This window comes from Colwellia sp. E150_009, from assembly GCF_053543955.1.
Genome location: NZ_JBHFOM010000007.1, coordinates 57,672 through 115,342 on the forward strand (window position 1 = coordinate 57,672; position 57,671 = coordinate 115,342).

Genomic DNA, 57,671 nt, shown 5'->3' on the forward strand with positions numbered 1-57,671 from the left:
ATTTATCAGAACAAATTTCAACTGCTGGTAAAGAAGCTTCTGGTACTGGCAATATGAAATTCATGATGAATGGCGCACTCACGATTGGTACATTAGATGGTGCCAATATCGAAATTAGAGAGGCAGTTGGCGCTGATAACTTTTTCCTTTTTGGTGCACAAGCTGATGAAGTAACGGCTATTAAAGAAAATTATAATCCTGGAAGTATTATTGCCAATTCACCCACTTTATCTGCGGTGATGCAATTACTAGAAAGTGGTCATTTTAATTTATTTGAACCTTGTATTTTCGATTCAATTATTCAAAGTATTCGTGACCCTCATGATATGTGGTTAACCGCATATGATTTTGATACGTATTTTGAGGCACAACGTCAGGCTGACCAACTTTATAAAAATAAACCTTTGTGGACACAAAAAAGTATACTGAATACGGCGGCAAGTGGCGTGTTTTCAAGTGATTATACAATCAGACAATATCGAGACGAAATATGGAGATTATAGATAAATAAAGTGGAATAAGTAAAATATAAGCATGTTTTATTGCTTGTAAATACAGCTTGGTTAAAGGAGGCACTATGCCCAAACATGAAGAAAGAAGAATTAGTAGTTTGACTAAAGAAACGTATGCGTTAATTTTAGCAGGTGGGCGCGGTTCTCGATTGTTTGAATTAACGGATAAAAGAGCAAAACCAGCGACTTTTTTTGGCGGCAAGTTTAGGATCATTGATTTTCCTTTGTCCAACTGTATTAACTCAGGCATTAGACGTGTAGGAATTGCCACACAATATAAATCGCACTCATTAATTCGGCATGTTAATCGCGGTTGGGGACACTTCAAAAAAGAGTTAGGAGAATCTATTGAAATTCTCCCAGCCTCACAACAAAAGGGCGATGGCTGGTATTTAGGTACTGCGAATGCAGTTTTCCAAAATATTGATATTATCAGGCATGAGCTACCTAAATACGTAATGATTTTATCTGGCGATCATGTTTATAGAATGGATTATGGCCCCTTATTAGCTGAACACGTAGCTAACGGTGCTGATATGACAGTTTGTTGTATTGAAGTTCCGGTAGAAGAAGCTGCTGGGGCATTTGGTGTTATGACGGTTGATGATGAAAACCGTATATGTCGTTTTGATGAAAAACCTGTTGTACCTTCTGAAGTACCTGGTAAACCGGGTATTACCTTGGCCTCAATGGGCAATTATATTTTCAATACTGAATTTTTATTTGAACAGTTAGAGAAAGATGCTGCTTACGAAGGCTCAAGTGGTGATTTTGGTAATGATATTATTCCTAAAATTATCGAATCACACCGTGTGTTTGCTTACCGATTTAAAGATCCTGACAGTAATAGACACCCATATTGGCGAGATGTGGGTACATTAGATTCATTTTGGGAAGCTAATATGGAATTAGTTACGCCCGAGCCACAACTTGATATGTATGATGAGAATTGGCCTATTTGGACATTTCAAGAACAAACGGCTCCAGCAAAATTTGTGTTTGATCAAGATAACAGGCGAGGAATCGCAATTGATTCTACTGTATCTGGTGGCGTTGTTGTTTCAGGTTCTACGGTTAAACGTTCCTTGTTGTTCTCAAAAGTTCGTATCAATTCTTATTGTGAAATTGACGAGGCCGTTATATTGCCTAGTGTGATCGTTAACCGTTATTGTAAAATTAAAAAAGCTATTATCGATCGCAGCTGTGAAATTCCTGAAGGTATGGTGATTGGCTTTAACCATGATGATGATCGTGCCAATGGCTTTAGAGTAACAGAAAAAGGTGTGGTTTTAGTTACTCGAGGTATGATAATGGCTTTAGCTAAAGAAGTCTAATGCAATCCGTTAACTCTGACTTACCAATATATTAGGAAAATATAATGAATAACCTCGCATTAAGTTTGTTAAATGCCAAAGACGTTACTGCATTAATTAATGCGCATCATCATGATGTTTTTTCTGTTCTAGGTATGCACAAACATCCGAGTGAAAAAGGCTTAATTGTTAGAGCATTATTACCTGAAGCGCTTAATGTTGATGTTATTGATAGAAAAAATAATAAAGCGGTTGCTTCCTTATCTTTAGTTCATCCTACAGGGCTTTTTGAAGGTAAACTAGGGCAGCGTCGTAATGCTTTTAACTATCGTTTACGTGTTGAGTACCCAAATGACACTATAATGATTGATGATCCTTATCAATTCCCTTCTATGCTTAATCAAGATGACCTCTATTTATTCTGTGAAGGTACTCATGAGCATGTATATCAATGGATGGGTGCCCATCAAATAACAGTTGATAATATTAGTGGCATACATTTTGTTGTTTGGGCACCTGATGCGTCGCGCGTTTCTGTGGTAGGAGATTTTAACTTTTGGGATGGTAGGCATCATATTATGCGTAAACATATGGCTGCAGGTGTTTGGGAAATATTTATTCCTAACATTGCGTCAAATAGCCCATATAAATATGAAATTGCTGATGCTAATGGACATATTCAACCACTAAAGGCTGACCCATACGCCGTTGCAATGCAACATCCCCCTGAAACAGCATCTTTAATTGCTGCCAATAAAAACTACCAGTGGAGTGATAATAAATGGATGCAAACAAGGGCTTCTTCCGCTAATCATTATCATGGGCCTGTTTCTATTTATGAAGTACATTTAGGCTCATGGCGAAGAACTCATCAAGATGAATACAGCACTTCACATCATAATTATTTAAGTTATCGTGAACTAGCTAATCAATTAATTCCATATGCGCTAGAGCTGGGGTTTACTCATCTTCAACTTATGCCTATCAGTGAATACCCCTTTGATGGTTCATGGGGATATCAACCTGTGGGGCTTTTTGCGCCAACCTCACGCTTTGGTAATGCTGAAGATTTTAAATACTTTGTGGACTGCTGTCACCAAGCGGGACTTGGCTTATTACTTGATTGGGTACCTGGGCATTTCCCCACAGATGCCTACGGAACAGGTAAATTTGATGGTTCTTGTTTATATGAACATCAAGATTTACGTAAAGGTTTTCATCCTGATTGGCAAACACTTATTTACAATTATGGTCGTGCAGAAGTTCAAAGTTATTTAATTAGTAATGCTATTTATTGGCTAGATCAATTTCATATAGATGGTTTACGAGTAGATGCTGTTGCGTCAATGTTGTATTTAGATTATAGCAGAGAGGAGGGAGAATGGTTACCTAATCAACACGGTGGTCGTGAGAATTTAGAAGCTATTCATTTATTACAACAAGTAAATAGTCGTGCCTATTTTAATTATCCTGGAGTAATGATGATTGCCGAAGAGTCAACGGCTTGGCCAGGCGTTTCTCAGCCTGTAGACAATGGTGGCCTTGGTTTTGGTTTTAAATGGAACATGGGATGGATGAATGACACCTTATCTTACATGAAACGCGACCCTATTTACCGCTCACACCATCATAATGATATGACGTTTAGTTTAGTTTATAGCTTTAGCGAAAACTTTGTTTTACCGATAAGTCACGACGAAGTTGTGCACGGTAAAGGTTCATTATTAACAAAAATGCCAGGAGATGAATGGCAAAAATTTGCTAACTTGCGAGCTTATTACGGGTTTATGTGGACTCATCCCGGTAAAAAACTACTCTTTATGGGTTGCGAATTTGCACAATATAACGAATGGGATCATGATCAAAGTCTTGATTGGCATTTACTTGATGATAACCAAAAGTGTAACCTTCATAAAGGTGTTCAACAACTGATTAAAGATTTGAATCATTGTTATCGTAGCATACCAGCACTTTATGAGCTTGACTGTGATAGCAATGGTTTTCAATGGTTAGACTCTCAAAATAGTGAGCAATCAATACTGATATATTTGCGTTTAGGTCAAACGGGTACGGCTCCAGTATTGATTATTGTTAACCTAACACCTACCACTTATGAAAATTACTGTGTTGGAGTGCCTGATGCTGGTTTTTATCGAGAGTGCCTTAATACTGATAGTGAAGCCTATGGCGGTAGTAATGTTGGAAATAATGGCGGTGTAAATAGCATTCTTAAACCGTATGCTGGACAACCTAACCAATTGCACTTATCAATTCCGCCACTGGCTACTTTACTACTTGAATTGCAAAAATAAATAAACGAATGCAATGTGAATTAATTAATATATTCAACTAGTTACTCTCATGATGGCTAGTTGACTTTAGGGGTAAAAATGACAATTAAACAAATTAAAACTAACGTTTTCACTGATCAAAAACCGGGTACATCTGGGTTAAGAAAAAAAGTAAAACAATTTCAACAAACAGGCTATTTAGAAAACTTTGTTCAGTCGGTATTCAACACCATTGCACCTTGTAAAGGTAAAACTTTGGTTATCGGTGGTGATGGGCGATTTTATAACTGCGAAGCAATACAAGTGATTATCCGCATGGCTGTTGCTAATGGATTTTCTCATTTATTAGTAGGTAAAGGCGGTATTTTATCAACACCTGCCGCTTCTTGTGTGATCCGAAAAAATAAAGCCTGTGGTGGTATCATTTTATCTGCTAGTCATAACCCAGGTGGACCAGATGAAGATTTCGGTATCAAATTTAACGGTGAGAATGGTGGTCCAGCAGCCGAAAAAATTACTGATGCAATTTTTGAACAAACATTATCAATTGAACACTATCAAACTATTGACGCTGAAAGTATTAATCTTGATGAATTAAGCACAACAATAATTGAAGAAACAACAATTGATGTGATAGATCCTGTTATTGATTATGCTGATTTAATGGAGTCTATGTTTGATTTTGATTTAATGAGAACTTTGTTTACCCAAGGTGATTTTCGAATGTGTTTTGATGCCATGCATGCTGTTAATGGTCCTTACGCGAAAGAAATACTTGAAAACAGACTTGGCGCACCTAAAGGTACGGTAATTAATGGTATTCCTTTAACTGATTTTGGTGGCGGTCATCCTGATCCTAACCTAGTACATGCTCATGAATTAGTCGAGTTGTTATTGGGCGATAACCCACTAGATTTTGGCGCAGCATCAGACGGTGATGGCGATAGAAATATGATTTTGGGTAAAAACTTTTATGTTAACCCATGTGACAGCCTTGCCGTATTAACAGCTAATGCACATCATATTCCTGCCTATTCAAAGGGTATAGCAGGTGTTGCTCGCTCAATGCCTACCAGTAGAGCAGTAGACCGTGTTGCAACCGCAATGGACATAACATGTTATGAAACACCAACGGGCTGGAAGTTTTTTGGTAACTTATTAGATGCTGGAAAAATAACTTTATGCGGTGAAGAGAGTTTCGGTACGGGTTCTAATCATGTGAGAGAAAAAGATGGCTTATGGGCAGTATTATTTTGGCTTAATTTAATTGCCATTAAAAAACAGTCATTAAGTGACATTGTTAACGATCATTGGAAACAATTTGGTAGAGATTATTTTACACGCCATGATTATGAAGCGGTAGATAGCGAAAAAGCTCATGCGATGATTGCGCAATTAAAAGAAAAGCTGGTTAATTTACCAGGGCAAAAATTTTCAGGGGTTGAAATAGAAAAGGCTGATGATTTTCAGTATATCGATCCAGTTGATTCAAGCACAACAATTGCACAAGGTGTTAGGCTTTATTTAGATAATGGCGGAAGAATAGTTTATAGGCTTTCTGGTACGGGTACACAAGGTGCTACTTTACGTGTCTATATTGATTGTTTTGAAAGTAATCTAGCATTGTTAGCACAAGATACACAACAAGCACTAACAGCGTTAATTTCCATAGCCGATAGCATAGCTGGTATAAAACAATTTACAGGTAGAGATAAACCAGATGTAATTACGTAAATACGTAGTTGCCAAACCAATGCTACATTCTTAACTGGTGTTGATAATGTAGAGTAAAATATTGCCCCTTCATCAGCCAAGAAGTATCGGGCCGAAGTCCAACTTAGTGGTCGTTTAAATTGGCTATTTTTACTGAATAAATATTAAACAAAGGGGAATAAATGAAAATATTGATGGCTGCAGCAGAAAATGATGCTTTCTCTGGTGGTAAAGTTGGTGGAATTGGTGATGTTGTACGTGATATTCCATTAGCACTTGCCAGTATAGACCAACAAGTTGATGTGGTGATACCTGGTTATGGTGTTTTCTCTAAACTTTCAACGGCTAAGCGCGTTACGGTACTTCAGGTTATGTTTTGCGGGCACCATCATACAGTAGAAGTATTTAAAATTATTTCTGATATGAATAATGTGACTCAATGGGTAATTGAACATGCATTATTTTCTCAAGGTGGTGAAGGAAAAATTTATTGCGACGACCCCGATAATCGGCCATTTGCTTCTGATGCAACTAAATTTGCACTCTTTAGTGCTGCAGTTGCCAAAGCCATTATAAGTGATGTTTTTGGTCACATTGATGTGCTACATCTACACGACTGGCATACGGCTATGGTATCGGTGCTTCGTGCCTTTGACCCAGAATACCAACAACTTCGAACAATAAAAACTGTTTATACTATTCATAATCTTGCGTTACAAGGTATTAGGCCTATTGCTGATGATGAATCCTCATTAAAAGCGTGGTTCCCTGATTTATCATTTGATCTTAATGTAATTAATGATCCCCGTTATAACCATTGTTATAACCCAATGCGTGCAGGTATTAAGCTTGCCGATAAAGTTCATGCAGTATCACCTACCTACGCTAAAGAAATTTTACTACCAAGTAATGCTGAGCACGGTTACTTCGGTGGTGAGGGCTTAGAAAATGATTTACGTGCTGCAAAAAATGAAGGACGTTTGCATGGCATACTGAATGGTTGTGAATACAGTAACCTACACAATGCTAAACCTTTAAGTTTCAATAAACTGCTGCAAATATGTGAAAACGAACTAATAAAATGGTTAGGAAATAAACCGTTAGTTGATAGTGCACATTTAATTGCCACCACAAGAATAAAACAATTAACGTGTGATAAACCGAAATCCAAGCCGTTAATTCTTACTTCAGTTGGGCGAATAACTGATCAAAAAATACGTTTATTTAAGCAAACTATGGCAAGTGGAGAAAGTGCCTTAGAGAATTTGTTAGGCATACTTGGCAATGAAGGCCTTTTTATATTACTTGGCAGTGGTGACCCTTCATTAGAACACTTTTTAACTCAAGTAGCTGCGAAACACGCAAACTTTATTTTTCTTAAAGGCTACTCAGAAGCCTTATCTGAAAGTTTGTATAGTACGGGTGACTTGTTTCTTATGCCAAGCTCTTTTGAACCTTGTGGTATCAGTCAAATGCTATCAATGCGCGCGGGTCAGCCTTGTTTAGCTCATAGGGTAGGTGGTTTAACCGATACTATTATACATAATGAAAATGGCTTTACGTTTACAGGTAATACTCCTGATGAACAAGTTGAAAATATGTTAATTTGCTTTAAAAAGATATTAAACGTTAAACTAACACAGGCAAAACAATGGCAAGGGATTGTTAAAAATGCTGTTAATGCTCGCTTTTTATGGCAAAACGTAGCACATGATTATGTAAAGTATTTATATTCTGAATAATAAAATAAATAACCTCAATTTAGTTTAAGAAGTTCTTAACTCATTGTAAATTCATGTTTAATTTTTCTACGTTCATTGTAGTGAGATAGTTTTGCTTAATTCAAGGCAAATTTACGCGTCAATAGCTGGTCTATTGTAAGTGAATGTAACGAAGAAGGCCGAGCTGCGGTAAATAGTAAAAGAGGGAATGAATATCTGTATTCTTGTGTATTTAAACTGTATTTATTGTAATTGTGTTTTTGTAAATAAATATTACTAATCAAGAGTATTCATAGTGTTTTTCTATATTTTGGCTATGCTTTAGTTATCCCTTTCTAAAATTATTTGGGAGAAACCATGAAACATATCTTATTTATTTTTCTTGTTTTACCTGCACTACTTTCTTGTCAAAATAGCAATAATAGTTACATGAAGGCAGGTAGTCTTGTTAAGCCTGTTTATTTAGACCAACAGTTTATTAATTCCACTTCGTTGCGTGTAGAAACAGAAGAAGAAGTCTTTATGCTTGACGATGAAATGATTCAGATGGTTGAAAATTTCCTTAACACTAATAAAAATGATCAAATAAAAGCCAAGCAATTATTGAAACAAATTTTTTCATCTGAAAAAATTTCATTAAGTTACTCAAGTAATGCTAATCTTACTGCTAGAGAAGCTTTTCATAGTCAAAAAGCGAATTGTATGTCGCTAACGATAATGGCCTACGCTTTAGCGAAAAGAGCCAAGTTAAATATTAATTTTCAACAGGTTGACGTTCCCGAATATTGGGTGAGAAATGGTCAATATAATTTACTAACCGGACATATAAACCTACTTGTTAACCCTAGAAATCCAAGAAAATACATTGTATATGGTAATGATTCTATCCAAATTGATTTTGACCCCTATGCCATTAAACAATCATTTCCTAGAAAAGTAATATCTAAAAAAACAGTCTTAGCTATGTTCTATAACAACAAAGGGGGACAAGCAATTGTTGAAGGAAAATATAATATTGCTTATCAATATCTTAAAGCAGCAGCATCCACTGATACTATGTTGAGCTCTGCTTGGGGGAACTTAGCCGTATTATATCGACTAACAGGTTATTTACCTGAAGCTGAGGATACATATCGGTATGCTATTGCAATTAACCATAATAATTTAACCTCATTAACAAACTTAGCCAAGTTGTTACGAAGCCAACAAAAGAATGAAGAAGCTGACGAAATAGAAAGTATACTTTTACAAAAACGCATCAATAATCCTTATTATCATGCCGTGTTAGCTGATGAAGCTTATTATCAACACGACTACCTTAACGCATTGAAGCATTACAAAAAAGCGTTACGCTTAAGCAACAAAATACATGAAATTTATTTTGGTATTGCAAAAGTTTATTACCAAATGAACAGGCTATCTGATGCTGAAAGGGCCTTAAAAAAAGCACTTTCTCTTAATAATGCAAAATCTATAGAGCACCAATATATTGCTAAATTAAATTTTTTACAGGCAGAAAGAATTCATTAAAAATTAACTTTATATAGTAACCGCAAGTGTTAAACTTAAAAACCTGACTAATTAGACAAATAATTTAAAAAATAAACGCAATCGCGTTATAATAACTAAAAATTTGAATTAAGGTTATTTTCAATGGATAAAAAATTTATTACCGCTCAAGAATTACTTGAAGACTCTTTTAGGCTTGCTGCGAAAGTATACGAAGATGGTTTCAGGCCACAATTTATTGTGGGAATTTGGCGAGGAGGGGCTCCTATCGGTATTGCGGTGCAAGAATTTTTTGACTATAAAAATGTGGAAACAGACCATATTGCGGTACGCACTTCATCCTATTATGGTATTGACCAACAAAGTAAAGAAATTACAGTTCACGGTTTACACTACATTATTGAAAATGCTAACGCCGATGATGGCTTGTTGATAGTAGATGATGTATTTGATTCGGGACGTAGTATTAAAGCCTTAATTGAAAAGCTTAAATCAACCATGAGAAATAACATGCCTACAGATGTACGTATCGCATGTCCTTGGTATAAACCTAGTAATAAACAAGTAGACATTACACCTCATTACACTATACATGAATCAACTGAATGGTTAGTATTTCCTCATGAAATATCAGGTTTAACATCAGAAGAAATTTTTAAAGGTAAGACTGATTTAGCCAATATTAAAGAATTGTTTTAGTTACAGCATATAGCAACTTATTAATATTGTTTAACTGATAACAATTTTACAAAGGAAAGCACATGATACGTTTATTATTCTCTTGTTTTTTAGTGTTGATTCTTTGCGGCAAGGCTTATAGCGAAACGGTTAAACCTGTTGTAATTTTGTTATCAATTGACGGTTTTGCTTATGAGTACCTTCATAAGTATCAACCACCGAATATGCTAGCGTTATCAAAATCAGGCATTAAGGCAAAACTTCAGTCGGTTTACCCAAGCAAAACTTTTCCCAATCACTTGTCTATTATTACTGGTTCTTACCCAATACATCATGGAATTACGAATAATGCTTTCTACAGTCCTGAGATAAAACAACAATACCGTTTAGGTGCAGGTAAAAATAATGCGGCTTGGTTAAAAGCAGATCCTTTATGGGTTTTGGCAGAGCAAAACGACATAAAATCAGCTGTTTATTTTTGGCCTGAATCAGAAGCCCTAGACAAACAGCCAACCTATAACATAGGGTTTAACACTAAAGATTCTAATGAAAAGCGTTTTGCTCAATTACTACAATGGTTAATGTTGCCAAGTGAACAACAACCTCAACTAATTGTTAGTTATTTTTCAATCGTTGACAGTGCAGGGCATACTTATGGCCCTAATTCAAATGAGGTTAAACAAGCCATTAATGACATTGACTTTTTAATAGGTGATTTTGTTGCAAAAATTGCAACTGAAGTACCTTATGAAGTAAATCTTATCATCGTATCTGATCATGGCATGATGCAAACAGATAAAAGTAAACTTGTTAAACCGTCACAGGTTTTTGACGCTTCAATTCTTAATTTAATAAAAAATAATGTAATCACTGTATCTCGAAATGATACTCAAATATATCTTTACTTTACGCAGCCAAATCTGGATGAGCTGAAACAATTAGAAATTACACAACGCTTAAAAAAACAAGCAGAAACTGATTTGAATAAGCATTTATACACCCTCTATACCAAGGGAAATTACCCTAAAAATTGGCAACTAGCTGATAATAATACACTGGTGCCAGATATTATTTTTGAAGCAACACCCCCTGCAACTTTTGTAAAAGAAAATATTGATTTAAATACTTCAAATAATGGCACACATGGATATGATCCCATTAATCAGAAGGGTTTGTTGGGCATATTTCTGGCGACAGGCCCTGATATATTAAAAAGTAAGGAAATATTACTTTTTGAAAATATTCATGTTTTTCCTTTTATCACTGATTTGCTTACCATTACCCCCCCTGCTAACATTGATGGTACAGGTGAAATGCTAAAACCTTACCTTAAAAAATAAATATACCAATATTGCACATTGAACAAAAAAACACCTAAGATAGAATTTTACTCTAGCAATTTCATAAGATAGTGGTAATCTTAAAGTAATTAATTATTAATAATATTGTAAAATGAAACATACTTATATCGCCAGACAAGCCATTCTTAATGAAAAATTAGAAACTATTGGTTATGAATTATTATTTAGAGATAGTTGCGATAATAAGTTCCCTGATATTGAGCACGATGTTGCCAGTTCAAAGTTAATTATTCAAAACCATATTCATGGTGATATAGAAACAATCAGTATGGGTAAATTGTCCTTTATTAATTTTACTGAAAATTGTTTAATTCACAAATTCCCCTTAATGTTTAACAAAGACTCTATTGTTATTGAACTTGTAGGGGCTGAAAAACCCACAAAAAAATTATTGAAAATTATTAAGTTTTATCATGACAATGGTTATATGGTTGCGTTAACAGAATATGATTTAGAGCCTCATTGGGACATACTTTTTCCTTATATTGATATTATTAAAATTGATATTGAGAAAATTAATACTAAACGTATTATTCATGCCGTTGAACGCATGAGACCTTTTAATATTGCAATTGCTGCTGAAAAGGTTGAAACAAGAAACCAACAACAAACATTAGCTGAAGTAGGTTTTGATTATTTTCAAGGTTATTTTTACCATCAACCTGAAATTATTGAAGGGCAGGCATTATCACCCATTAAAACTCAAATGCTTAACTTGCTAAGTGAAACGTTTAACTATCCATTGAATTTTGAATCAGTAGCCGAAATTATAAGTCATGATGTTAATTTAACGGTTGGGCTACTTAAAATGGTGAACAATGTTTCAACAGGATCTCGTGTTGAAATAACTTCATTAAAGCAAGCAGCGGCGTATTTGGGTGAAGATAAACTAAGACAATTTGTTTCAATTCTTGCCTTATCTAACCTAACTTCAGAAACCACCGACGAAGTCTGTAAACAAGCGTTAATTACTGGCAAAATGATGCTTGCATTAAGTAATAATATTGTCTTTAGAGCCGTTAATGATTTTGCGTTTATTACAGGATTACTCAGTGCTATTGAAGTCATGTTGTCCATGCCAATGTCAGAAATTGTTAAAACAATGCCTTTGGCAAAACCAATAGAAACCGCATTAGTGAAGCATGATGGTTTATTAGGGAAGTTACTTGATTTAACCACTAATTATATTCTTGGCCATGAAAAGTTAAATTCAAACGAAACATTAGAAAATAGCTTAAAACAATACGCATTAGATAAAGAAGTTGTTCAAGCTGAGTTCTTAAAAGCAATTCAATGGTGTAATAGCCTTAATATTAAAGCAGCATAACTACTAACTGCTTTTACCGTTACAGCTGCTTTAATACTGTTACAATAACCTTACGTCATTCTTTCTAAAGATCGTCTAAACATTGCAAGACTAGCGATAAAGAATACTGCCCCCAACGCTATGATTATAGTAAGTTGAGGCCAAACTAAATCAAACCCAGCACCACGAAATACAACCGCTTGAGAGAAGTCCATAAAGTGTCTTGAAGGTAATAACCAGGTGATAGGTTGAATAATATCGGGTTGACTTTCTATTGGGGTTAAACCACCAGAAAGCATTACCATAGGAATAATGACCATAAGCACTAACAGAGAAAATTGTGCCATAGTTTGTGCAATTGTTCCTAAAAAAATGCCAATGGCAGCTGCTGCAAATAAGTAAGAAGCTGTTCCCAGTAATAATAATAATTTTGAACCAGCGATAGGAATATCGAGCGTTTGTTCGACCATAACTAACATAGACAACGCAAAAGCAACTAAAATAATTAAACCATTAGACCAAATTTTGGCAATTACTATCTGAAAAGCATTTAAAGGCATGACTAGTAAATGTTCAATTGTTCCGTGTTCACGCTCGCGCAACAAGGCTGCACCCGTTAAAATAATTGTTAACATCGTTATTTGATTAAGTAATGCATTGATAGCACTAAACCACATGCCAGTACCATTTGGATTAAAGGCACGACGTTGAATTAATTGTACGGGATAAGCTGTGGTTGCATCAGAACGGTTGGCAAAATGATTAACTTCTTTGGTAATAATACTTTGTATATAACTATTACCAATGCTTGCTTGTGTAACAGCGGTGGCATCAATATCTATTTGTACTGTAGGTTGACGACCTTGTCGTATGTTTTGTTCAAATTTAGGTGGAATGGTAACCACAAACATAAAGGTGTCTTGATCCATACCTCGATCAATTTCTGCTGCTGAAATAAGCGTCGGTGTTTTAAAGTAGGGTGGATATAGCGCGTTTGCGATAGCCCCAGACAATGCTGAATTGTCCTCATCAACAATAGCAATAGACGCATTATGTACTGATTCACTAATAGCAGTAGACTCAGCATAGATAGCCAAACTAAATGAATAAACAATTAACATTAACATGATAACGTCACTCAAAAGGCTGCGTAATTCTTTTATGCCAAGCCAAAATATATTGATCCATGTTTTCATGGTCTAACGTTCCTGCTTTTTAAGAAAAAAGGCGGCAATAGCAATAAATATAGGCCCAAATAAGGCAAGCACAATGATATCGTTTGCTAAATCGAAAAAGCCAAGACCTTTGGTAAAGGCTGCAACACTCAAATGCATATAATATGTTGCAGGCCAAAGCGTACCAATAATATGCCCTGAACCCTCAAGTGTAGAGGTGGGTTGCACAATGCCTGAAAATTGAAGGGTAGGTAGCATGCATAAAATGGCAGTAGCAAAAATAGAAGCCACTTGAGACTTAGTTACCGAGGCGATAAGTAAGCCAAAGCCTGTTGCTGCAATGATATAGCACAAAGCACCTAGCATTAAGCCTAAAAAGCTACCTTTTAACGGTACTTGTAACAAATAGACAACCATAATGGTTAAAATAAAAAAGTTAAGCATTCCTATGGCAATGTATGGCAGTTGTTTCCCCATTAAAAACTCGAGTTTTTTAGTGGGAGTTACAAAAAAGTTAGTAATAGTGCCAATTTCTTTTTCTCTGGATATGCTCACTGCCATAAGAATAGCTGGAAACAATAATAACAGCATGGCTGGTGTTTTAGGGCCTATTGAATAGACTGTTTTAAACGTTGGATTGTAACGGTAGCGTGATTCAAGCTTAACATTTGCTAAGGCACTCATATCTAACCCTACATTTTTAGCTAGCTCAGCTATATAACTTAGGTGCACTCCAGTTACATATCCCTCAATGGTACCTGAACGGATAGTATTTGAGCCATCTATCCATGCTGAAATACTGGGTGATTTACCATTTTTTAGGTCCCGCCCAAACCCTGCAGGTATTTCAATAGCTAAGGTGATATCATTTGATCGTAAACGTCGCTCTAATTCTTCGTTACTTTGCACATTTGGCCGACTCACAAAGTACCGTGAGCCTTCAAAATTACTTAAATACTGACGGCTTTCTGGTGTTCTATCATTGTCAAACGCTGCGTAATTTAAATTTTCAACATCAAGTGAAATACCATAAGCTATGACTATTAACAGTATTGCACTGCCAATAAATGCGAACGCTAGGCGTATTGGATCACGTAATACTTGCATAGATTCAAGGTAACTGTAGGCTAAAAGCCGATGAAAACTAAATCGATTATATTTAACCGTGTCTTTTTTAGATGGTACATTTTCGATTGTTATAGGTTGAGCTATTGAAGGCGTAATATCGACCTGATTGTTAGATTGAGAGGCTTGTTGTCTATGTTCTTTTTGTTTTTTACGCTGAATGGCATCTTCTAAATATTCTATAAATGCCTGTTCTAACGTATTAACATTTTTTGTTTCAATTAACTGTTGTGGCGTACCATAAATTAGCACTTCACCTGCATGCATTAACGAAATTCGATCGCAACGCAGCGCCTCGTTCATAAAATGAGTAGACACAAAAATAGTTACTTTGTCTTTACGTGACAGCTCTACCAGTAATTCCCAAAATAAATCTCTAGCGATGGGGTCAACACCCGAAGTAGGCTCATCTAGTATCAGCATTTCTGGTTCATGAATAACTGCGACCGCAAGCGACAGTCGTTGGCGCATACCCAAGGGTAACGATGCCGCAGGTTCATCCAGGTAGGTAAGTAATCCAAAACGATTAACGAGTTCATCTATTCTAGAGGCTGCTTGTGCGGGAGATAGATGAAACAAACGTGCATGTAAGGTTAAATTTTGAGAGACAGTTAATTCACCATACAATGAAAAAGCCTGAGACATAAAGCCAACCCGTTGACGCGTTTCTAAGTCATTGGCATCTATTGGTTTACCAAATAAATACGCATCACCACTTGATACAGGCAATAAACCCGTAAGCATTTTCATCGTTGTTGTTTTGCCACAACCATTTGAGCCTAGAAAACCAAAAATCTCCCCAACTTGTATTTCAAAACTAACATTGTTAACTGCAGTAAAGTCACCAAAACGGCGACTTAAATGCTCAGCTATTATGGCAGGGGAGTCTTGCGTCTTTTGATAGGGTGGAATAATAAGTTCACTATGGTTAGCTCGTTTTTTTTCAGGTAACAAGCTGACAAAGGCACTTTCTAAATTTTGAGCATTAGTTTTTGTTTTTAATTCCTGTGGTGTGCCAATATCAAGCACATGCCCAGCGTCCATCGCAATTAAATAATCAAAACCTTCCGCCTCATCCATATAGGCAGTAGATACCAATACACTCATTGTCGGGCGTTCTGCCCTTATTGAGGCAATTAGTTGCCAAAACTGTTGTCTCGACAGTGGGTCAACACCCGTGGTAGGTTCGTCTAATATGAGTAAGTCAGGGTCATGGATAAGCGCACAACATAAACCAAGTTTTTGTTTCATACCGCCTGAAAGCTTTTTAGCAGGTCGAGATAAAAAAGCATGTAATTCAGTTGCTTTTGTTAATTTATCTATGCGTAATTTACGTTCAGCAGTAGATTGATTAAATAGTTTTCCAAAGAAATCTAAATTTTCTTCAACACTTAGTTCTGAATAAAGGTTTTTACCTAAACCTTGTGGCATATAGGCAATACGAGGGCCGATCATCTCTCGGTTCTTAGCAGACGTCATATCACCGTTTAATACGATTAATTGTCCTTGTTGAAGTTTTCTTGCACCCGAAATTAATCCCATCAATGTCGACTTTCCAACACCGTCAGGCCCTAATAGCCCAACCATCAAACCTGCTGGAATAGATAAGTTAATATTGTCGAGTGCCAACGTATTATTATAGTAATGGGTAACACCTGTAATGCTCGCTACTGTTTGCCGAGTTTCGTTCACTTTAGGCGTCCTTTACTGATTGTTTTGCTCAACAGGGCTGCTTTCACTTGATAAAACATCATCAGGTAATTTTTGTAAAAAATCAGGCCAAGGAGAAGGCTTTTCACCTTTTTCTGGTGACAAACGGATATAAGCTACGCCTCTTGCGCCTGTTTTAACTTGTTCAATATGTTCTAACACTAATGCTTGAGGTATACGTACTTTTACACGAAACATTAATTTATCTCGTTCGCTCTGTGTTTCAACTTGTTTTGGTGTGAATTGTGATTCAGGTGAAACAAAGCTCACTTGAGCGGGAATAGCCGTATCGATAATATCGAGTTTTATCCTTGCTTGTGCGCCAATAGGGGTTAAATAAGCTTGTGCTGAAGGCAAGAACATTTCCATATAAATTTCACCAAGGTTGATAATAGTAAGGACTTTTCCGCCGCCCCCTAATACTTCATTTGGTTGTGCTAAACGATAAAGTACACGACCCATTACAGGAGATTTAAGTGTTGCCTCATCAATTTGAGTTTGTACACGCGTGACTGCAGATTTAGCAACTAAAACTGATTGTTCAAGGGTATGCACATGTGCTTTTGCAGCAGTATAAACAGCAACAGCAGTATCTCTTATGGTTTTTGTTTTATCGGCAATACTTTGTGACATTGCTCCTGTTTTAACTAAGGGGGCAACACGTTTTAACTCAAGCTCAGCCAAGGTTAATTCACTTTTTCGTTGTGCTATTAACGCAGCACCTTCAGCTACAGCAGCTTGTGCTTGAGCAACCTGAGCTTGTGTCTGTGCTAATTGAGCATCAAGTTCAGTGGTATCCATTTTAGCAAGTATTTGATTTGGTTTAACTAAATCACCTTCTTGAACTAAAATATGCTTTACCCGCCCTGAATATTTAGTGGTAATATCCACTTGATCTGCTTCAATCCTTCCGTTACCAGAAACAAAATCTTTCGCTAATATTGATTGCTGTTGTTGCCACCATTGCCATGTGAAAGTTGCGCTAACAGCAATAACAACACCGAAGACCAAAAAGCTAATCACTGATTTTTTCATGATTTTTTCCATAAAATTATTTGATTGTTCAAGTAATATCGACAGTTATAATCATTGAGTTCATTATGACTTAAACATTTGAATTTTCTTTACTAACACTTCACTAAAATAGGTGATAGGCATACACTTGTTAAGTAGTATTGTGCTTTACATTTTTAGCTGAATCAAGCGAGATACTGCGTTTAATAGACGCTTATTTGTTTTATATCATTAGAAATTGAAGTAGGGCATTAACATAATAAAAATTGGTTAATTATATGAATGTTTAATGTGCAATTGTATAAGAAAAAATGTAACAACTACAATACAACTATATAGAATATAAACAATATTAAACTAGTCCAATACTGTCTAGTATTGGACTTAATAACTTAAGCAGTTTAGTATACAACTTAAGTTACTTAACTATTATAATTCAATCGTATAGGAATATGACTAAACCATCTTTTTTTCCTTTATATCCAACTTATGCAGAGTTAATTGAGTTTGAATTTTGCGATTATCCTGAACTTGAAGATAATTTAAGAAAAAACACCCAATGGCATTTGTCGCACTGGCAATGGGGTAAATCGTTTCTTGAATACACTGGTCGCAATAAATCAATTCATACTTATGATCGATTTAGAAATGAAATTGAAAAATTCTTACTTTGGTCTTTTTTAGTTAAAAAATCACCAATAGATGAATTACGCAAAACTGACATTTTAGACTACGCCGACTTTTGTTGGAAACCACCAGTAACTTGGATTGGTACTAGCAACCAAGAACGCTTTAAGTTGAAAAACAGCTTTTTTTCAATAAATGAAGAGTGGCGTCCATTCAAAATGCAAGCGGCTAAAAGTCAAACCTCAAAAGAGGTAGATAGAAAAAAATATCGACCATCACAACAAACCTTAACATCAACTTTTACTGCTATTATCGTGTTTTATAACTACCTGATGGGCGAAGAGTTGTGTTACGGAAACCCTGCGCAAATAGCAAAAAAAGATTGCAGACATTTTATAAGTGATGCGCAAGTAAAAGAAGTAAAACGGTTATCTGGCTCTCAATGGCAATATATTTTAGACACCGCAATTGATTTGGCAAACGAGGATCCACTTTATGAACGAAATTTATTTGTTATTGCCTCATTAAAAACCTTATTTTTAAGAATATCTGAACTGTCTGAGCGTGATAATTGGTCTCCAGTAATGGGACATTTTTGGCAAGATGAAGACGATAACTGGTGGCTTAAAATTTTTGGCAAAGGTAGAAAACTTCGAGACACCACAGTGCCTTCTGATTTTATTCCATTTCTAAAGCGATATCGTTTATCTAGAGACTTATCGGCATTACCAACAAGTGGTGACAACAATGTGTTGGTTGAAAAAATTCGTGGCCAAGGCGGTATGACATCAAGACACCTTAGGCGTTTGGTTCAAGATGTTTTTGACCATGCATATACACGAATGAGACGTTTGGAAGGTGAAAACAAATCGATAAAACTCAAAGAAGCCACCACTCATTGGCTTAGACACACAGGTGCCAGTATGGAAATTGAGCGCGGTCGAGCCTTAAAAGATCTATCTGAAGATTTAGGTCATGCAAGTATGGCAACAACAGACACAATTTATGTTCAGTCGGAGAATAAATTACGTGCAGAAAGCGGTAAAAAACGAAAAGTAGATTGATACCGAATTGTGGTTAGTAGATTGCTCACCAACGGCAAGAGTATCTAGTTTAGGCGCTTATGGCATATCCGTTTATAGACTTTAAACATAAGTACTTTGCTATAATTACAAACATTACAAACGTAGAAAACTTCTATATTCGGGGATAATTAGTTCCTACTCACTAAGTCCAATACTAAAAGGTATCGGACTTAGTGGGCTGTACAGATTCTAGTGTGGTTATCCCTGCATTTGTTTGTTAATCCAAATTAAGAACTAGATCGGATCCAGTCTTTACTGGGAAATTATCTTATTGAATTGATTAGTCTATTTAGTGTTTTAGCTTACTGACATTTTACCGTTTGCAAGTTAACTACTAGATCCTATTTTACGTAACGCTACGTGTATGAAATTTATTTTTGTATATATTTACTCGCAGTTTTTACGTAGCGTTACTTGAGATTATGAATACTTTGAAACGATCAAAGAATAAAAAGGATGCTGATGAACACCTTGATCATCTAGGGCTAACCACTCCTTAATTAAAGTTTCTATATCACTTGGATCAAATTCGAAAGCTTTATTAAATTCTGATTCCAAAATAGAACTGAACTTTTCTCGTATGCCTCTAAGACGTTTGCTATCTAAATTCAGTTCCTGGGTATGTTTACCTGCTAGCTCAACATCAATTCCTAAAGCTTCGCATGCTTGTTCGTCAACTGATATAGAACCATCTGAACCATTAAATTTAAATATAGAACGGTCATTAGATAATAGCTCTGGAGAAATAAAATTATTTTCTACGGGCTTATCTTTTTTACGTTGACCACAGGTTAATGCAGATTTGTTTTTTTTATTAGCACCAGTTCTTTCTAAATGATCAACCTCTGATGTAAAATCACTTTTTCTCGCTGTACCACCTAAACAGCCTGGAAAAAGGTTCAGCCATTCAATTGCTCTGTTAGGAACACCATCACCAAATTCTGAGTTGTCATTACCTAATTTAGGATGAAAATGTTCAATTTGGTAGTCTAGTTTTGGTATCAGTTTATGTTCACAATAAATACATAAGCCACCTGTTTTTATAAAAGCGGCCCGTTTAACTGAGTTATTAACATCACTATTAGCTTTCAACTCGTTCCAAGTTGCTAAAGGGGTTTCAGAGGTGAAATCAATGAGCTCCCTAGGTTCATCTACATTATATAAAGGCATATTTTACTGCTTATTTCTTGATTTCATCCATTTAACTCGCTTAATCGCAAGATCTGCTTCATCGAGTTTTGGCTCAGTAGAATCTGTTAGTTCATTGAGCCGTTTCCTTAATTCTAGGGCATCTTCGCCCTCGCCTTTACCATCTTCAATTAAGGCAAAGTATCTAGCTAATAACTCAGAAACTATAGTTTTTGGTCTAGCTTCAACACCTAACACTTGTAAGAGAACTCTGTTACTTTCACCACCAAAAGGAGAAGATACAAGTTCAGCCTGTTCAAATGCGCTTGAAACAACACGAATTGCTTCACCTTTTACAGTTGTTAATATTTGTGGACTGTGTGTTGTGACAATGAACTGTATATTTTTAAATAAGTTAGTTAAATCGGAGAGTACTTTTTGTTGCCACCTTGGATGAAGATGTAGTTCAATTTCATCTATCAAAACTATACCGCTAACATTTAATGGATCGTTACTCTTTGGGTTTAGTAAATAGGCTCGTCTTACGAGATCAATTGTTAAGGCAACCATGTTTCTATAACCTTCACTTAATTGCTCTAAACTCAGTGATATGGTTTGATTTTCTTCGTTTTTCCAAGATACAACAACATCATTTGTATCCTTGTCAAAGGTTACATTATCAGTTCTTTCTACAATAGACTTAACAGTATTTTGTATCAGGTTTTTAGCTGGGTGAACAAATTGGTGATTCTGCTTCTCATCTCGAAGCTTGAGTTCATCAACTTCTATTTTTGAGAACCAATTTTTTATAACGTTATAGTTGATTTTTGCATCCAATGCAGAATCATAACCATCACCACGAGCTTCTTTTTCAAAGGGATTAATCAGCACTTTACCTGTATTAGCTGATAATGTTCTATTAGTGCCATAATATGCAATCAGTGGATACTCTTCATCAAGATCTACAATTTGTTTTGCAAAATCAGATAAAGCTGCTGTACCTACTTTTGCTATATTAGTTTTATTAGCACCTTTTGTGGCTAAATCCCAACTTAAGCTAGATACGGTATCAATTGAAATTCTTGCTAAATCAGCAATACCTTTAGAATCAATATGGATATCAGAATTTCGGATTAACTTGCCTTTGGCGTCAGGCATAGCTGTTAAAAAAGGGCCTAAACCACAAGCTATAGCTTCAAGTATACTTGTCTTACCAGCTCCATTCTCACCAACTAACACTGTCAATTTGTTATTAATTGAAAGCTTAAATTTCTTATATCCCCGAAAGTTATTAAGAGTTAGGTTATTAATTTTTATTGTTTTACTTACATATAAAGTTGGGTCTAAATTAAACTCTTTAGCTTGAATTTCTTCTAAGCTAGCAGAGTAACTAAACCGTCCATTTTCGTTACAAGAGTCTACAATACCTTTAATGTTCTCATTAGAAAGAATATTTCTTCCACGCTTTGGTACATAAAATAGCGAAGCATCAACAAATTTAACCGGAAGGTTTTCAATATAATGTTTCTCCTCTGCATTCATAATGACCAGAACAGTTGAAACCGTAGTAGAATAATGAATTCCCTTGGGTAATAAAATAACTGTTTCAATTATGTTTTTCTTTACTAGAGATTCCCTTAAATATGATTCTGATCCACCTCTTGTGAAAGCAGCTAGTGTCATACCACAAATTAACTTACCACCGGGTTTTAATGAAGAGAGCATAGAAAGAGACGTAAACCAGTCGCTTCTGCTATTTGGAAGCACATCAGCAAGGTAAAGAAATGGGTGAGAGTCTTTATGAATAATGTCACTTCTTATTTCTTTAGGGATTTTTAATCCAAAAGGTGGAAAAGAAGCTATCAAATCATATTTGTTATTAGAATACTCAGGTTTAGATAATGAATCACCTAGATAATCAGTGCCTCTTATTCCTTTTATTATTCGGGTTATTTGTACTTGAAAGTGAGCATCTTGATTCATTTCTTGTGTATCAATACAGATTTCACTTTGATAACTTGGGGGTAAATTTTCAAAAAATGAAAAAACTGTACCACCACTACCTGCAAAAGGATCACATATAGAAGTAGGCGTATAATTAATCGCTAATTGCGCCACTAATGTATTAATATCGTTAGGTGTGTAGAATTCACTTCCTGATTTAGTTTCATTTTCTGAAAATAGATTATTTAAGACTGTTAGTGTTAAATCTATGACAGCATGGCTATTATCATTAAAGCCACCATTAACTGCCCATCTAACGTTTTCCTCTTCAATATTATCATTATTTAGCAATACCCTTTCGATGTGTTCGCTAAATTGTCTAGCCTGTAGTTCATTGAATAAGTCGAGTTCCACACAAGCGCTAGTTAACATAGAAATATAATTAGCAATTTCAGAAAAGCTATAAAATCTGGGCGCATTAAAATGTTGCCCAGTTTTAGCTTGCATATATCTTATGAACAATAATGAGTATGCTAAAGATCTAAATTCAGAAATCGGAGATGCTCCTCTTATGTAATCAAGAAGCTTCCATATTTCTTTAGCCTGAACTCTAGCTATTTCAAAATCTTTTTCTGAATACTGCATTAATAATATTCCTTAATTCAACCATGTGTGCTGTCGTTCAACACTTGGTTTTTTGGTAATTTATGTTTAAGTGATATTTTTATAGCCTGTAAAATACCAAAAATTAATAACAAACTTTTTTATAAACCAACACTTCTTTGCATACTCTGTGTCCAAGATGCTTTAAATGCACTATCTCCAGCGAATAACTTATACAGCTCTAGCTCATCTTTACGCCTTGCTAACATGACTTCTTTAAGCATTTTTTCAAACGCTAATTCTCGGTTATGTGGATCAGGGTTGTTTTGGTATTTCGCTTCAAAATCAGGGTGACTTTTCACACTTTCAGCAATGTTTATAAATTTAACTTTTTGCTCTTCAGGTGTCGCACTCCAACCTTGAAACCATCTTTCGTTAAAGTTTTTAATGATCTCGTCTAGTGGATCTTTGTCATCATCACCACCGTGAGCACCGCGAGGATTTGGGTTTTGAGGATCTAATTCTGTTTCTTCAGCATCTAAAGTTATACTGTGATTAAGTTTCGTACGCTGAAGTCCATATGAACTTAAGTCTACAGAATCTAGCAAAGCATCGAGTTTATCTGAATCAGGATCTTTGACTTTTAATTTTGGAATTAAGAATTTAAGGAACCAAAATAGTCTCTCCCAACCGACAATTTCAAATGGCATTATTGATGCCATTTGCCCATATATTTTCACAAACTGCTTAGCTTTTACTTTAAAGTCGATTTTATCATCATCTTCAAGATCTAGTTCTTCATTAAAGCGTTCAGCGGCAGTATCAATAATTGGGCTTAATGTTTGTGCATCCTCACCATTAAAATAGCGGTCAAAAAACTCTTTGACTTCGTACGACTCATAAACACCAACATCATCCATTGCATCTTTTAGCTCGTGTAACACATTGACATCAGTTGCTTGAGAAAGTGTTGTAGAAGTATAGAAATCATCGAAAGCTCTTTGAATATCATCAACGGTATTGAAGAAATCGAGTACAAATAAATCCTCTGTCTTTTTACCAAGCTTTGGCGCAGAGCGATTTAATCGAGATAGAGTTTGCACACAAAGTACACTTGCTAACTTCTTATCTACATACATTGAACATAGTTTAGGTTGATCAAAACCAGTAAGATATTTGTTAGCAACAACTAATAACCGGTATTCATCAGTATCAAACTTTTCTTTAGTTTTGCTTTCGGCAAAACCGTTCATATCAGCTTCAGTATACTCAATGCCGTCTACTTCTTTTGTACCCGAAAATGCTATCGCAATTTTGAAAGGATTGCCTTGCTCCTCTAGAACTCGCCTCATAGCTTTGTAATATCGAATAGCTGTAACAATATTCTGAGTTACAACCATGCCTTTGCCTTTACCACGTAGCTTTTTGGTGTTTACTACCTGTGGAATAAAATGCTCAAGCATAATTTCAGCTTTGGTGTCTATGGTCTGCTGGCTGCTTTCTACATAAGCTCGCAATCGTTTTTGTGCTTTTTTGGTATCAAACTCAGGGTTATCTTGTATCGACTTCTCAATCTCATAATAACTTTTGTAGGTTGTATAGTTAGCAATAACATCGAGAATAAAACCTTCTTCTATTGCCTGCTTCATTGAATATAAATGGAATGGCTTAAAACTACCGTCTTCTTGTTTTTGGCCAAACTTTTCCAATGTAGAGTTTTTAGGTGTTGCTGTAAAAGCAAAATAAGATGCATTAGGGTTCATCTTTCTAGCTTTTATACTGCGAAGCGCTTTATCAACAACTTCATCGTCGACAAAACCCATAGCAGCGTTCATCTTTCCTGATGTATCTCCATCTTGGGAGCTGTGAGCCTCATCAATAACCACTGCAAATCGTTTATCACTTAAATTTGCAAGTCCATCAATAATAAATGGGAATTTTTGAATAGTAGTAATGATAATTTTCTTGCCATTTTCTAAGGCAGATTTAAGCTCAGATGATTTAAATGCAGGGGCAACAATGTTCTTAACTTCTGAGAATTCTTTAATGTTATCTCTAAGTTGTTTATCAAGTAATCGTCTATCAGTAACCACGATTACTGAGTCAAATAACGGTTGTTCAACACCTTTACTACCTTGAATATCAGCAGTAGCAGGATACGTTTCTATTAACTGATAGGCAGCCCAAGTAATTGAGTTCGACTTACCTGAACCGGCAGAGTGCTGAATTAAATAAGTGTGACCAACACCGTTAGTTGAAGCATGGTCAATTAAGCGACGAACAACATCCATTTGGTGGTAACGAGGAAAGAACAAGGTACGTTTCTTCAAGTCATCTTTGCTACTACCATCTAAACGAACAAAGTGCTGGATGATGTTAGCAAGACTCGCTTTAGAAAAGACCTCTTCCCATAAGTAACTAGTCTTGTGGCCATACATGTTAGGTGGGTTGCCCTGACCATGATTATTACCTTTGTTAAACGGTAAAAAGAAGGTACTTTTACCTGCCAACTTGGTAGTCATATATACTTCGTCAGTATCAACCGCCATATGCACTAAACAACGACCAAACTGCAATAACGACTGCGAGGTATCTCTATCATTACGATACTGCTTTTGCCCATGGTAACGCGCATTTTGACCGGTCCAAGCATTTTTCAGCTCTAGTGTTATCAACGGAATACCATTGATAAAAAGTACCATATCAATTTCTTGTAACGGGTTAGTTTTTGAATACCTTAATTGACGAGTTGAGCTGAATATATTGGCATTAAAGTTTTGTTTAACAGAATCACTACTGCTAGCTAATGGTGCTGGATACATCAGGTTTAAGTGCGCATCTTCAACACTTAAGCCTTTTTTTAGCAAATGCAAAATGCCATGTTTTTTGATCAGTCTATCAAAACGCTCAAGTACTTTACGCTCCCAGTCATTGGGGCTATTTTTCTTCAGTTTTTCTAGCTCTTGCTCTTGTGTGTTTTGTAGAAACTGCCAAAAGTAGTTGGTATCTATAGCGTAATGCATATCAAAGTCAACAGGATAGCCAAGCTTATACAGAGCATTGTTATAGGCAGGTACAGCTTCCTTAACACCGGCTTTTAAATCTTCTAAACACGTACCTGTTAAGTGCTTTTCAATTGCGGCTTCTAAAGCTTGTTCATTTGTTTGGCTAACCATAATTATTCCTTGTTACCGTAATGCATTGCTAATGTACTCAACATTTCTTTCTGATGTTGTTTTATTTGATCTTCTTGCCAATCGTTTTGTTCTTTTAATAATTTGAACATGCCTTTTAATTTTAAAGAGTCATATTGTGGCTTAGCTTCAAAATCAACCAACTTCTTCTTAACCGCTTGATTGCTGTATGACGAGTTTTCACCTGGACTTAATAAAACTAAATTACCAAATGCATCTAAGAAGTCTCGTTCCAACATATTTTGATGCTCTTCATGCTGAGGATATACGTGCTCAACAGAGTTCTTAGCCGTTATACGGTATTTTTTAAACTGTTCTAGCTGCCTATCTGGCTCTTGTTTCCATAATATATATTCTAGTTTTTGAAACCAATAATGTTCAAAACTAGTACCTCTCGCTTGGGCAAAATAATCAACGTTTGCTTGCCAAGAATTTACTTCAGGTTGCTGTTGTTTTGCTTGTTTGAAGCTAGCTGTTTTTTGAGTTTCCGACTCACCAGCCAATGATAAATCGTTATCAATTTTCTCAAGCAAGGCTATAGCTTGTGAATCTTCAGTTATATTATCTTTCATCAAGCCTGCGATGAAAGGCGTGATCCAATACTGAGCACTGCGTTCACCAGTAAAGTTACGCACACTTTGCAGCATCACTAATTCGTTTAACTCTTTTTGAGTACGGTTAATGTACTGTTTTCCACTTGATTCGCTTCTTGTCAGATAAGTTAAGCGCAACTGTTCATCATCACTATCATCACGCTCAACCCACTTAACTACCCAACGGTCAAACTGATAACGCACTTGCCACAACGTTTTTATAAATTCTTTAACTTCTTCTTCACTTGCTTTAGTAAGCGGCTCAAAAGTTTCCAGTAACTTATCGGCGTGTACACGAGGTAGAACATCGTCTGAACCATCTTTTAACTCAACAGCTCGGTGTGCTAAGTAAATTCGATAAGCGTGGATAAGTAATAACGGAAAACTAATAATTGGGCGACAATAAACGGTTTCGGTTTCTAAATCGTAGGTGCCAGAATCCTGCTCGTTGCCATTATCCGAGTTTGTACTAGCATCAATGTTTTTATCTGTGTCCGCTGCACTTGCTTTCAATTGCTCAGCTAGTTGCATAATGGTCAAGCCTACTTTTTGCGCAGTGCTGCCAGCGTTTTTCACAAATAACGCTTCATCAAAACAAGCTAAATGTTCTGATTTAATATCATTCCACGGTGCGTGTGGGAAAACTTTACGTACATTACGTTCAAAGTAATTTTCCATGTGTTCACACGCTAACCACATAGCATCAAATAAAGGCTTATTAGTAGAAACCTGTTTAAGTAGTTTTGACTTTAATATATCGGTCTGTTCAAGCTGTATACCAGCAGTATTCATGGTGGCAAATAAACGATTTAAATCCATTTGCTGAGGGACAATATTATTCACCCATTGCACATTATTAAAAATGTAATCTCCTAATAAAATACGATCTTCGTGTTTGAGGGCTTTAACTTGTTGTTCTAATACCTGTAATGCTGCATATATGCGTTTTAAATATGGGTTTTCACCAATGGCTTCTAGCCCTGGAAATACATAATCATCTAAGCCAGCTAAACTACCTAATAAGTGTTGAACTTGATCACGAATAGTAAATTGCAGTCTCGGTTGCTTTTTAAAAGCCGCAATACCGGCAATAGCTGAATCAACTTTTGCCATTTTAAAGGCAAGCGCAATAAGTATTAACGTAGTGGTGCGTTGCTGCCCATCAATTAGCTCATAAATACCATTACCATCTTCATCTTGCTCTATTGAAGTAAGCACCGTACCAATAAAGTAATTAGGCTCTTTTGCAACACGAGCATCATTTATATCTTTAAATAGCTTTAATACAGCTTCATCTGGCCAAACATAGGGACGTTGATAACTTGGAATACTAAATTGATATGCATTGCTTTGAATGTAATTTAACGTGAGCACTTGTGTTTCAACATGATGTTGTGTCACCTGACATCCTTTTGCATTAGCTTCATCTGTAAATACATTACCCATGTTGCTCTCCATTATTTTTGCGCTTGCTCATCTGATTCGTAGCCACTGTTTCAGTGCCTAAAGGAAGAATATAAGCATCCAACTCTGCGGTATAAGTGTTAGCAAGTGCTTGGGCTGACCTGCCTTCAATTACCTCTATTTCAAAATGCTTTAATACGTTAAATATAAAGCGCTTTTTAACGCTATTTTTATCAACGGCTAAATTGGCAGGGTCTGTTTTAAAGCTAAAACGATCTAAATAGTCGAAACACATGTTTGGTGTATAACTGGCTGCAATCCAGTCAAGTACAGGGTTATCACGGACAAACGCTGATATAGAGTTTTCTCTCACCGCTTTTTGGTTGCTTACTCTTGGGGAGTAGATAACCCGAAACAGTTTCTTAGCGGCTATGTCTAATTGCTGTTCACCAAATTGGCTAATGTAAATAAGCAATGCAGTATCGTATAACCCTTTTACATAGCTACAACCGTCAAGTTGACAGATCAGGTTTTGATAAAAATGGAAGAAGCGTGCAAGGCTGTTTCCTGCTTGAGCGGGAGTTTGTGCAGTTAGCTGCTTATTTTTGACCTTGTTGTTTTTAAATGGCTCGGTTAAGTAATTGCTTCTTAATTGTTCAAAATAGCTTAAATAATGAATAGTATTAACACCGCTATTTAATGGCTGCCTTAATTCATAACCTTGTTGCGCTTGTTTATCTATTTGACCACCATCTGGTAGGTAAGCTCGCTCAAAGCGACCAAACGCAATATCATCACCTTTACCCGTACTTTCGCCAAGTTCATTTACTACTGCGCTTCTCACTAAATGTGGTTGACGATGAGAAGGTACATTACGGTTATACAGCTTTTGCCAGTAGCGCCCTTTCACTAGTGAACCAACAACAGAGTTTAAATCGCCCAATGCTTCCCATTTAGCGGCAAACTCATTTTGGTTTTGGCGTGCAATGGCTCTAAGGTGATGCGCTTTAATAATATCGGGGCCACTTAGCCTTACTCCACCTGTATTTTGGGTTTCAAAAAAACGATAGGCATCATCTTCTGAGCGTGTAACAACTAGTGTTAAATTAATTTTATTAGCATCAAATGTGACTATTTGGCTAGCATTGCTTTGTAGCCACTCCTGTAACCAAGTCAGGTTTTTGATGATTTGTTGTTGCGATTCAGGTGAGTCGTAGCTAAGCGTTAATTCAAAAGGGCTAAGTTCAAATGCATCTTGTTCGTTAGGTTGATTAGCTGCATTCGCCGTATGAGATAAATATTGCACATAGGCAATTAACGCTAATGTTGTTAAGCGTTGCTGACCGTCAATAATATTTAGCTGACCATTTTCAGCTGACTGATGCAAAATAACACTGCCGAGGTAATAACCATAAGCAGAGTCACTTTGCGTTAAATCATTTAAAAAAAGCTGATAATCATTTAACAGTTTTTTTATTTGCACTTCACCCCAGCGATATGGGCGCTGATATTCAGGTATGGCTAACTCGCCATGAATTTCAGTATTACTAGCACTAACAATACTTTCTTTACTGAATAACTGCGTTAAGGTACAACTTGCCACTTCAACCGACATACCAATTCCCTGTTACTTAGCTAAATAACCTAATTCATCTTTATATGGCATAAGAGGTTCATATAGTTGATGATAAGCTTTACCAACTGCGCCTCTAAACTGAATTAATTTTGGTGGATTTTCGCCAATTGAGATTATGTGTTGTATTGCAATTCCTGGGTACGGGTCGATAAATATGATTTCTTTTATACCCAATTGATAAGCTTTTTTAGCACATAGTTCACAGGGGCTTGCTGTGGTAAAGAGTTTGCCTCCCTCTATACCAATACCACCATATTTCGATAACTGTAAAAAGGCATTTTCTTCAGCATGAAGTGAACGTGTATGCACTTGGTTTTTTTCATTATCAATTTTATTTTGAATAGATTTAAAGCAATAAGCTAAGTTTCGCCCTTTGGCACCTAGTTCTTTTATTTTAATTAATTCAGTATTGGCTCGTTCTCTAAACTCTTCGTTATTTCTTTCATATTCACTATATGTTGTATCACTAGAAAAGTTTTCCAGCTCATCAAGTGAACGTAAATTACAAGGGACTTGCCCTTTGGCAACATCATTCCAGCCAACGGCTTTTATTGAATAGTGCTCGTCGGTCACTACAGCCCCTACTTGTCGGGAGATACAGCCAGAATTCATTTTAGCAGTAAATGCTATTTGCATTACTCGTTCAAGTGGTGTGGGTGTAACTAAACCTGGGTGTTTAATTAAACTTAAATACCAGGCTAATTGCGCTTTTAAAACATTATGATTCTTTGGCTCATTTCTTGGGTTAAATAAGTGTATATCAGATATTTCTATACAACGTTTAACATTTGAAATAATTAACTCATCATATTTATCAAAGCCCGATTTTTGTTGAGTTGTTTGCCCACAAGAATCACAAGATTTAGTTTCTTTTGCTTTCTCTTCTGGAAATTTTCCAGACTCTCTTTGATCAATTAGCTTTATTTGGTCAACGGTGAATTTGTACTTATTTTGAAGATATTTTTTTCTATCATGTGTTGGTGCGTTAATAGAAACCAAATTAAAAGCAGCATATCTGTCTTTAAAATACTTCGCCTCATACGGGTTACGAATAGTATCGATGGCTATATAGGTTTTTTTACCTGTTTGTTTATCTTTATATCGATAAAATTTTACTAAACGATTAACCATTCTCGGTAATTCAAATAGACCTTCTGGATCAAACTGCTCTCCTCTATAGTTAGACACTATTTTTCTTGTACGTCTAATAGAATCACCTGCACCTTGATAAATAGGTACATAACTGTTTGCCAGTTCTGTTTTTAAAACGGCTTTTAGCTTTAAAGTAAACTGATTAATAACATCAAACCATTTAGTTAAGTTCAATTCACTTAATTTGTGATCAAGAGAGCTTGTTCCATCTAAAAAGTAAGCGCATTCTTTGGTGAGTTTTTTCAAAGCTTTCTGACTTTTGTCAAATTCAGCTTTTTTAAGTACGTCATCCAGCTTTTGATGTAAGTCTGAATCAATAACCGACTCAATAAACACCTTAAAATCAGCTATATCAAGATTAAGGATCCTAGCACTAATTAGTTCACTAATTTTGATGACAGAAAACGGATCGTTATTTTCAATGGCATACTTTCTAACAATTTCGTAGCGCTTACTATCCATACCTGAAAAATATGGTTGAGTTTTATAATTTACTTCGTTTGATGAAGGGAACTGTAATTGGCCACCGCTAAGTAAATCAGCTGTTGTAGTACAGCCGGAGCCAGTACGTCCTGTTAAGCCTATTAATATAAAATTACTGCGCTCACCCAATAGGTTTGAAATTAAATTTGTATTGTCCATAATTTACGCTACCTTGAATTTTCCTGTTACTGCACTGTTGATCAGTGTGGTTTTGTATTCTTTGAGTTTTTCAATTTGTTGCTGTGTTGACGAGATACCTTCATCATGTTTTTCAGTATGAATATGAAGGTATTCTAGTATTTTTTCTTGTTCTTCAACTGGTGGGATTGGTGCACAAAAACCTTCTATTTGATCTGAGCTTATATGAGGAACACTTATACCTGTAAGCATCGGGCCAAAGTAATCAAGGAATAGATTCGTTGAAAGTAAAAGCTTTATATAAGCAGTTAAAGCATTTTTATTCCCTCGGATTCTGCCCACTCGCTGTAAAAGCAAGCAAGGTAAATCATCTTTTTTTATTTCAGTAACTCTTATTCCTTTTGATACCCAAGGCCTATCCATTGCAATTACTAAATCACCTTCTTCTAGAAAGTACTTTTCTAACCCTTTTACTTTATTTTCAGGCCAATAAACAACTTCATTCCATTTTGTGTAACTAGGCGATACATTAATACCTCTAAGCAACCTAATATCTGTAGATTTTGTTGAATAGAGTTCACTTTTAAACGCATAGCCAGGTAAAATTTCAATATAGTATTTTAACTTTGAAAAATCCCAGTATTCAGGGATTTCGCCAATCCAATCAACGCCAGAATCTTTCATTGGTGCGTCTGGGTTTAAGCCTTGAGTAACTGCTTGCTGGATGATGATTTGCTTGCGCTCTTTTAACAGCTCAATTTGCTTTTCTTTGATAGCAATCGCTTCATCAATTTGTGCTGTTTTATTATCGAGGAAGTTGGCAATGGCTGTTTGTTCCGACATTGGCGGTAATGCAATAGAAACTCTTTTAAGTTGAGGCCAATATAGATTTCTTTGAATCGTCCCAACACCTTTAGAACAAATAAGGTATTGAGAAACCATGTTTCTATCACGAAAAAAATAATTACCAAACCTAAGATTAATTTCTTCTGAAAGCTTCAGGATCAAATATGCTGGACTAACAATGCCTTGATAGTCAGAAACCCCGACAGAGCCTCGCCAAGCTTGCTGATTATTTAAAACAAAATCCCCAATTTCAACCAACTGGTACTTGCTTAAGTCAAGACTGGTAACGTTTGTTCTTTTAGATTCAACATCTTGAAACCTAATAACTCCCTTGTCTAAATATACTGAAAGTAACTCTTCATCGATTCTGTTAGTTATAGATTTAAGAGTTGCTTTGCTACATAAAGGAGATATATCCCAGTGTTCAGGTACAATACCTAACCATTCAACGCCAGAGTCTTTATATGCCTCATACTTAGGCATAGTCGTTAGTTCACCCATAACTACGCTCCATGTACTTTAGCAATATCAACACCTATGCTCTCTACCCCAAGTATTTCAGCAATTAACCCTTCAGCTTTTTGTTCAAGGCTAATGATATCAGTCGCCACGTCATCCATTGCTCGCAAAGGTTTGTGCTGGTAGAAGTATTTGTTAAAGCTAATTTCATAACCAATTTTGGTGCTATCAAGATTTATCCAAGCTTCAGAAACATGTGGTTGTACTTCATCAAGGAAATATTGGTGGATTTCAGAGTTATCGCTATCATTACCTTCGTTATAAGTTAGCGGTACTGATTCAGCATCTCGTAAATCGGAGTTTGACTCATAAGTTGTGAACTCGTTTTTATTTCCTGTAGCACTCTCTGTTGCGAAAAGACCAAAGTCAGCTAAATCAGACACGTTACAGCCTAAATGGTTTAATAATTCATCAAGTTTGTCTTGCTTAAATTTAACCACTTTCTTAATGACTTTTTCAGCATTTTCATCGTACCAGCTCACCGCATTTATAATGGTGGTGTAAAAAGCTTTGCGCTTATTTGGCTTAATTTCTGCTAACACTTCAGCTGAAACTTCTTTAAAACGTGTTTCTACATCAGCTTTAAACAGGTTGTAATCGTTGTACTCTGTGGTAATGGTTTCAGCTAGCTTGTTTGCAAGTTCAACAAGCAACTTACCATTTAGCCAAGTATCGGTTGAAAGTAGCTTGGCTTTCGCTTTAGCGTTTAGGTTAATGTCGTTATCTTCACACCAAGCAATAACTTCCTTTTCCTTCGCTTTATTGTCAGCTGTAAAAAAGTCAGCTTGATAAACCTTGTCGCCATATTCTGCATAAAGGTGCTCCATTGGCTCACGGAGGGGTTTGTCAAAGCGCAGTGGTGCAATAAGTTCCTCTTTAAACTGAGCGCTGCGTCTGTCTGGGCGTTCAACATTTACTTTGTAGTAACCAAAATCATCATTATTAAACACTTTAGCCGCAATGCCTGTTGGATCTTTCTCTTGCGTCAATTGGCGTTCAACGCTTGCTGCATCAAGATAGGTTTGGGTAATTTCAGTAATATGCTCTGGTGAAAACTCACAGTTTTTATTACCTAAGTTTTTACGGAGCTTTTTAAACAACAAGCTTGCGTCAATCAGTTGTACCTTGCCTTTGCGCTCTTGTGGTTTGTTATTGTTAAGTAACCAAATATAGGTAGTGATACCCGTGTTGTAGAACAAGTTGTTTGGTAGTTGCACTATGGCATCTAGCATATCGTTTTCGATAATGTAGCGGCGAATGTTACTTTCGCCTGAGCCTGCATCACCGGTAAATAAACTAGAGCCATTATGAACAGAGGCAATACGCGAGCCTAACGGGCTGCTCCCACCTCTAGAAATGGTAGGCTTCATTTTGCTGACCATTTCCATTAGAAACAGTAATTGGCCGTCAGATGAACGCGGAGTTGCGTCAACAAAGCCTTCTTTCGGTAAGTTACCCCAGTAATCTTTTAACACGACCTGAAAACGTGAGTCGATAACGTCTGAGCCTTCTTTAATATGCTTTTGTTCACTTGCCCAACTTTTACCGTATGGCGGGTTCGATAAACAAAAATCAAAACGTTGACCTGCAAATTCATCAGTAGAAAGCGTTGAACCTACTTTAATGTTTTTAGGATCATTACCTTTGATCATCATGTCTGACTTACAAATAGCGTAAGTTTCGTCGTTGATCTCTTTACCGTATAAATTAATATCGCGGGTGGTATTTTCTACTGGGTATTTTTCATTAATAAAGTTTTGTGTTTCGGTAAGCATACCGCCACTACCACAAGCAGGGTCATAACAGGTTAAAGTGAGAGGTAAGTCTGATTTAATTGGGTCAAATACAAGGTGAGTCATTAACTCAATTACTTCACGTGGGGTAAAGTGCTCACCAGCCTCTTCGTTGTTATCTTCATTAAATTTACGGATTAATTCTTCAAAGACATAACCCATGCCTAAGTTGCTCAAGGCAGGCAGTTTATTACCTTCTGGGTCTTCAACTTCGTCAGGCGTTAAGTTGATATAAGGAGAGACAAATTTCTCTAATACATCAAGCAATACGTCTTTACTTGCCATGTGTTGAAATTGAGATTTAAGATTAAAGCATTCGATAATTTCTTTAACGTTGGCACTAAAACCGTTTAGGTATTCTTCAATATTCGCCAAAATAATTTGGCGGTTATTGGTTGCGGTTTCTTTAATGCTGGTTAATGTCCATTTAGAAGTGTTGTAAAACACATATCCTGCGGCATCAATTAACGGCGCATCATCAAGCTCTGTTGCTTCCATTTCCTCAAATTGGAATTTAACTTCATCAAGCACTGCTTGTTTAGTGGGCTCTAGCAACGTATCTAAACGGCGTAATACCACCATAGGTAAAATTACGTCACGGTATTTACCACGTACGTATACATCACGCAGGCAATCGTCAGCAATTGACCAGATAAAAGAGATAAGTTTGTTATGTGCGCTGTGATCCATTTGTATTCCAATAATATTTGATTAGCACTAATGTGCTTTGTTAAGCGGTGAGTTATTGCCAAAAACGTTGTGGATTGCGAGCTCTTCACTCTCGCCATTTTCCATACGTTGTTTCACTTCATCGAGCATCGCTTGTTGTATGTCTTTACTTGGTAAATTTTTAAGGGCTAAGTTTAATACGTCCGATATATCTATTTCTGCCATGATTTCTTCCCCAAATTTATATATTTAAATTTGTTTTTAATTTTGCTGATATCCTGGTGCTATAGCCAAGTTTTCTACTCCTTGCTCTTTTGTAATAAGCAAGGTTTGATTATTCTGTAAATAAAGCTGATATTCGGGGCCTGAAAGTAAGGCACTTTCAGAACAATCCACGTTCCAACGTCTTAATAGATAACCTGCCATTGCAGCCCTAACATCTAATTTGAGTACGCCATTTTCCATACCGTAGTCCATTTTGATGGCGGTTGGATATTCAACATTCTTAGGGTGTGGCACGATTTCAAGTGGCATGATGGTATTCCACTGTTCATCTTGAACCTTAATTTCATTTACTTCAGGTTCATTATTAATAACCGTTACTTTGGCTAGGCGTGTTAATACAAAGTCTCTAAACGCATTACTTTTTCTGTCATAAGCACGTACATGCCAGCGAAGGCCATTATCTACAATGGTATGTGGTACTAGTTCACGAGCACCAGAGCCACTTGAAAGTGAGGTGTAGATAACACTTACCGCTTTGCCGTTTATCATTGCTTGAGTAAGCTTGGCGATAACATTGATATCAGGTACGTTAAGCTGGCTTGGTTGCTCTACTGGAAACTCAACATCACCAATGGCATCAAAGCCATCAGAGATTTGATGTGCAAGCTTAACTAGCGTGCGCTTAGCGTCATGCTTAAATAGTGGTTTAAAGCTGTTGGTTAGAAAGTATTTCTTTTGTGTATTGTCATACGCCATGTTCTTTGGCGCATGTTCTTTATAGAGGTTTATATCGCGAGTCGCGGCAGAAACACCAAGCTTGAAGTGCTGGACAATTTCGGAGCGTGTAACGCTACCGGTAAAATACAACTTAAAGTCAATATAGGCGAGACGCTGCTGCTGAGCGTAGCTTAACTTTTCCAATTGATTGTCCATATCGTAGAAATTTCTTTTTATTATTCAAATAGTCAAAGTCAGTATGTCTCATAATGAATCACACCTCAATAGATAAAATGTCAATATTGGTTATTTGTCTGATAATTAAACACACTTGTTTGATTTATATCAGGTTATGACTGCCCTGCTTTCATCTAGTAGCACTTGCTATACCAATAAGCGATTGAAATATATTAAGAAATATTATAATTTCATATTTCTATTCTCAGTTTTTTATTTTACTTGCTTGTTTTTTGAACTTCATCTCGATAAATGCTGTTTATAATAGTTGAAATATCTTCAAAAAAACCTACAACATCGTATATAAATCTTTCGAACCATGTGCAAAGCTATTTCTCAGCTTAGGAATCATGTCACAAAGCACCTCAGTATAATGCCAATCTACATCAAACTGTGATTCGTCAATCTCGCTGTCATTCCAGATATACTCTTCTATTCCTTGTTCATCCATGAGTTTGAGTTTCTACGACGTTCATTAATTATTTACTGCCTAAACTGTTTTTCGCGGTGATACGCCAAGTAATCCTGATGCTGCTTAGCGAGCAGAACATTCATGTCTGCATTTATGCAAAGAGCTTGATATTCTTCTAGATGATCGGATATCAATATACGACCCCGATCGTCGAAACTGATATAACCTAAATCAAACGCTTTATCGATGTTGGCCAGGAGCAGTAATCCATTGAATGGATCTAAACGCTCTTCGTTATCTGATTTTGACCATGGCTTGATATGTGATGCGATTAAAAACGAGTAGTTTTGAAATTTAGTAACCGCACAGCCCTGCCAATGGTTAATCAAATCTTCTCTAAATCGTCCTTGCCCAACACGAGTATTTACCATTACGGCTTTTTGCGTATCAGGAATGGTTTTATCTAGGATGATTTCATCAATATCATGTTGTACTTCAGCTTGTGTGATATCAGATAAAAAGGATTTATAGCTGTTAATAGCTGCGCTATACATGCCATTGCCACGTTTATCTTTTTCAACAAACTCTCGCACTTCATAGGTTTTACTGACGATATTCTCGTGTTCCACAAACGAGCCAACGCTAAGTAAGCTTTGCTTGGTAACACCGGCATCGTTTAACCAATTAGGAATAGAGTTTTTCAGCGCTCCCACATAGTTCTTAATGGTTTTATCTGACTTACCAATGGATTTAGCCCAGCGACCATATTGGTCTTCGAGTGTATCTAGGTTTGCTGTTAACGCATTCCTTAGTATCGGCGCTGTGTTTGGACTTTTAAGGAAATCAAAAAGTGCTTCATCAAGGTAAGCAAAGTTAACAAGCTTACGTATATTGGCATCTGTTGCTGATTTGATTGAATCAAACGCAGGTTTATTCTCATGTAATACATCTAAGTGCCAAAGCCCAGAGGACTTTAAATGATAAAATGGTAAGAACGGACTATCTGCGTCATTACCTTGCTTTAGTCGCATGAAGTGCCAGCTAAAGCGCTTCTTCAGTGTTTCATCATAGTAAATACGGTTATCTTGAATATGGCCTTGTTCGATTAAGTCCATGACCGCAAACATCATACAAACCTTATGAGGCTTGGCCCTGCCAGATGATTTGTCAGGCCTAATGCTTTGAAGTTTGTTGTTATAGAATGCCAGTGTCATTAGTTAAAACCTTGAATCGTTTTCACAAGGTATACCATCATTATCTCCATCCATTTTTGTATTAGGACAATGTTTAGTAAAAAACTCTGCTTCTGCACGAGATGTCATTTGGCTGCAATGCTGGCGTCTATCACAGGTAAAGTGCTGTGTTGGAGTAATCTTTGTTGGTATTGCCGTTGGTGTAAATTGTGTTTGCGGTGCTTGGTTGCTTTTACCTAAATCAAGGCGCTGAAACGTGAATGCAGCGATAGCGACAATGACGGCAGCATAGATAAATTTATTGCCTGAGCGAGGTTTATAACTTTTGGAAACTTTAAAGGATGAATTCGCTTTTACGCCTTCAATACGAGCATTAGTCGCTCTAGATTTTCCTTTATGTTGCTCAACATCAAAATGAATGAAGTCGCCTTGTTTAGGCTTTCGGCTCATATGCTTGAGCGCAGAGATATGAATAAAGGTATCTTGTTTTAATTCGGAACACTTTATAAAGCCAAAGCCTTTGACATTATCCCATTTCGTTAACTGTCCTCGGTACATCACAATCCTTATTTCACTTTAATGATGAAATAGTATCAAGGAACAATAGTAAAATCTAAGACTTACGTGTAAAAACTACAGTTTCCCAACAAACATCAGGACGATTAAGTTGGTCTGTGTCGTTATCTGTGTAGAATACTGTTAGATGGAACGCTTTAGCCTCTTCGATTAAACGTGCGGCATTTACATCAAATGCTTTTCTTCCATCGTTAAACTCACCATGTCTTAAGGTAATAACGAGTATGCCGTTATCATTCAACAATGTACTTAATCGCTTTAAGCTTTGGCTTTGTTGCTCTTTAGTTAGGTGCATCCAAACAGCACTTATTAGAATTACATCGTAGGTATTTTCATTTATTGATGGTAACTCGGGCAAAGTATCACTTTTCCACGTAACTTTATCACCAGTTAGAGCCATCCCTTTATCCATAAGGGGGTGTGATGGTTCGATTGCGGTAACGCATAACCCTAAATCATGTAATGCGAGAGCATCACGCCCACTTCCTGTCCCGATATCTAAAACACTGTTTTGTACTTTGATAAGTTAACAGTACCTAGCCAGGATTGATGAACAGCATCAAATGAAAGCGACTGGTATTGGTTAAATAGTGAAGTTGAGTTATCACTGTAAAACGAGATGTTTTTATTATTGCTGAGCTCTTTCATTACTACTATCGTTTTCATATTTCAGTTGGTATTTTGATGCTATCTTGTGGGAAATTTATGATAAGTCTCCCATAGTTAACCTGTCTATGAACTCTATCACCTTTTCTTTTCCTTCATCAGTTCCAACCAGCTCAATAGCCGCTTTCCCTTTAAAAAATGGTCTCTTAGTGCTCAACCATTTAGAAACTAAATCATCTGTTTTAACTATGTCCAATACACGCTCATAAATATCACCTGGCACATCAGTATTATGACTTTTCCATAAATTAACCTGCTTACCTATACCAAACTCTACGTTATCTCCGTGAGAAACTGACAACTTTCCTTTAATATCTTTGATTTGGCTTGTCAGTTTGTTTTTCATGAGGAACCCTATGATAAATTGGAGTTAACTAATCATAGGTTAAATTACGACAACTGTAAATGTATACAGTCATCGTGTTTTTTGGTTACTAATCACTTTAACTATAAATTTACTTAACTATATGAAACTTTACAAACACTCTGACTTTATGCCCGCCACAATAAATTTGGTGTTGTGACCTATTGAATGTTTCGCTTCAAAGGTTAAAGAGACTAACGCTGGTAGCTCTAGACCTTTTAGTTGCTCTAATACATTTTCGTGAACATCTCGTGTAGCCAATTCATTTCCACCGCTCGCTTTGAGAGTGAAATTCTTAGTACTTGTGCTTTGAACTGGTTTTATAAAGAAAAGATGGCCAAGTTTAAATTGGGATTTATACTTCGGTGAATATCCTTCTCCAAATTTATACCCCATTAAAAGCACTTTTCCTTCAGAAGTGCCATGCATAGCCTTTATTTTTTCATGACTTGAGTGGCTCTGATTGATGATATCCACTTTATCATTTATTTCAGATTTTAAGTTCTTTTCCTCACCACTAATAAATTTTCGCGGTGCTTCATAAAGTGTTGCGATTACTATGTCATCGTAACTGCTTGTTCGAGGCAACATAGATAAGTCTATTTCTATCATCTTGCGGTGTGATTGCGCCTGTAATGCCGACTTTTCTTCATCTACAGCATGAGTTACAAGTATTTCAATATCCAAAGGATCACCATTTTCTGTAATTGCTGAAACATCAGGTTGGTAGCCTTCAAGTGGTTTCTCAATTTCAACCTGGCTTAAATGAGTCATACTTTGTTTCATGTAAGTAGAGTGTTGGTGATTAATACCTAGTGAGTCTTCTAGTTCATAGTTGTCATAGTGCGATGGCATTAATACCTTCCCATGCTCTTTTATAACTTGCTTGGCGAGCAGGTGTAATGCTGTTTCAGGACCATGCTGACAATCATCACTTTCATAATGGGCAAAGTGGTGCTGACGTATACTTCCTTTTTTAGCGACTAGGCGTGAATTACAGTGTGGGCAAAAACAGCCACAATCGAGCCCTTGTTCAACATCATTAACTAAGACGATTTTCTCGTCTTTTAATCCAAATAGTAGTTCTACATTTTGTAATTCAACAGATTGATTGTTCATTAGTTTATCTCCAATAATTAAAATAATAGTGGCGGTTACTCCGCTCGAAGTGGATAATCAACCAGAACAAAAAATTAATCGTGAAATTCTAGAAATACCGGAAAATGGAACTAGTAAGTTATGGAAAACAAAAAGATTTCTTATTTAAGTAATGCTGTAGAGTTTTTAGAAGATAAGATAAAAAGTCCTGATGGTGAAATATTTTTGAGGGCTTGTATTAATCATTTAAGAAAAAATGAACGACTTGAAAAGCCTACATTAAGGGACTTTCATCCTGATAAAGACAGGTCAGAAAGGACTTACGGTAATCACCTTGATAAGTTCATCTACTTTCTCGAAAAGTATAAAGATGAAATTGATAGTAGAAATGAAGAGTTAGAATTAACTAAAAGACCAGTCATTAAAACTCATGTTGGTGGTGGGTCTGGTAATCCAACGTATTACTATGTTGATGTTGAAGATTTAGCAGATACATCACCATCTCTTCAAAACTTAGAAAAACAAACAACTCAACCGATCATAGATGTTATTAAGTACCGCACTAAAAAATTAAGACGAACACCATGGTATTTAAAACTTGCAGCAAAGTTCTTTGCAAAAACAAGGCAGCGACAAGCATTTTTATTAGCAGTATTGATATATTTCATCGCTGCACCAATTGCACTTGGCTTTTTGATGCAATTGATCCCGTTAACTTATTGGGGACTTCTGGTATTAGGTTACTTTTTACTATTCAACCCAGTCTGGAATGTAATTAAGCTGGCAACACAAAAAATTACTTTCATAGAACATGTTTTTCAACCTATTGGTGCTGTTTGTATATCTAAGGTAAAAAACGTAAAAAACTCAGATAGTTTTTTAGATATTGAACGAGAAATTTTATCAGTCGTTGTTGATGGCACTTGCCCTATTTGCAACCACAAATACAACTTAAAAAACTCTGTTCAACTAGAAAGTCAGTCGCTATTTAATAGACGTATCATAGGTAAGTGCTTAAATAACCCTAAAGAGCATAGGTTTACTTTTGATAAGGATTTAATGACTGGAAACCCACTCAAAAGTTAGGTTTTAGTGAGGTGCCAACCATTTCCAAAAATACATTCATAAACTCGTAAATGTAAACCGCTTTTAGCTGTTTTTCCTTAAGAGGTTTTCAAGCTTTTTCTTCGATGCCTCATCATCTAATGACAATGCTTCATATTCGTCAATCAGTTTTGTTAACCCTGGGTTTTTCTCACCACGAAAATACTCAAGGTTACGCTCTATTTTCTTTAAGATTTTGCTTAAGCTAACATCATCCACCAATGGAGCATCTTCTTTACCTACAAACAGATTGTTATCTTGTGGGAAGTTAACAAAATAACGTAAGCCACGCTTACCTTCACCTGATGGATAAAGTAAGCCATTATCAACCAATGATTTTAAATCTCTTGTAGCGGTTGCTGGTGGCGCACCAGTAATCGCTCGATATTTCTCATTAGTTAAACCATCACGCACAAAGCCGTCAGCGCCTACTGTAAAGATTTTTTTCATCACCTTATCTTGGCGTTGGTTGAGCTTGACCTCACCATATTCCGCCCAAAACTTTGATTTTTGCAATACAAATTCAACAGACTCAAGTGACTTATCTTGCGAAGTTTTCACTAGCTCAACAAACCAGGCTATCCACTCATTAATTTGCAAACTGGAATTGGTGCTTCTAAGTTGCTGGTAATACTCCATGCGATGAGCATTTATCATGCTAGACATACTAAAAAGCGGCGGTTTCGAAAAATCTTGAAATAAGGCATGCTCAGCAATCGCTCTACCTACTCGGCCATTACCGTCTTGAAACGGGTGAATAGCAACAAACCATAAATGAGCAATTGCAGCTTTTATCGGTCCTGAACAATTGGCGTTGTTATACCACTGTATAAACGCACCCATTTCCCGTTCAACCTCAATGCGATTATTACCTGGTGCTTTGTATATGATTTCACTGTCACCGTATAGATCTTCTCTTACGACATCTATGGACGAGTCACGATAATCGCCTTTAGTAATGGGGGTTACATAGTAATCTTCACTGCCGTGCAGTAGAAGCGTGTGCCAATGACACAGTAAAGTTTTAGACATGGCGCTTTTAATGCTCTTACGCACATCAACCAACATGGCAGCAATGCCTTTTTCTTTAGGAAAGTAGCCACCACGCTCCGGTTCTTTTAATCCAAGAAAACGTGCAACTGATGAGCGCACTTCCTCACGGTTAAGATTCTCACCTTCGATAGCGCTAGTGCTTAATGCTTCTTCTACCAGTAAATGAACAAAGGCATCGTTATGGTCATTTGTGGGAATTTGCGATAATGCCCCTTCAATGCTGTAGGCCTTTTTCGAATACTCGCTGACACTCGCCTCGAAGCGTGCCGAATCATAGTCAAATTGAGGCCAGTTTTTATGTTGCCAGTGATACATATGATTTAAATCCTTACTCGTTATAAATCACTTTATAGCGTATTCTGATTTAATAGTCCATATTTATAAATCACAAAACTCGTTATTTTGACTTATAAATTACAAGGGTTTAAATCATCTTAATTATTTTGAGCAAACGGGTGCGTTTTCTGATGCTCTTCTTTTAGTCCACTAATGGTTACTTAAGTAAACAAAGCCTTAGTTCGTCGATATAACATTAGCTCTGATTCGGTGATAACTTTAGCGGGGCTGTTTCGCCAATCATAATAACCATCTAGATGGATTATTGGTCAAGGCCAATACCTTACTCATTTTCTTATCACTTTGTCTTTGAATAGTAACTTTTAAGTCTAACCTTCAATATTCCGTACTGCACTTATATGTGGTAGTATAAAGTAGGAATATATACTTACGAGGTGTCTATTATGGCTATGGTAAAGAAAAGTATCACTATAACTGATCAACAAGAGTTGTGGTTGCAATCGCAACTTGCTACAGGAAACTATGCAAGCGATAGTGAGTTGTTACGTGATTTGATTAGAAAAGAACAAGCACGCTCTAATGAAATTGATATTATTAAAAAAGAGCTTATTAAGGCCGAACAAAGTGGCTTTAGCTCTCGTTCAGCAGAAGATATTGTTAATGCAGTAATTGCACGAAAGCAAGCTAATGGCGAACTATAAATTAAGTAGTGCTGCGGATAAGGATTTCGAACAGCTTTTCGAATATGGTATTGATAACTTTGGTTTATCAAAAGCCAAATCATATGTTGATGGTTTAATTATTAAATTTCAGTCCATTGCTGAAAATCCACTTCATTATCAAGCTGTGGACTATATACGTTCAGGGTATCGGCGCAGTGTTTATGGCAAACATACCGTTTACTACATGATTTCAAACGACTGTGTCGATATTATGCGAATATTAAGATCTGAAAACTTAGCAACAGCTTTTGAGTAATCAATTTGTCTAGCTCACAGAAAAAAAGATTATCGCAAATAGATAGTAGACTTCGACAACTTGTTGAAGAGAAAGAGCTACTGATAAATGAGCGAAATAAGATCTTGGCTGAGGAAGAAATTGAGCTTGCTAAACACTTCAACCAACATGTCTCACCAGAAGCGAAAATCGATTTATTCATTTCATATTTTAAAGGTAGAATTGATGTCTATCCATTTAGGTGGGAGTCTAAAAATGGCAGAAGCGGTTATTCACCGGCCTGTTGGAATGAATGGAAACCTAAGATCTGTAATAAGCCGCGCGTAAGTTGCACTGAATGTTCGAATCAAAACTTTAAGCAATATGATCAACAGTCAATATTTGACCACCTTAAAGGGAATCAAACAATTGGAATCTATCCACTTCTAGAAGATAATACAACTCACATACTGGCAGCAGATTTTGATAAAGAAGATTGGATTGAATCAGTCCATGCTTTCGCTGAAGCTTGCGAGTTTTATAAAGTACACCATATCGTTGAAAGGTCTAGAAGTGGTAATGGCGGCCATGTATGGATTTTCTTTGCTCAACCTGTTGAAGCATCAAAAGCAAGAAAGCTAGGTAACGTCTTATTAACTAAAGCAATGGAAATGTATCCTGCTTTGTCGTTCACCTGTTTTGATCGTTTATTTCCAAATCAAGATGTGATGCCAGAAGGAGGTTTTGGTAATTTGATTGCTTTACCGTTGCAACTAATACCAAGAAAGCAAGGAAATAGTATTTTCATTGATAGCTCAGGAGCAGCGTATAAAGATCAATGGACAAAGATATGTTAACGAATGTCTGCTTTGTAGAGCTAGTACAATTACATACCAAAAACTACTACAATTTCGTCTTCAATGTAGATCTCCCCCTTTAGAGCCGTTAGTAGATTAAACCTCACTTCGACAATCCCCAACTAATTTCCCCTTTCAAACTTAGCTATTTAACCTAGACATTATTAGCATTTGTATATATTGTATTTATATACCTGCGATTTCTCGCAGCCCTTGCTATGTGTAGTATTTCTTAGTTTGGTATTGAAGATCTAGCTGTTCACTTGCAAACACTATGAGGATCTATCTGTTAGCTTGTAAATAGTAGAAAAAGATCTTTGCAGAATCCTCGTAACTTCTTGAATCTAAAAAGCACAAGATCTACTTCTTAACTTGGATTAACAGCCGTAGCTCCCTCGACAGTCATCATCAATAAGCAGCTATACTTTTATTAATAGATTACCTATCACATAAATCATTATTAACTGAATACGTAAAAATAATATTAAAATTAAATAGCTTTTAAACGTAAAAATCACTCGAATTTGATCTGTTCTCACTATATATTAATCTCTTAATTTGATTGAAAAAGGTAAATATATGGAGCTAGCAGCAGCAATTGCATATTGCATTAGCGCGTTTATAAAATATAAAACAATACTAAAAAAGGAGGAAATAATGGAAAAGGAGTTAGAGCTTTGTCAACAGTCCGCAAAAACTAAGAAGCCAAAGCAATAACACCTCAGAACTAAATAATAAACTAAAGATGTCATCATTGGCATCTTTTTTTATAAGTAATGGTATGACTTTTTTTAAGGTTCAGGGGGATACTTTCTATCCTTCCTCTGTGTGAAGTCAATTAATTCTAGACAATCACTATCACGACGCTACGTGCATGAAATTGTTTTTTAGGTACTATTACCCGTAGATTTAACGTAGCGTGCAATTAATTTCATAGCGTTTATTCTATTAAAACTTAAAACCTAGAATCATCTTCGCAAGGTTCACCATCATGCATGATCGCCATTTATTTTTGTATTAGGACAATGTTTGGTAAAAAACTCCGTAATATTAATAAATCATACTTAATGACTAGGTTTATTTCATTCTTAAGATCTACATCTGTGTTGCGTAATTAATAATATACTACTAAGACTAAGTGTTTTTAGTTCATATAGAGGGCAATAATAAAATGAAAATCAAAATTTTAGGTATGGCAATTGTTGCTGTAGTAATCTCTTTTGCTTCATCTGCAAGTGATGAAAAAATGATGATTTTAGCAGGACAAGAAATTTTTAAAAAATGTAGTTCATGTCATTCGTCAGACAGTAGTAAAAATACATTTGGTCCAAGTTTAACCGGTGTTATTAACAGAAAAGCAGCTTCCCTTCCCCGATTTGCTTATTCTGAAGCATTAAAGAAATCAGGGTTAACTTGGACAGAAGCAAACCTTAGACGATGGATTGCAGGAAATGATATTTTAGTACCTGGTACACGTATGCGCCACGTTCAAATTACAGATATAGCTGAACAAAATTACTTATTGGCTTATCTTAAATCATTATAAAATTAACAATTTAATTCAGTAATTAAGAGCCTTTTAATCATTAAAATTATAAGGCTCTGTATTGTCTTTGTTACAGTAATTTCTAAGCCTGTTCGGGCTTATTGTTATCAAGAGCCGCTTCATCAAGGGTTAATTCATCAGTTTCAATTTCAACTGCTTCTTTTTTCTGATTTCTTCTTAAAGCAATGTATAAGTCAGAATGTACATATATTCCATCAGTCCCTGATTTTATTTCTGCTTTTTCAAACCAAGCCAACAGTTGCCTTTTTCTACCTGCTACCTCTAAACGAACGCCCCGCTTTCTAAATATGGTATTCAAATCATCTAACATGGCCATTACGCTTAAATCTAAATGTGTAAAACAGGGTACCGCATCTATAATAACGCATTCTATTGCGTCTTTTTGCCTTGCATACTGTTCTAATAGTCGACGTTTAAAATAACTTGAATTAAAGTAAGTGAGTGGTGAATTAAATCGGTAAATAAAAATGCCATCTATGGCTTTGGCCTTATCACTTGTATCTAAACTTCTAACAACCCCATTAATATCAACACCTAATATATGATCGGTTGGGCGCATTACCGTACGAATAAATTGAAATAAGCCTAATAGTACGGCTAGTGTAATACCTGGGATAACACCAATAAAAAGCACTGCAAGCAAAGTACACACAGTTAAATAAAAGGCTTGTCGATCTTTTGCTTTTAATTTCCACACGGCTTTCAAATCTAACAGTTGTACAGAGGCAATAATTAACACGATACCTAAAGACGCACTGGGTATAAATTCAAGTGGTGCTGTTAAAAATAGCGCTATAATAGCAATAATTGCGGCAGCTATTATTGAAACTAATTGTGTTTTACCACCATTGGCGTCATTAACCGCGGTACGCGAATCTGCTCCGCTGACTGCAAAGCCTTGTGATAAGGCTGATGCAAAGTTTGCCATACCTAACGCCATAAATTCTTTGTCTGCTTCAATTTCATAACCATTTTTTGCGGCAAAGCTCCTAGCAGTAAGCATCATACTAACAAAGCTCACAATAGCTAAGTTAAGTGCAGGCATAACTAATTCACGAATAATCCCCACATTAAACACCGGTGCGTTAAACAAAGGAAAACCGCCATCAACAATACCAATAGTTTTCACATTAAATTGTTCTAAATTAAAAACCCATACAGATAAAGCCCCTAATGTTATGGCAAACATAGAGGCTGGCCATGTTGGTTTTAGCCGTTTCATAACAAAATAAATAACAATAGTAAGAAAAGAAATTAATATTGTAGGTATGTGTGCTTGCGATAAATAGGTTGGAATGCCGCCTAAACGTTCAAGCAAATGTTTTTCATCAAACGTAAAACCGAAAACTTTTGAAAATTGGCCAACAATAATGGTAATAGCAACGCCGTTTAATAGCCCCATTAAGATAGGTTTAGATAAAAAGTCGGCTAGCACACCTAGCTTAAAACGGCTGGCAATAATACACCAAAATCCTGTCATGACAGTCATGGTTACAACTAACTGCCAATGTTTAACACTATCACCTGCAGCCAAAGGGGTTACCACTGCCGCAATCACGGCACAAGTGGCAGCGTCAGGGCCAACAATGAGTTGTTTTGAAGTGCCGAACATTGCATAAACAATCATGGGTAAAACACAAGAATATAACCCCACTGCTGCATTAACCCCAGTGAGTTGAGCATAGGCTATAGCTACAGGTAGGGCTACGGCTGCAACAGATAGTGCTGCTCTGACATCATCGGTAAACCATTTACGGTCATAGTTAAATAGGGTGATTAAGCCAGGCATGAATTGATACAAATGTGACAACAAAAGAGTGTTCCTTGCAAAAAATATTATCAACGCCAGTTAATTTGTTTTGTTCATTATGGTATTGATAAGCTTAGCTGACACTACTAATTCACTTGCTATTGTTCCTAGGCTAAAAGCACAAAAGCTAAAAGTAATTGATTTAATCAATGTGTTAAATCGTGCAATACCCATTCATTTTTTATTTTAAATACCTTAGATATAGCCTTACTGTAATACATTAACTTTTAAAACTAAGGCAGGATCAATTTTGACATCAAACCAATTTATACGCCAATCAAGGTGGGGGCCTGTTACTCTGCCGCTATTTCCTACAGAAGCAACAACATCGCCCTGTTTAACCGTATCACCCTGTTTTACAAAAGAATGACTCAAATGTAAAAAGGTAGAGCTGATGCCTTGGCCATGATCAATAATCATAGTACCACCAGAATAAAACATATCAGGCACCCAAAGCAATACTTTACCAGAAGCCGGTGCTTTAACTGGATCACCAATATCACCCGCATAATCTAAACCAAAATGTGGCCTTTTAGGTACACCATTATAGATTCGCTGGCTGCCATAAACGCCAGTAATTGTTCCTTCAATTGGCGCAATAAATCCTTGAGAAAAACTTGTTAAATTACTAGAAATTTTACGGGCAGCTTTTATTTGTTTACTGTCCTGCTGGGCTCTAGCAATCGCCTTGGGATTTGGCTGCATGATACTCTTTTTTATCCCTTCAATGCGTTGTAACTTATAATCACGTTTTAACGGGGTAAATATTTTTTTTGCTTTAGTGCCGTCAGGTTCAGTAATAACAAGTTGGTAACTTGAAACATCATCGCGAGAAAAACCAAAAACATAATCACCCTGTGCTGAAACAGGTAATGGTTTACCATTTAATGTAACACTATTGTCTGCATTTGTTTTACCAACAATCAAACCACCCTGCTTTACTTCACCTGATACGTTAATACTCGCGGCTATTGCATTATTAACATATAAACTAGCAAGCAAAATAGTTGCACTAACAAAACTGCTTTTTATAAACGAATACGGTTTTGAATTTTTAAACACTAACTATTGCTCCTTTTGCCACCCCTTCATAGCCGATAACCTTAATACTATTATTAGGATGTTGTTTATATATTTGTCTGGCAATAAAATCGGCAAGTAGTTCAACAGTAGAATCACAATCAACCACATCCAGCACTTTGCTTTCAACCGCAATATCAAAACGCCCTTGCGGTGCGGTATAACTAAAATATTGATGATCGGGTGTAACATTAACTAAAGCCGAATCTGATAACTGAATATCCGCTTTTGGAACACGGTCAGATTCACTGGCAATATAAATATCTTGCCAACGCTTACACCAATCATGCTCTATTTTACTGTCTTTTACATCATCAACAAAAATCTGTATTTTTGAGCGATGCCCATGGGCAATACGTTGACAATTACCATCATGAAGCTTTAAACCGTGCGTATAATGGTAAAAATCACCAGCTATATTTTCAGGACGTAAGGTTAATGTTAACCCTTGCACGTTACTTGGCAATTCTGCCATGATAATTTTATTTAAATAATCAGTAACCGATTCAATGGTAATGGCTAAACAGTCTATTAAAGCAAAAGCACAACTTGGCGATTGCAAATAATAACTGGCACGTTGGCTCAAAAAATCGAGGGTTAGATGATCAGCATGATAAGGAGAATCGTTCACTGTTAACGCATTTTCTTGTGTTGGCAATAGCAATTTGTGATCAACAGCCTCGTCAATAATGGCTTTAATTTGCTTTTTTACAATAGCAAAATCTAATACCATTGATTGTTCATTTAACGAACCATCAAGCAGTACATCAACTATCCAACTTTCACCTACAATGCCGCGCTCTTTACATAGGTATGAAAAATCAATGACGGTAAGATCATTTACAAATAACTTCATTATTAACCTTCCACTTGCCAAGCAATAGTGTCTTCACTTCTAAGCGGTACAATAACATTGTCGCCAAAGCTCAATGTTGATGGTACATTCCATGGTTTTTTAACCAATGTTATTTTGTCGCTATTCACGGGTAATTCATAGAATGCTGGGCCATTAGTGCTGGCAAAAGCTTCTAATTTATCTAATGCATTTTCTTGTTCAAACACTTCAGCATATAATTCTATTGCAGCATGAGCCGTGTAAACACCTGCACAGCCACAACTTGACTCTTTAGTATGCTTAGCATGTGGCGCAGAATCTGTCCCTAAGAAGAATTTTGCATCACCACTCGTGGCAGCTTCAATCAGTGCTTGTTGGTGAATATTACGTTTTAAAATAGGTAAACAAAAATAATGTGGACGAATTCCCCCCACGAGCATGTGATTGCGATTAAATAATAAGTGATGAACTGTGATGGTCGCGGCCACATTGCTACTAGCGTTATTGACAAAATCTACCGCTTGTTTTGTGGTGATATGCTCTAACACTATTTTTAAATCAGGATAATTAGCCACAAGCGGCGATAATATAGTTTCAATAAATACCTGTTCACGATCAAAAATATCAATATCGTTTGTGGTAACTTCACCATGAATTAACAAAGGCATCCCAACCGTTTGCATTGCCGCAAAGACATCACCCATTTTAGTTATATCGGTAACACCTGAAGAAGAATTGGTGGTTGCACCTGCAGGGTAAAGTTTAGCGGCAAACACAAGTCCAGATTCTTTTGCTTCAATAATTGTTTCAGCCGTCGTGGCATCGGTTAAATAAAGTACCATTAAAGGTTTGAAATCAGCACGCGGTTGCGCGGCCATAATCCGTTGATAATAACTTTCAGCAAGTGCTTTGTCGGTAACTGGCGGTACCAAATTTGGCATTACAATAGCTCGCCCAAAATAACGACTAATATCTTTTACGGTATTATTTAATACGTCACCATCACGTAAATGTACATGCCAATCGTCTGGTCGTGTGATGGTTAACGTCATGTTTTTGTTTTCTTGTACAGTATCTGTCATGGTAACTCTCTTTTCTTTAAATTATCAATTAAACAAAGTAAATAATTGATAATGCGGTAATATTTAACAAATTAAACAAAGCAATTAATGGTAACGCGTAACCATTTAGCTCTACCTATTTCACTATAATGAGTACTTTATACTTAAAGTGACTAACTGTTTTCTATGGGTTCGTCAGTGTCGTTGGCTGTTAATAACGCTTGTAGCTGTTCTTTCAAATTTGGTGGTACTTTATAAATTGTAAGCGAATCATTATGGGGATTATAAACAACATCTTGCCCAAAGTGACTACGTTCAAAACTTAAACTGATGCCATTTCCGTAACCCGAATATTTGGTTATTTTATTAACAACGGTTTGGTCATGTGGGAATGACTCTTCAATAGGATAAGATTGCTGCTGACAAAACTGATAGAAATCTTGTTCCTTACCACTGGCATCTGTTGTTGTATGTCCAATAACTTTACCCACTTCCTGCATTGATACATCTTGCGAGCTCGCTTTCTGCTCTTTACAGTAATTCAATAATTCTTTACGCGTTTGTTGCTTTTCACTTGAGTCTAATTGGTTAACAGCAACATAGTCTTCTACTGCTTGCACTAAGGTTTGTGTTTGCTCTTTCGCATTTAATCCTTCTTCACAACCTAAAAAATCAAGGAAAAAGTCAGATACCTTACGGCCTGCTCGTCCTTTGATAAATGAAATATAACGATTACCACTAGCATTTTGTTGATAATCGAATAGATCAATACGTGCAGCTAATTGTATTTTATTTGTATCAAGGTGTTTATCTGCCGAAATATTTAATTCACCATCAACACTGTAATGTTGCGATACGGGAATAACCGCCACTAAAAGATAGCGCCCCCCCATATATTCGTAATGACAAACCACCAAATAACCGCTTTCTTCTAGGTCATATTTTTCTATTTCATTTTTAAGGGTATTTGCTGCTTGGGTACTAAAGGCATAAAAACTTTGCCGCTCGCCTAAATACCCTTCCATTAAGTCAACAAAACGTGCTGTGGTAGTTTCACTGCTACCATTAACACCTTCAAGACTTTCAGTATTAACAGCTTGGGCTGGCATTGTTGAGAAACTACCGTAAGCTTTACTGCCCTTGGCGTTATAAATCGTATGTAAACCATCAACAAATGCCGTAATTTTTGCCCCTATCTCTATATTTTCAGGCCCTAAGCGTAACAAAACCTCGCCAGATTCTTCTTTTTTAGAAATAAAATGTAGTGCTATATTGGAAATTATTAAACTCATAAATTAAGGTCTACGTTAAGTGTTATATTAGTATTGATATATTAGTATATTGTTCAGGCATTTGATAAACTGGCAAAATATTATTTATCATCAGCAATTAAGTGTCATTATGCCCATTGTATCGAAATACTCCAACGAACGTGTAGAAAAAATTATCCAAGAACTGATGGATGTACTTGTAAACGAGTCAGCCACAACAGATTTAGCCCTAATGTGCCTAGGAAATACAATAACTAACGTTATTAGTAAAATTCCTGCTGATAAACAACGTGCTATTGTAGACAATTTTACGCGCGCATTAAATCAATCTATTCAAAAAACGCACTAGTTTTATTTACTTAACATCAAAATAAGAAGAATAATGTTCAATGGTCTCTTTTGATAAAAAAACCTATAGCAAAAAACTTTTACATTTAATTAGTTGGAGCCATTGGTTTACTTTTTTTAATATTATTGCGGCAATCACCCTTTCCTCTTACTATCTTTTTAGTGAAACAGCACCAGACACTTTATTAGGTCAGGCTTATTTAATTACTACTTGGGTGAGTCACATTGGTTTTTTAACCTTTATGAGTTTTGTATTACTGCTATTTCCGTTAACCATTATTTGGCCAAACACCAAAGTCATTAGGATCAGCGGTTCCATCATCTTTACCTTTGGTTTATTGTTATTATTACTTGATGGTTTTATATATAGCCGTTTAGGTTATCATTTAAATGCTTCGTCAAGAAGTCAAATATTTAGTTTAATCAAAGATATAGCGCAAAGTAGTAGTGCTTTTTATACTATAAGTGGTGTGTTTGCTATTATAATATTAGGCTTTGAGTTCACGGTAAGTAATTATGCTTGGAAACATTTAAAGCAATTACAAAAAACCGTTTTTGCACGTTTTGTTATTTTTGCGCTGGTGCTTTCTTTTTTCTTTAGTCATATTACCCATATTTGGGCTGACGCCAATTTAGATTATGATATATTACGTCAAGACACCGTTTTACCTTTGTCATACCCTGCCACAGCACAAACCTTATTAACCAAATATGGTTTATTTGATATTGACGATTATAATGAACGTACCACAAGCCCATTGTCTTTTAGCCATGCTATTCCACAATACCCGTTATTGAATAAACAATGTATTAATACAAATACACAGCGGTCTGTATTTATCGTGCTTACTGACGAACAAGTAACGACTCAACAACTGCAAAATTTTAGTAATAGAACCAACAGCAATAACTATCAATTTAATAATCATGTTGATTCTGCTTTATTAACTGACGCTTGGTTTAATCTATTTTATGCTTTACCAAGCATTTATCAGCAAGATATTTTAACACAGCAAACTAAACCGTTATTATTTCAAGCAATTAACCAACAAAATATGATTACTTCATTTACTTTAGTTGATTCAAACAGCGACGTAAACGCACAACAGCGCAACGAAAGTAAAGATGATGAACAATGGTTTACTACTTTATTTGATGAAAAAAATTACCTTAACGACATCTCAAGTTTAATTTTTTCTAATCAATTAAATAATAAAAAAGTTGGGTTGCATGTGATTTATTTCAAAGGTGGTTTAGAGAATGACAAACAAGATAAAAATATTACGAACGACTATCAGTTTTCTTTGTTTGTAGACGCCTTACTGTTGGCACAAAAACAAAAGCAGCAAAAAGATATTATTTGGATTAGTTCAATTGGTAATCAAACAAATCAAACCCAATTATCAACCAAACCTGCATTATTAATTAATCCCACTACGTCATCACAATACAGAGAGAAAGCTATCATTAATAAACTCACTAGTCACATGGACTTGCAATCAACATTAATGACTAATTGGTTAAATTGTTCTCTAGAAAATAAAAATTATAGTAACGGTACTGATTTACTCAGTTTAAAGCGAGATCGTGTTATTGCCAATACATCAGCAAATGGCTTGATGGTATTCAATAAAGATAAATCAGTACTTATTGACCAAAATGGTAATTTTCAAAGTTACTCAAGTCAATTAGCTGCCCCGATCACCGTAAATAAAGATTTTCCGTTAATGATTGATGGTGTGCATTTTATCAAGCGTTTTAGTAAAGAAGCACAACCAAAAACAGAGTAGTGAAGTATTTTCTGCCTATTACGTTAGTATTTGATTAATAGTTGAACGATTGACGAAAATTGATTACTTGAATGAATAATTGTCGTTGCATTAACTCAATAAATCATTATTATAGTCGACGCAAATCAATACTATTGATAGTAACCCTCCCTAGGTTACTATGCTCATATTAATGACTAAGTAATGTTTTTGTAGTTCGGGGTATAGCGCAGCTTGGTAGCGCGTGCGTCTGGGGGACGTGAGGTCGCAAGTTCGAATCTTGCTACTCCGACCAAATTTAGTAAAACAAATCAGCCACTTAGTGATAGTTTGAATAACTGTTTAAGTGGCTTTTTTATATCTAGGTAACCCATAGGTAACTACAAAAATAATCTTAGAATAAATATGTATATGTTTTAGCTATTTTTGACACCTTTGTAATATCAGTTGGTTCATCACGTCAAATTAAACTTTAATTCAATGATGAAAACGATTTAAGAACCACTTGTTGATGCATGTATTAGGACTGGTGGTTTAGCATCTCGCAGATTTAGAAGTAATAAACCAAAGAGTTAATAACCAAAAAGCACCACTCGTTAAGTTTGGTGCTTTTTTGTTTCAGCTACTTAATAGTTATGTGCCAGTCTGTGTACTTAAGATAACTGCGCTAAATCCCCTTTCTTTGTACTTAATAGCCTATTCAATTTGGCCATCATGAGAACTAGGGGGGGGCTAGTGATTGACCTATATAGCGTAAAGGAAGTACTTGAGCTGTAAAAAATGCAGAAATATTTCAATATAGCGACTTGTACGTTGGTGTACTTAATTGGGAATATGCCTATTTTGGGGTGACTGTAGGTTTTTTTAGTAACTACTTGAAGATACAACTAGTATCCACCAACCCGTAAAACCTTAACACTGACCGTCGCACCATGAGCAGAAATTGAGCAAACGGAGCTACGAATGAATGAGCTTGCGAAGCAAGGGAATGAAATGAGTAGTTAGTGAAGCGAAATGTTCTGTGAAATGGATGCGTAAGGCTCAGTGTTTGAAAGCCAAATGCTAATGCAAAAAATTAAATCTTTACTTACTACTTTGTATATCAGCTGTTAACGGTCAACAAAACTACAGGGACATGTGAAGTCATGCTTGTACTAGAGGTTACTGCCGCATGTACCCCGTAGTTAAGCGAATATTCAACAACAAATAGTTCCACTTTTCCATAAAGTAATTAACTAATGAAACTAAAATGAATTATTTGAATTTGAATGCTTCCGACTTACCATCAACTTTATCAAGACATATACCTAATTTTTTCAAGCGGTCTTTAAAGTAACCAGATTTCAACCAACGAGTCATTGTGGGCGGAGATATTGAACATTCTTTACACAAATCACGTCTCAAATATGTGCTATTGGATTCTAAATTTTTTAACAAACACTCAATGACTACCTCTTGCTTTTGCTGTGGTTTTGGTAAAGTTCCTCTTGGTCGACTTGCTTTAGGGATCCAATTTACAATATTAGCTTTTGGGAATTCAGATTCAAACAAATTGATTACATCATCACTACCATCAAAATTATCTTGAAACAGATATACTGAGGCAGCTTTACAGTCAGAGTCTTTGGTATCAATGACCCTTGCACAACATCGCATAGCCCCTTGAATTAGGTCATCAGCAACCTCTGACAACTGAAGGTTTTTAACTGCGTCAGGGGTAATATGTTTCATCACACGAAGATCGGAAGTTCCTAGACTGGAAATATGAAATAGTTTCGAAATATATTCCTCTTCTGGCAAGCGAAACCAACCAATTAACATGACCTTATTGCAATCCTTCCAATCATTTCTTCCAACATGGTTCCCCCAGTTTGTAAAAACTACATTACCTTTTTCGGGAAAAATTTTACTGAGATATTCTTCAATAAATCCCTTGAAAGATATAACCAACAGCTTATCACCATCGTTTAAAGTTTCCTTAATCACTTTGGTGTACCAATTTGCATTATCTTTAGCTACATTAGCCCCCTTTTTAAAGATTGCATTAGCAGATTGTTGTACTCCTTGAGCTTTGTATATAGTTAAGTTTTTGTATTTTCTGATTTTTGGAGCTTCAACAATATCGATATGTGAGTTGCTATTAGATGATGTCAAAGCATAAAAGTTGTTAACTTCTGCAGTCGCATCTAGGACTACAGATGTTCCAAACTGATTGTGTAAGCTATTGACTTTGTACAAGTCTTTTTTATAAATAGCGAATTCTCGATAGATTTCTTCAAGCCCTGTACACGTTTCCTTTGGGGATTTTTCTTTCGGCAATGTGATATCAATAAATGCATTCAACGTTGCCACAACTCCATTCTTGATTTCTCCAAGGTTCTTTATCTTAGAAGGCTTAAGCAACGAAATTTGTGTGTCAATTTCATCTAATCTATCAAAAATTATGTTTTGAATCGCTTCAAAGTCTATTCTGGCTGGCAATGATTCGTTTTCTAGTTTGTACTCTAACGATAACTGATCTATGAAAGCTGCCTTGTTTTTATTAGCTAACTGCTTTTCGGTTATTAGTTCAATAGTTGCTTTAACTGAATCACGATGTTGTACGACCAGAGGGGCATTTTTAAACTTTGGCGAATATTCCAGTGTATCAGCGAGGAAGTTTTCTATTCCCTCTAGTTCATCAAACTTCAAAGATTTTTTATTGATAAAAGAGAGCCTTTCATCAATAACAATTAGATCTCTTGCACTGCCGCCCTTATCTTGGGCTGACTTATGTTGTTGAAAGACATCAATATTTTTGTTGGAATTTGACTGCAACTCTGTAAACATTTTGTGTGTGATCACAAGACATTGAACATACACAAGTTCACTCATGTTATTTTTAAGGATTTGATTTTTATTTTTTTTATTTTCGGCAGCAAAGAATTTAGCGTAACTATTTTGCTCCCTAATC

42 protein-coding genes and 1 tRNA gene (2 of these 43 cut by a window edge) are annotated in these 57,671 nt (G+C 36.1%); 18 read left to right on the top strand and 25 right to left on the bottom strand.

Going from position 1 to position 57,671, the window contains the following annotated elements; all coding sequences use genetic code 11:
• From ACE1OF_RS05175 to ACE1OF_RS05215, 9 genes are all read left to right on the top strand, one after another.
• On the top strand, nucleotides 1-503 hold the 3' portion of the coding sequence (locus tag ACE1OF_RS05175; RefSeq protein ID WP_448893241.1) for a glycogen/starch/alpha-glucan phosphorylase. Its footprint begins 1,906 nt before the window's first position; 503 of the gene's 2,409 nt are visible here — the last part of the coding sequence; the start codon falls outside the window, past its left edge; its stop codon occupies nucleotides 501-503.
• 74 nt (nucleotides 504-577) lie between these two features.
• Complete coding sequence (glgC, locus tag ACE1OF_RS05180; protein WP_448893180.1) at nucleotides 578-1,846, top strand: glucose-1-phosphate adenylyltransferase; 1,269 nt, start codon at nucleotides 578-580, stop codon at nucleotides 1,844-1,846.
• Nucleotides 1,847-1,887: 41 nt separating this feature from the next.
• Nucleotides 1,888-4,137 (top strand): 1,4-alpha-glucan branching protein GlgB, encoded by a 2,250-nt coding sequence (gene glgB, locus ACE1OF_RS05185; protein WP_448893242.1) that lies wholly within the window; start codon nucleotides 1,888-1,890, stop codon nucleotides 4,135-4,137.
• 78 nt (nucleotides 4,138-4,215) lie between these two features.
• Entirely contained in the window at nucleotides 4,216-5,850 is a 1,635-nt protein-coding gene (locus tag ACE1OF_RS05190) for an alpha-D-glucose phosphate-specific phosphoglucomutase (RefSeq protein ID WP_448893181.1), read from the top strand.
• 161 nt (nucleotides 5,851-6,011) lie between these two features.
• Complete coding sequence (locus ACE1OF_RS05195) at nucleotides 6,012-7,571, top strand: glycogen synthase (protein ID WP_448893182.1); 1,560 nt, start codon at nucleotides 6,012-6,014, stop codon at nucleotides 7,569-7,571.
• Between the two features lie 336 nt (nucleotides 7,572-7,907).
• A complete protein-coding gene (locus tag ACE1OF_RS05200; protein ID WP_448893183.1) occupies nucleotides 7,908-9,080 on the top strand; it encodes a tetratricopeptide repeat protein in 1,173 nt (390 codons plus the stop codon).
• 123 nt (nucleotides 9,081-9,203) lie between these two features.
• Complete coding sequence (locus ACE1OF_RS05205) at nucleotides 9,204-9,758, top strand: phosphoribosyltransferase (RefSeq protein ID WP_448893184.1); 555 nt, start codon at nucleotides 9,204-9,206, stop codon at nucleotides 9,756-9,758.
• A 62-nt stretch (nucleotides 9,759-9,820) separates the two neighbouring features.
• Nucleotides 9,821-11,077 carry an alkaline phosphatase family protein gene (locus ACE1OF_RS05210; RefSeq protein ID WP_448893185.1) on the top strand — a complete coding sequence of 419 codons (1,257 nt, stop codon included), beginning with the start codon at nucleotides 9,821-9,823 and terminating at the stop codon, nucleotides 11,075-11,077.
• A 112-nt stretch (nucleotides 11,078-11,189) separates the two neighbouring features.
• Nucleotides 11,190-12,425: an EAL and HDOD domain-containing protein gene (locus ACE1OF_RS05215; protein ID WP_448893186.1), complete on the top strand. Its 1,236-nt coding sequence runs from the start codon at nucleotides 11,190-11,192 to the stop codon at nucleotides 12,423-12,425.
• A gap of 50 nt (nucleotides 12,426-12,475) precedes the next feature.
• Here the strand turns inward: ACE1OF_RS05215 and ACE1OF_RS05220 are convergent, their stop codons facing one another.
• The 3 genes from ACE1OF_RS05220 to ACE1OF_RS05230 are packed head-to-tail and all read right to left on the bottom strand — an operon-like array spanning nucleotide 12,476 to nucleotide 17,449.
• Nucleotides 12,476-13,600 (bottom strand): ABC transporter permease, encoded by a 1,125-nt coding sequence (locus ACE1OF_RS05220; RefSeq protein ID WP_448893187.1) that lies wholly within the window; start codon nucleotides 13,598-13,600, stop codon nucleotides 12,476-12,478.
• Between the two features lie 3 nt (nucleotides 13,601-13,603).
• Entirely contained in the window at nucleotides 13,604-16,396 is a 2,793-nt protein-coding gene (gene rbbA, locus ACE1OF_RS05225; RefSeq protein ID WP_448893188.1) for a ribosome-associated ATPase/putative transporter RbbA, read from the bottom strand.
• Nucleotides 16,397-16,408: 12 nt separating this feature from the next.
• Nucleotides 16,409-17,449 (bottom strand): HlyD family secretion protein, encoded by a 1,041-nt coding sequence (locus tag ACE1OF_RS05230; RefSeq protein WP_448893189.1) that lies wholly within the window; start codon nucleotides 17,447-17,449, stop codon nucleotides 16,409-16,411.
• Between the two features lie 431 nt (nucleotides 17,450-17,880).
• Between ACE1OF_RS05230 and ACE1OF_RS05235 the strand changes: the two genes are divergently transcribed.
• A complete protein-coding gene (locus tag ACE1OF_RS05235) occupies nucleotides 17,881-19,119 on the top strand; it encodes a tyrosine-type recombinase/integrase (protein WP_448893190.1) in 1,239 nt (412 codons plus the stop codon).
• Nucleotides 19,120-19,560: 441 nt separating this feature from the next.
• Here the strand turns inward: ACE1OF_RS05235 and ACE1OF_RS05240 are convergent, their stop codons facing one another.
• From ACE1OF_RS05240 to ACE1OF_RS05310, 15 genes are all read right to left on the bottom strand, one after another.
• Nucleotides 19,561-20,310, bottom strand: a complete 750-nt coding sequence (locus tag ACE1OF_RS05240; protein WP_448893191.1) for a hypothetical protein — start codon at nucleotides 20,308-20,310, stop codon at nucleotides 19,561-19,563.
• Nucleotides 20,311-20,313: 3 nt separating this feature from the next.
• Nucleotides 20,314-22,857 (bottom strand): N-6 DNA methylase, encoded by a 2,544-nt coding sequence (locus ACE1OF_RS05245; protein ID WP_448893192.1) that lies wholly within the window; start codon nucleotides 22,855-22,857, stop codon nucleotides 20,314-20,316.
• Nucleotides 22,858-22,976: 119 nt separating this feature from the next.
• Nucleotides 22,977-25,991 carry a type I restriction endonuclease subunit R gene (locus tag ACE1OF_RS05250; protein WP_448893193.1) on the bottom strand — a complete coding sequence of 1,005 codons (3,015 nt, stop codon included), beginning with the start codon at nucleotides 25,989-25,991 and terminating at the stop codon, nucleotides 22,977-22,979.
• 2 nt (nucleotides 25,992-25,993) lie between these two features.
• Complete coding sequence (locus ACE1OF_RS05255) at nucleotides 25,994-28,048, bottom strand: DUF262 domain-containing protein (RefSeq protein ID WP_448893194.1); 2,055 nt, start codon at nucleotides 28,046-28,048, stop codon at nucleotides 25,994-25,996.
• Nucleotides 28,041-29,621: a DUF262 domain-containing protein gene (locus tag ACE1OF_RS05260; protein ID WP_448893195.1), complete on the bottom strand. Its 1,581-nt coding sequence runs from the start codon at nucleotides 29,619-29,621 to the stop codon at nucleotides 28,041-28,043. Before ACE1OF_RS05260 ends, ACE1OF_RS05255 begins: the two co-directional genes overlap by 8 nt.
• A gap of 12 nt (nucleotides 29,622-29,633) precedes the next feature.
• The gene (locus ACE1OF_RS05265; RefSeq protein WP_448893196.1) at nucleotides 29,634-31,436 is read right to left on the bottom strand and encodes an anti-phage dCTP deaminase; all 1,803 of its coding nucleotides are present in this window, start codon (nucleotides 31,434-31,436) and stop codon (nucleotides 29,634-29,636) included.
• 3 nt (nucleotides 31,437-31,439) lie between these two features.
• Nucleotides 31,440-32,762, bottom strand: coding sequence for a restriction endonuclease subunit S (locus ACE1OF_RS05270; protein ID WP_448893197.1), 1,323 nt, complete (start codon nucleotides 32,760-32,762; stop codon nucleotides 31,440-31,442).
• 2 nt (nucleotides 32,763-32,764) lie between these two features.
• On the bottom strand, nucleotides 32,765-35,263 hold the full coding sequence (locus tag ACE1OF_RS05275; protein ID WP_448893198.1) for a type I restriction-modification system subunit M: 2,499 nt from the start codon (nucleotides 35,261-35,263) through the stop codon (nucleotides 32,765-32,767).
• Nucleotides 35,264-35,290: 27 nt separating this feature from the next.
• The gene (locus tag ACE1OF_RS05280; RefSeq protein ID WP_448893199.1) at nucleotides 35,291-35,467 is read right to left on the bottom strand and encodes a hypothetical protein; all 177 of its coding nucleotides are present in this window, start codon (nucleotides 35,465-35,467) and stop codon (nucleotides 35,291-35,293) included.
• A 36-nt stretch (nucleotides 35,468-35,503) separates the two neighbouring features.
• Nucleotides 35,504-36,400, bottom strand: coding sequence for a WYL domain-containing protein (locus tag ACE1OF_RS05285; protein ID WP_448893200.1), 897 nt, complete (start codon nucleotides 36,398-36,400; stop codon nucleotides 35,504-35,506).
• Nucleotides 36,401-36,904: 504 nt separating this feature from the next.
• Complete coding sequence (locus tag ACE1OF_RS05290) at nucleotides 36,905-38,047, bottom strand: HNH endonuclease (protein ID WP_448893201.1); 1,143 nt, start codon at nucleotides 38,045-38,047, stop codon at nucleotides 36,905-36,907.
• Between the two features lie 3 nt (nucleotides 38,048-38,050).
• Nucleotides 38,051-38,584: an excalibur calcium-binding domain-containing protein gene (locus ACE1OF_RS05295; RefSeq protein WP_448893202.1), complete on the bottom strand. Its 534-nt coding sequence runs from the start codon at nucleotides 38,582-38,584 to the stop codon at nucleotides 38,051-38,053.
• Nucleotides 38,585-38,639: 55 nt separating this feature from the next.
• Nucleotides 38,640-39,125 carry a class I SAM-dependent methyltransferase gene (locus ACE1OF_RS05300; protein ID WP_448893243.1) on the bottom strand — a complete coding sequence of 162 codons (486 nt, stop codon included), beginning with the start codon at nucleotides 39,123-39,125 and terminating at the stop codon, nucleotides 38,640-38,642.
• A 180-nt stretch (nucleotides 39,126-39,305) separates the two neighbouring features.
• Entirely contained in the window at nucleotides 39,306-39,614 is a 309-nt protein-coding gene (locus tag ACE1OF_RS05305; protein ID WP_448893203.1) for an antitoxin Xre/MbcA/ParS toxin-binding domain-containing protein, read from the bottom strand.
• Nucleotides 39,615-39,743: 129 nt separating this feature from the next.
• On the bottom strand, nucleotides 39,744-40,751 hold the full coding sequence (locus ACE1OF_RS05310) for a competence protein CoiA family protein (protein ID WP_448893204.1): 1,008 nt from the start codon (nucleotides 40,749-40,751) through the stop codon (nucleotides 39,744-39,746).
• 120 nt (nucleotides 40,752-40,871) lie between these two features.
• Between ACE1OF_RS05310 and ACE1OF_RS05315 the strand changes: the two genes are divergently transcribed.
• The gene (locus ACE1OF_RS05315; RefSeq protein WP_448893205.1) at nucleotides 40,872-41,816 is read left to right on the top strand and encodes a hypothetical protein; all 945 of its coding nucleotides are present in this window, start codon (nucleotides 40,872-40,874) and stop codon (nucleotides 41,814-41,816) included.
• A 63-nt stretch (nucleotides 41,817-41,879) separates the two neighbouring features.
• Here ACE1OF_RS05315 and ACE1OF_RS05320 read toward each other — a convergent pair whose 3' ends face one another.
• Complete coding sequence (locus tag ACE1OF_RS05320) at nucleotides 41,880-43,202, bottom strand: Fic family protein (protein WP_448893206.1); 1,323 nt, start codon at nucleotides 43,200-43,202, stop codon at nucleotides 41,880-41,882.
• A 425-nt stretch (nucleotides 43,203-43,627) separates the two neighbouring features.
• Here ACE1OF_RS05320 and ACE1OF_RS05325 point away from each other — a divergent pair, with 425 nt between their 5' ends.
• From ACE1OF_RS05325 to ACE1OF_RS05340, 4 genes are all read left to right on the top strand, one after another.
• A complete protein-coding gene (locus ACE1OF_RS05325) occupies nucleotides 43,628-43,885 on the top strand; it encodes a ribbon-helix-helix domain-containing protein (RefSeq protein WP_448893207.1) in 258 nt (85 codons plus the stop codon).
• On the top strand, nucleotides 43,872-44,162 hold the full coding sequence (locus ACE1OF_RS05330) for a type II toxin-antitoxin system RelE/ParE family toxin (protein ID WP_448893208.1): 291 nt from the start codon (nucleotides 43,872-43,874) through the stop codon (nucleotides 44,160-44,162). The genes ACE1OF_RS05325 and ACE1OF_RS05330 overlap by 14 nt, the downstream gene beginning before the upstream one ends.
• A gap of 5 nt (nucleotides 44,163-44,167) precedes the next feature.
• Nucleotides 44,168-44,977, top strand: coding sequence for a TOTE conflict system archaeo-eukaryotic primase domain-containing protein (locus ACE1OF_RS05335; protein ID WP_448893209.1), 810 nt, complete (start codon nucleotides 44,168-44,170; stop codon nucleotides 44,975-44,977).
• A 1,171-nt stretch (nucleotides 44,978-46,148) separates the two neighbouring features.
• Nucleotides 46,149-46,523, top strand: a complete 375-nt coding sequence (locus ACE1OF_RS05340) for a c-type cytochrome (protein WP_448893210.1) — start codon at nucleotides 46,149-46,151, stop codon at nucleotides 46,521-46,523.
• 82 nt (nucleotides 46,524-46,605) lie between these two features.
• Here the strand turns inward: ACE1OF_RS05340 and ACE1OF_RS05345 are convergent, their stop codons facing one another.
• The 5 genes from ACE1OF_RS05345 to yejK form a co-directional block, all read right to left on the bottom strand.
• On the bottom strand, nucleotides 46,606-48,357 hold the full coding sequence (locus ACE1OF_RS05345) for a SulP family inorganic anion transporter (protein WP_448893211.1): 1,752 nt from the start codon (nucleotides 48,355-48,357) through the stop codon (nucleotides 46,606-46,608).
• A 204-nt stretch (nucleotides 48,358-48,561) separates the two neighbouring features.
• The gene (locus ACE1OF_RS05350; protein WP_448893212.1) at nucleotides 48,562-49,416 is read right to left on the bottom strand and encodes a M23 family metallopeptidase; all 855 of its coding nucleotides are present in this window, start codon (nucleotides 49,414-49,416) and stop codon (nucleotides 48,562-48,564) included.
• Nucleotides 49,409-50,290, bottom strand: coding sequence for a 6-carboxytetrahydropterin synthase (locus ACE1OF_RS05355; protein WP_448893213.1), 882 nt, complete (start codon nucleotides 50,288-50,290; stop codon nucleotides 49,409-49,411). Before ACE1OF_RS05355 ends, ACE1OF_RS05350 begins: the two co-directional genes overlap by 8 nt.
• A gap of 2 nt (nucleotides 50,291-50,292) precedes the next feature.
• Complete coding sequence (gene pyrC / locus ACE1OF_RS05360) at nucleotides 50,293-51,351, bottom strand: dihydroorotase (RefSeq protein ID WP_448893214.1); 1,059 nt, start codon at nucleotides 51,349-51,351, stop codon at nucleotides 50,293-50,295.
• Nucleotides 51,352-51,503: 152 nt separating this feature from the next.
• Nucleotides 51,504-52,622: a nucleoid-associated protein YejK gene (yejK, locus tag ACE1OF_RS05365; RefSeq protein ID WP_448893215.1), complete on the bottom strand. Its 1,119-nt coding sequence runs from the start codon at nucleotides 52,620-52,622 to the stop codon at nucleotides 51,504-51,506.
• Nucleotides 52,623-52,731: 109 nt separating this feature from the next.
• Between yejK and ACE1OF_RS05370 the strand changes: the two genes are divergently transcribed.
• The 3 genes from ACE1OF_RS05370 (at nucleotide 52,732) to ACE1OF_RS05380 (ending at nucleotide 55,013) form a co-directional block, all read left to right on the top strand.
• Nucleotides 52,732-52,950 carry a DUF1414 domain-containing protein gene (locus ACE1OF_RS05370; protein WP_448893216.1) on the top strand — a complete coding sequence of 73 codons (219 nt, stop codon included), beginning with the start codon at nucleotides 52,732-52,734 and terminating at the stop codon, nucleotides 52,948-52,950.
• Between the two features lie 40 nt (nucleotides 52,951-52,990).
• Nucleotides 52,991-54,739 (top strand): DUF3413 domain-containing protein, encoded by a 1,749-nt coding sequence (locus ACE1OF_RS05375; protein WP_448893217.1) that lies wholly within the window; start codon nucleotides 52,991-52,993, stop codon nucleotides 54,737-54,739.
• 197 nt (nucleotides 54,740-54,936) lie between these two features.
• Nucleotides 54,937-55,013 (top strand) — tRNA-Pro (locus tag ACE1OF_RS05380).
• Between the two features lie 959 nt (nucleotides 55,014-55,972).
• Here ACE1OF_RS05380 and ACE1OF_RS05385 read toward each other — a convergent pair.
• Nucleotides 55,973-57,671 carry the 3' portion of a hypothetical protein gene (locus ACE1OF_RS05385; protein ID WP_448893218.1) on the bottom strand. It continues 350 nt past the right edge of the window, so 1,699 of the gene's 2,049 nt are visible here — the last part of the coding sequence; its start codon lies beyond the right edge, outside the window; it ends in the stop codon at nucleotides 55,973-55,975.

Bases quoted from the DNA above. Each gene is read 5' to 3' on its own strand.
- ACE1OF_RS05240 (WP_448893191.1), bottom strand. From the start codon at position 20,310: ATGCCTTTATATAATGTAGATGAACCTAGGGAGCTCATTGATTTCACC.
- ACE1OF_RS05260 (WP_448893195.1), bottom strand. From the start codon at position 29,621: ATGTCGGTTGAAGTGGCAAGTTGTACCTTAACGCAGTTATTCAGTAAA.
- yejK (WP_448893215.1), bottom strand. From the start codon at position 52,622: ATGAGTTTAATAATTTCCAATATAGCACTACATTTTATTTCTAAAAAA.
- ACE1OF_RS05375 (WP_448893217.1), top strand. From the start codon at position 52,991: ATGGTCTCTTTTGATAAAAAAACCTATAGCAAAAAACTTTTACATTTA.
- ACE1OF_RS05255 (WP_448893194.1), bottom strand. From the start codon at position 28,048: ATGGGTAATGTATTTACAGATGAAGCTAATGCAAAAGGATGTCAGGTG.
- ACE1OF_RS05235 (WP_448893190.1), top strand. From the start codon at position 17,881: ATGACTAAACCATCTTTTTTTCCTTTATATCCAACTTATGCAGAGTTA.
- glgC (WP_448893180.1), top strand. From the start codon at position 578: ATGCCCAAACATGAAGAAAGAAGAATTAGTAGTTTGACTAAAGAAACG.
- ACE1OF_RS05290 (WP_448893201.1), bottom strand. From the start codon at position 38,047: ATGACACTGGCATTCTATAACAACAAACTTCAAAGCATTAGGCCTGAC.
- ACE1OF_RS05370 (WP_448893216.1), top strand. From the start codon at position 52,732: ATGCCCATTGTATCGAAATACTCCAACGAACGTGTAGAAAAAATTATC.
- ACE1OF_RS05355 (WP_448893213.1), bottom strand. From the start codon at position 50,290: ATGAAGTTATTTGTAAATGATCTTACCGTCATTGATTTTTCATACCTA.
- ACE1OF_RS05310 (WP_448893204.1), bottom strand. From the start codon at position 40,751: ATGAACAATCAATCTGTTGAATTACAAAATGTAGAACTACTATTTGGA.
- ACE1OF_RS05330 (WP_448893208.1), top strand. From the start codon at position 43,872: ATGGCGAACTATAAATTAAGTAGTGCTGCGGATAAGGATTTCGAACAG.
- ACE1OF_RS05270 (WP_448893197.1), bottom strand. From the start codon at position 32,762: ATGGGTGAACTAACGACTATGCCTAAGTATGAGGCATATAAAGACTCT.
- ACE1OF_RS05265 (WP_448893196.1), bottom strand. From the start codon at position 31,436: ATGGACAATACAAATTTAATTTCAAACCTATTGGGTGAGCGCAGTAAT.
- pyrC (WP_448893214.1), bottom strand. From the start codon at position 51,351: ATGACAGATACTGTACAAGAAAACAAAAACATGACGTTAACCATCACA.
- ACE1OF_RS05275 (WP_448893198.1), bottom strand. From the start codon at position 35,263: ATGGATCACAGCGCACATAACAAACTTATCTCTTTTATCTGGTCAATT.
- ACE1OF_RS05305 (WP_448893203.1), bottom strand. From the start codon at position 39,614: ATGAAAAACAAACTGACAAGCCAAATCAAAGATATTAAAGGAAAGTTG.
- ACE1OF_RS05245 (WP_448893192.1), bottom strand. From the start codon at position 22,857: ATGCAGTATTCAGAAAAAGATTTTGAAATAGCTAGAGTTCAGGCTAAA.
- ACE1OF_RS05200 (WP_448893183.1), top strand. From the start codon at position 7,908: ATGAAACATATCTTATTTATTTTTCTTGTTTTACCTGCACTACTTTCT.
- ACE1OF_RS05220 (WP_448893187.1), bottom strand. From the start codon at position 13,600: ATGAAAACATGGATCAATATATTTTGGCTTGGCATAAAAGAATTACGC.
- ACE1OF_RS05230 (WP_448893189.1), bottom strand. From the start codon at position 17,449: ATGAAAAAATCAGTGATTAGCTTTTTGGTCTTCGGTGTTGTTATTGCT.
- ACE1OF_RS05190 (WP_448893181.1), top strand. From the start codon at position 4,216: ATGACAATTAAACAAATTAAAACTAACGTTTTCACTGATCAAAAACCG.
- ACE1OF_RS05210 (WP_448893185.1), top strand. From the start codon at position 9,821: ATGATACGTTTATTATTCTCTTGTTTTTTAGTGTTGATTCTTTGCGGC.
- ACE1OF_RS05205 (WP_448893184.1), top strand. From the start codon at position 9,204: ATGGATAAAAAATTTATTACCGCTCAAGAATTACTTGAAGACTCTTTT.
- ACE1OF_RS05250 (WP_448893193.1), bottom strand. From the start codon at position 25,991: ATGGTTAGCCAAACAAATGAACAAGCTTTAGAAGCCGCAATTGAAAAG.
- ACE1OF_RS05215 (WP_448893186.1), top strand. From the start codon at position 11,190: ATGAAACATACTTATATCGCCAGACAAGCCATTCTTAATGAAAAATTA.
- ACE1OF_RS05340 (WP_448893210.1), top strand. From the start codon at position 46,149: ATGAAAATCAAAATTTTAGGTATGGCAATTGTTGCTGTAGTAATCTCT.
- ACE1OF_RS05315 (WP_448893205.1), top strand. From the start codon at position 40,872: ATGGAAAACAAAAAGATTTCTTATTTAAGTAATGCTGTAGAGTTTTTA.
- ACE1OF_RS05295 (WP_448893202.1), bottom strand. From the start codon at position 38,584: ATGTACCGAGGACAGTTAACGAAATGGGATAATGTCAAAGGCTTTGGC.
- ACE1OF_RS05320 (WP_448893206.1), bottom strand. From the start codon at position 43,202: ATGTATCACTGGCAACATAAAAACTGGCCTCAATTTGACTATGATTCG.
- ACE1OF_RS05325 (WP_448893207.1), top strand. From the start codon at position 43,628: ATGGCTATGGTAAAGAAAAGTATCACTATAACTGATCAACAAGAGTTG.
- ACE1OF_RS05285 (WP_448893200.1), bottom strand. From the start codon at position 36,400: ATGGACAATCAATTGGAAAAGTTAAGCTACGCTCAGCAGCAGCGTCTC.
- ACE1OF_RS05280 (WP_448893199.1), bottom strand. From the start codon at position 35,467: ATGGCAGAAATAGATATATCGGACGTATTAAACTTAGCCCTTAAAAAT.
- ACE1OF_RS05195 (WP_448893182.1), top strand. From the start codon at position 6,012: ATGAAAATATTGATGGCTGCAGCAGAAAATGATGCTTTCTCTGGTGGT.